Origin of the sequence: Mycobacterium sp. MYCO198283 (assembly GCF_021213805.1) — a bacterium.
Lineage (GTDB): Bacteria > Actinomycetota > Actinomycetes > Mycobacteriales > Mycobacteriaceae > Mycobacterium.
In genome coordinates this window covers 1-55,486 of the sequence record NZ_JAJQJI010000002.1, presented here as the reverse complement: position 1 = coordinate 55,486, position 55,486 = coordinate 1, and the positions used below count along the sequence as shown (strand labels likewise).

60 protein-coding genes, 1 other RNA gene and 1 pseudogene (1 of these 62 cut by a window edge) are annotated in these 55,486 nt (G+C 70.2%); 19 read left to right on the top strand and 43 right to left on the bottom strand.

The features are described from left to right. The 4 genes from aceA to LV457_RS04430 all read right to left on the bottom strand — a co-directional run. Positions 1–841, bottom strand: the beginning of a protein-coding gene (aceA, locus tag LV457_RS04445; RefSeq protein ID WP_374198746.1) for an isocitrate lyase ICL2. 1,376 nt of this gene lie to the left of the window's left edge; the window shows 841 of its 2,217 coding nt (coding positions 1–841); the start codon lies at positions 839–841; its stop codon lies beyond the left edge, outside the window. A 151-nt stretch (positions 842–992) separates the two neighbouring features. After that, a complete protein-coding gene (locus tag LV457_RS04440) occupies positions 993–1,961 on the bottom strand; it encodes an aldo/keto reductase (RefSeq protein ID WP_232169321.1) in 969 nt (322 codons plus the stop codon). Further along, on the bottom strand, positions 1,958–2,233 hold the full coding sequence (locus tag LV457_RS04435) for a hypothetical protein (protein WP_232169320.1): 276 nt from the start codon (positions 2,231–2,233) through the stop codon (positions 1,958–1,960). Before LV457_RS04435 ends, LV457_RS04440 begins: the two co-directional genes overlap by 4 nt. Next, positions 2,230–3,690, bottom strand: a complete 1,461-nt coding sequence (locus LV457_RS04430) for an MFS transporter (protein ID WP_232169319.1) — start codon at positions 3,688–3,690, stop codon at positions 2,230–2,232. The genes LV457_RS04435 and LV457_RS04430 overlap by 4 nt, the downstream gene beginning before the upstream one ends. Before the next feature lie 152 nt (positions 3,691–3,842). On the opposite strand from LV457_RS04430, the gene LV457_RS04425 reads away from it, so the two are divergent. Continuing rightward, positions 3,843–4,805, top strand: a complete 963-nt coding sequence (locus LV457_RS04425) for an alpha/beta fold hydrolase (protein ID WP_232169318.1) — start codon at positions 3,843–3,845, stop codon at positions 4,803–4,805. On the opposite strand, the gene LV457_RS04420 is transcribed toward LV457_RS04425, so the two are convergent. Both LV457_RS04420 and LV457_RS04415 read right to left on the bottom strand, forming a co-directional pair. Next, positions 4,802–5,359: a maleylpyruvate isomerase family mycothiol-dependent enzyme gene (locus LV457_RS04420; RefSeq protein WP_232169317.1), complete on the bottom strand. Its 558-nt coding sequence runs from the start codon at positions 5,357–5,359 to the stop codon at positions 4,802–4,804. The two genes, LV457_RS04425 and LV457_RS04420, sit on opposite strands and share 4 nt — an antisense overlap. After that, positions 5,346–6,707, bottom strand: a complete 1,362-nt coding sequence (locus LV457_RS04415; RefSeq protein ID WP_232169316.1) for a flavin monoamine oxidase family protein — start codon at positions 6,705–6,707, stop codon at positions 5,346–5,348. Before LV457_RS04415 ends, LV457_RS04420 begins: the two co-directional genes overlap by 14 nt. Positions 6,708–6,784: 77 nt before the next feature. Here LV457_RS04415 and LV457_RS04410 point away from each other — a divergent pair, with 77 nt between their 5' ends. Continuing rightward, positions 6,785–7,756 (top strand): TIGR03617 family F420-dependent LLM class oxidoreductase, encoded by a 972-nt coding sequence (locus tag LV457_RS04410; protein WP_232169314.1) that lies wholly within the window; start codon positions 6,785–6,787, stop codon positions 7,754–7,756. Positions 7,757–7,871: 115 nt separating this feature from the next. Here LV457_RS04410 and LV457_RS04405 read toward each other — a convergent pair whose 3' ends face one another. After that, positions 7,872–8,984 carry a hypothetical protein gene (locus LV457_RS04405; RefSeq protein ID WP_232169312.1) on the bottom strand — a complete coding sequence of 371 codons (1,113 nt, stop codon included), beginning with the start codon at positions 8,982–8,984 and terminating at the stop codon, positions 7,872–7,874. Further along, a complete protein-coding gene (locus tag LV457_RS04400) occupies positions 8,984–10,123 on the bottom strand; it encodes a phosphotransferase family protein (protein WP_232169310.1) in 1,140 nt (379 codons plus the stop codon). Before LV457_RS04400 ends, LV457_RS04405 begins: the two co-directional genes overlap by 1 nt. A gap of 42 nt (positions 10,124–10,165) precedes the next feature. Between LV457_RS04400 and LV457_RS04395 the strand changes: the two genes are divergently transcribed. From LV457_RS04395 to LV457_RS04380, 4 genes and pseudogenes are all read left to right on the top strand, one after another. After that, a complete protein-coding gene (locus tag LV457_RS04395; protein WP_232169309.1) occupies positions 10,166–10,768 on the top strand; it encodes a TetR/AcrR family transcriptional regulator in 603 nt (200 codons plus the stop codon). 1 nt (position 10,769) lies between these two features. Further along, positions 10,770–10,862, top strand: a pseudogene (locus tag LV457_RS04390) (PIG-L family deacetylase); the annotation flags it as partial. Between the two features lie 153 nt (positions 10,863–11,015). Then, a complete protein-coding gene (locus LV457_RS04385; RefSeq protein WP_232169307.1) occupies positions 11,016–12,026 on the top strand; it encodes a hypothetical protein in 1,011 nt (336 codons plus the stop codon). Positions 12,027–12,080: 54 nt separating this feature from the next. After that, positions 12,081–12,905 carry a DUF1206 domain-containing protein gene (locus tag LV457_RS04380; RefSeq protein ID WP_232169306.1) on the top strand — a complete coding sequence of 275 codons (825 nt, stop codon included), beginning with the start codon at positions 12,081–12,083 and terminating at the stop codon, positions 12,903–12,905. A gap of 3 nt (positions 12,906–12,908) precedes the next feature. On the opposite strand, the gene nuoN is transcribed toward LV457_RS04380, so the two are convergent. From nuoN to LV457_RS04305, 15 genes are all read right to left on the bottom strand, one after another. Next, positions 12,909–14,483 carry an NADH-quinone oxidoreductase subunit NuoN gene (gene nuoN / locus LV457_RS04375; protein ID WP_232169305.1) on the bottom strand — a complete coding sequence of 525 codons (1,575 nt, stop codon included), beginning with the start codon at positions 14,481–14,483 and terminating at the stop codon, positions 12,909–12,911. After that, positions 14,483–16,042 carry an NADH-quinone oxidoreductase subunit M gene (locus LV457_RS04370; RefSeq protein ID WP_374198745.1) on the bottom strand — a complete coding sequence of 520 codons (1,560 nt, stop codon included), beginning with the start codon at positions 16,040–16,042 and terminating at the stop codon, positions 14,483–14,485. The genes nuoN and LV457_RS04370 overlap by 1 nt, the downstream gene beginning before the upstream one ends. Next, positions 16,039–17,922 (bottom strand): NADH-quinone oxidoreductase subunit L, encoded by a 1,884-nt coding sequence (gene nuoL / locus LV457_RS04365; protein WP_232169303.1) that lies wholly within the window; start codon positions 17,920–17,922, stop codon positions 16,039–16,041. Before nuoL ends, LV457_RS04370 begins: the two co-directional genes overlap by 4 nt. A gap of 1 nt (position 17,923) precedes the next feature. After that, positions 17,924–18,223: an NADH-quinone oxidoreductase subunit NuoK gene (nuoK, locus tag LV457_RS04360; protein ID WP_232169302.1), complete on the bottom strand. Its 300-nt coding sequence runs from the start codon at positions 18,221–18,223 to the stop codon at positions 17,924–17,926. Then, the gene (locus tag LV457_RS04355; RefSeq protein WP_232169301.1) at positions 18,220–18,978 is read right to left on the bottom strand and encodes an NADH-quinone oxidoreductase subunit J; all 759 of its coding nucleotides are present in this window, start codon (positions 18,976–18,978) and stop codon (positions 18,220–18,222) included. The genes nuoK and LV457_RS04355 overlap by 4 nt, the downstream gene beginning before the upstream one ends. After that, on the bottom strand, positions 18,975–19,514 hold the full coding sequence (gene nuoI / locus LV457_RS04350) for an NADH-quinone oxidoreductase subunit NuoI (RefSeq protein WP_232169300.1): 540 nt from the start codon (positions 19,512–19,514) through the stop codon (positions 18,975–18,977). The genes LV457_RS04355 and nuoI overlap by 4 nt, the downstream gene beginning before the upstream one ends. Beyond that, on the bottom strand, positions 19,507–20,751 hold the full coding sequence (gene nuoH / locus LV457_RS04345; RefSeq protein WP_232169299.1) for an NADH-quinone oxidoreductase subunit NuoH: 1,245 nt from the start codon (positions 20,749–20,751) through the stop codon (positions 19,507–19,509). Before nuoH ends, nuoI begins: the two co-directional genes overlap by 8 nt. After that, entirely contained in the window at positions 20,748–23,126 is a 2,379-nt protein-coding gene (locus LV457_RS04340) for an NADH-quinone oxidoreductase subunit G (RefSeq protein ID WP_232169297.1), read from the bottom strand. The genes nuoH and LV457_RS04340 overlap by 4 nt, the downstream gene beginning before the upstream one ends. After that, positions 23,123–24,439, bottom strand: a complete 1,317-nt coding sequence (nuoF, locus tag LV457_RS04335; RefSeq protein WP_232169295.1) for an NADH-quinone oxidoreductase subunit NuoF — start codon at positions 24,437–24,439, stop codon at positions 23,123–23,125. Before nuoF ends, LV457_RS04340 begins: the two co-directional genes overlap by 4 nt. Continuing rightward, positions 24,439–25,269: an NADH-quinone oxidoreductase subunit NuoE gene (gene nuoE, locus LV457_RS04330; protein WP_232169294.1), complete on the bottom strand. Its 831-nt coding sequence runs from the start codon at positions 25,267–25,269 to the stop codon at positions 24,439–24,441. Before nuoE ends, nuoF begins: the two co-directional genes overlap by 1 nt. Further along, positions 25,266–26,561 carry an NADH dehydrogenase (quinone) subunit D gene (gene nuoD / locus LV457_RS04325; RefSeq protein WP_232169292.1) on the bottom strand — a complete coding sequence of 432 codons (1,296 nt, stop codon included), beginning with the start codon at positions 26,559–26,561 and terminating at the stop codon, positions 25,266–25,268. Before nuoD ends, nuoE begins: the two co-directional genes overlap by 4 nt. Next, the gene (locus tag LV457_RS04320; protein ID WP_374198727.1) at positions 26,561–27,238 is read right to left on the bottom strand and encodes an NADH-quinone oxidoreductase subunit C; all 678 of its coding nucleotides are present in this window, start codon (positions 27,236–27,238) and stop codon (positions 26,561–26,563) included. Before LV457_RS04320 ends, nuoD begins: the two co-directional genes overlap by 1 nt. Next, complete coding sequence (locus LV457_RS04315) at positions 27,235–27,792, bottom strand: NADH-quinone oxidoreductase subunit B family protein (RefSeq protein ID WP_232169291.1); 558 nt, start codon at positions 27,790–27,792, stop codon at positions 27,235–27,237. The genes LV457_RS04320 and LV457_RS04315 overlap by 4 nt, the downstream gene beginning before the upstream one ends. Positions 27,793–27,795: 3 nt before the next feature. Continuing rightward, positions 27,796–28,161 (bottom strand): NADH-quinone oxidoreductase subunit A, encoded by a 366-nt coding sequence (locus tag LV457_RS04310; protein WP_232169952.1) that lies wholly within the window; start codon positions 28,159–28,161, stop codon positions 27,796–27,798. A 151-nt stretch (positions 28,162–28,312) separates the two neighbouring features. Next, entirely contained in the window at positions 28,313–28,711 is a 399-nt protein-coding gene (locus LV457_RS04305) for a hypothetical protein (RefSeq protein WP_232169290.1), read from the bottom strand. Between the two features lie 95 nt (positions 28,712–28,806). Here LV457_RS04305 and LV457_RS04300 point away from each other — a divergent pair, with 95 nt between their 5' ends. Next, positions 28,807–29,436, top strand: coding sequence for a class I SAM-dependent methyltransferase (locus tag LV457_RS04300; RefSeq protein ID WP_232169289.1), 630 nt, complete (start codon positions 28,807–28,809; stop codon positions 29,434–29,436). A gap of 4 nt (positions 29,437–29,440) precedes the next feature. Here LV457_RS04300 and LV457_RS04295 read toward each other — a convergent pair whose 3' ends face one another. The 8 genes from LV457_RS04295 to LV457_RS04260 are packed head-to-tail and all read right to left on the bottom strand — an operon-like array spanning position 29,441 to position 37,092. Then, a complete protein-coding gene (locus LV457_RS04295) occupies positions 29,441–29,803 on the bottom strand; it encodes a DUF6285 domain-containing protein (RefSeq protein WP_232169288.1) in 363 nt (120 codons plus the stop codon). After that, a complete protein-coding gene (locus LV457_RS04290) occupies positions 29,800–30,765 on the bottom strand; it encodes a phosphotransferase family protein (RefSeq protein WP_232169287.1) in 966 nt (321 codons plus the stop codon). Before LV457_RS04290 ends, LV457_RS04295 begins: the two co-directional genes overlap by 4 nt. Beyond that, a complete protein-coding gene (locus LV457_RS04285) occupies positions 30,762–32,003 on the bottom strand; it encodes an acyl-CoA dehydrogenase family protein (RefSeq protein ID WP_232169285.1) in 1,242 nt (413 codons plus the stop codon). Before LV457_RS04285 ends, LV457_RS04290 begins: the two co-directional genes overlap by 4 nt. A gap of 26 nt (positions 32,004–32,029) precedes the next feature. Then, a complete protein-coding gene (locus tag LV457_RS04280; protein WP_232169282.1) occupies positions 32,030–32,653 on the bottom strand; it encodes a TetR/AcrR family transcriptional regulator in 624 nt (207 codons plus the stop codon). A gap of 2 nt (positions 32,654–32,655) precedes the next feature. Continuing rightward, positions 32,656–33,552, bottom strand: coding sequence for a hydroxymethylglutaryl-CoA lyase (locus LV457_RS04275; protein WP_232169280.1), 897 nt, complete (start codon positions 33,550–33,552; stop codon positions 32,656–32,658). After that, positions 33,549–34,784, bottom strand: coding sequence for a CaiB/BaiF CoA-transferase family protein (locus tag LV457_RS04270; RefSeq protein ID WP_232169278.1), 1,236 nt, complete (start codon positions 34,782–34,784; stop codon positions 33,549–33,551). The genes LV457_RS04275 and LV457_RS04270 overlap by 4 nt, the downstream gene beginning before the upstream one ends. Further along, positions 34,781–35,956, bottom strand: a complete 1,176-nt coding sequence (locus tag LV457_RS04265; protein WP_232169276.1) for an alpha/beta fold hydrolase — start codon at positions 35,954–35,956, stop codon at positions 34,781–34,783. The genes LV457_RS04270 and LV457_RS04265 overlap by 4 nt, the downstream gene beginning before the upstream one ends. Further along, complete coding sequence (locus LV457_RS04260; protein WP_232169275.1) at positions 35,953–37,092, bottom strand: homogentisate 1,2-dioxygenase; 1,140 nt, start codon at positions 37,090–37,092, stop codon at positions 35,953–35,955. Before LV457_RS04260 ends, LV457_RS04265 begins: the two co-directional genes overlap by 4 nt. Positions 37,093–37,411: 319 nt before the next feature. Between LV457_RS04260 and LV457_RS04255 the strand changes: the two genes are divergently transcribed. Next, complete coding sequence (locus tag LV457_RS04255) at positions 37,412–38,323, top strand: esterase family protein (RefSeq protein WP_374198726.1); 912 nt, start codon at positions 37,412–37,414, stop codon at positions 38,321–38,323. Positions 38,324–38,460: 137 nt separating this feature from the next. On the opposite strand, the gene LV457_RS04250 is transcribed toward LV457_RS04255, so the two are convergent. The 4 genes from LV457_RS04250 to hisN form a co-directional block, all read right to left on the bottom strand. After that, positions 38,461–39,459: an oxidoreductase gene (locus tag LV457_RS04250; protein WP_232169272.1), complete on the bottom strand. Its 999-nt coding sequence runs from the start codon at positions 39,457–39,459 to the stop codon at positions 38,461–38,463. A gap of 25 nt (positions 39,460–39,484) precedes the next feature. Then, on the bottom strand, positions 39,485–40,708 hold the full coding sequence (locus LV457_RS04245) for an acyl-CoA dehydrogenase family protein (protein WP_232169271.1): 1,224 nt from the start codon (positions 40,706–40,708) through the stop codon (positions 39,485–39,487). A 31-nt stretch (positions 40,709–40,739) separates the two neighbouring features. Further along, positions 40,740–42,131, bottom strand: a complete 1,392-nt coding sequence (locus LV457_RS04240) for an acyl-CoA dehydrogenase family protein (RefSeq protein WP_232169270.1) — start codon at positions 42,129–42,131, stop codon at positions 40,740–40,742. 83 nt (positions 42,132–42,214) lie between these two features. Further along, on the bottom strand, positions 42,215–42,979 hold the full coding sequence (gene hisN / locus LV457_RS04235) for a histidinol-phosphatase (RefSeq protein WP_232169951.1): 765 nt from the start codon (positions 42,977–42,979) through the stop codon (positions 42,215–42,217). Positions 42,980–43,053: 74 nt separating this feature from the next. Here hisN and LV457_RS04230 point away from each other — a divergent pair, with 74 nt between their 5' ends. Further along, a complete protein-coding gene (locus LV457_RS04230) occupies positions 43,054–43,398 on the top strand; it encodes a hypothetical protein (protein ID WP_232169269.1) in 345 nt (114 codons plus the stop codon). Here the strand turns inward: LV457_RS04230 and LV457_RS04225 are convergent. After that, positions 43,383–45,002: a diguanylate cyclase domain-containing protein gene (locus tag LV457_RS04225; protein WP_232169268.1), complete on the bottom strand. Its 1,620-nt coding sequence runs from the start codon at positions 45,000–45,002 to the stop codon at positions 43,383–43,385. The two genes, LV457_RS04230 and LV457_RS04225, sit on opposite strands and share 16 nt — an antisense overlap. Before the next feature lie 139 nt (positions 45,003–45,141). Continuing rightward, on the bottom strand, positions 45,142–46,494 hold the full coding sequence (locus tag LV457_RS04220) for an FAD-dependent oxidoreductase (protein WP_232169267.1): 1,353 nt from the start codon (positions 46,492–46,494) through the stop codon (positions 45,142–45,144). Positions 46,495–46,707: 213 nt separating this feature from the next. On the opposite strand from LV457_RS04220, the gene prfB reads away from it, so the two are divergent. From prfB to ssrA, 8 genes are all read left to right on the top strand, one after another. After that, positions 46,708–47,826, top strand: a complete 1,119-nt coding sequence (prfB, locus tag LV457_RS04215; protein WP_232169266.1) for a peptide chain release factor 2 — start codon at positions 46,708–46,710, stop codon at positions 47,824–47,826. Beyond that, positions 47,813–48,772, top strand: coding sequence for a mechanosensitive ion channel family protein (locus LV457_RS04210; RefSeq protein WP_232169264.1), 960 nt, complete (start codon positions 47,813–47,815; stop codon positions 48,770–48,772). The genes prfB and LV457_RS04210 overlap by 14 nt, the downstream gene beginning before the upstream one ends. Before the next feature lie 47 nt (positions 48,773–48,819). Then, a complete protein-coding gene (locus LV457_RS04205) occupies positions 48,820–49,251 on the top strand; it encodes a hypothetical protein (protein WP_232169935.1) in 432 nt (143 codons plus the stop codon). A gap of 44 nt (positions 49,252–49,295) precedes the next feature. After that, a complete protein-coding gene (gene ftsE, locus LV457_RS04200) occupies positions 49,296–49,985 on the top strand; it encodes a cell division ATP-binding protein FtsE (RefSeq protein ID WP_232169932.1) in 690 nt (229 codons plus the stop codon). Continuing rightward, positions 49,985–50,878, top strand: a complete 894-nt coding sequence (gene ftsX / locus LV457_RS04195) for a permease-like cell division protein FtsX (protein ID WP_232169262.1) — start codon at positions 49,985–49,987, stop codon at positions 50,876–50,878. The genes ftsE and ftsX overlap by 1 nt, the downstream gene beginning before the upstream one ends. A gap of 2 nt (positions 50,879–50,880) precedes the next feature. Beyond that, positions 50,881–51,381 (top strand): SsrA-binding protein SmpB, encoded by a 501-nt coding sequence (gene smpB, locus LV457_RS04190; RefSeq protein ID WP_232169261.1) that lies wholly within the window; start codon positions 50,881–50,883, stop codon positions 51,379–51,381. Continuing rightward, entirely contained in the window at positions 51,378–52,217 is an 840-nt protein-coding gene (locus tag LV457_RS04185; protein ID WP_232169925.1) for an EamA family transporter, read from the top strand. The genes smpB and LV457_RS04185 overlap by 4 nt, the downstream gene beginning before the upstream one ends. Positions 52,218–52,327: 110 nt before the next feature. Continuing rightward, positions 52,328–52,696: a transfer-messenger RNA gene (gene ssrA, locus LV457_RS04180) on the top strand. A gap of 13 nt (positions 52,697–52,709) precedes the next feature. Here the strand turns inward: ssrA and LV457_RS04175 are convergent. The 5 genes from LV457_RS04175 to LV457_RS04155 all read right to left on the bottom strand — a co-directional run bounded on the left by LV457_RS04175 (position 52,710) and on the right by LV457_RS04155 (position 54,646). Beyond that, positions 52,710–52,919, bottom strand: coding sequence for a hypothetical protein (locus tag LV457_RS04175; RefSeq protein ID WP_374198725.1), 210 nt, complete (start codon positions 52,917–52,919; stop codon positions 52,710–52,712). A 235-nt stretch (positions 52,920–53,154) separates the two neighbouring features. Next, positions 53,155–53,445, bottom strand: a complete 291-nt coding sequence (locus LV457_RS04170; RefSeq protein ID WP_232169259.1) for a tyrosine-type recombinase/integrase — start codon at positions 53,443–53,445, stop codon at positions 53,155–53,157. After that, complete coding sequence (locus LV457_RS04165; RefSeq protein ID WP_232169257.1) at positions 53,442–53,711, bottom strand: hypothetical protein; 270 nt, start codon at positions 53,709–53,711, stop codon at positions 53,442–53,444. The genes LV457_RS04170 and LV457_RS04165 overlap by 4 nt, the downstream gene beginning before the upstream one ends. Beyond that, positions 53,708–54,055: an Arm DNA-binding domain-containing protein gene (locus tag LV457_RS04160; RefSeq protein ID WP_232169255.1), complete on the bottom strand. Its 348-nt coding sequence runs from the start codon at positions 54,053–54,055 to the stop codon at positions 53,708–53,710. The genes LV457_RS04165 and LV457_RS04160 overlap by 4 nt, the downstream gene beginning before the upstream one ends. A gap of 330 nt (positions 54,056–54,385) precedes the next feature. Continuing rightward, a complete protein-coding gene (locus LV457_RS04155) occupies positions 54,386–54,646 on the bottom strand; it encodes a hypothetical protein (protein ID WP_232169254.1) in 261 nt (86 codons plus the stop codon). A gap of 201 nt (positions 54,647–54,847) precedes the next feature. Between LV457_RS04155 and LV457_RS04150 the strand changes: the two genes are divergently transcribed. Further along, positions 54,848–55,078, top strand: coding sequence for an AlpA family transcriptional regulator (locus LV457_RS04150; protein WP_232169253.1), 231 nt, complete (start codon positions 54,848–54,850; stop codon positions 55,076–55,078). Continuing rightward, on the top strand, positions 55,075–55,269 hold the full coding sequence (locus tag LV457_RS04145) for a hypothetical protein (protein WP_232169252.1): 195 nt from the start codon (positions 55,075–55,077) through the stop codon (positions 55,267–55,269). The genes LV457_RS04150 and LV457_RS04145 overlap by 4 nt, the downstream gene beginning before the upstream one ends. Positions 55,270–55,294: 25 nt before the next feature. Here the strand turns inward: LV457_RS04145 and LV457_RS04140 are convergent. Next, a partial coding sequence (locus LV457_RS04140) for a transposase (protein WP_232169251.1) occupies positions 55,295–55,486 on the bottom strand: 192 nt, incomplete at its 5' end.

The following is a 55,486-nucleotide window of genomic DNA, read 5'->3' as shown; positions in this document are numbered from 1 at the left end:
ACATCTGGAAGCCGTTGAGCTCGGTGACGCCGGCATCGTGGAAGCTGCGCAGCATCGTCAGGAAGCACGACTTGTACGACGGAATCGACAGATTGGTGGCGCCGAGCAGGAACGGCTGATCCCGCTCGTCGGCCCGGCTGTCGATCAGGTTGGCGGCCTCGGCGTCGGTGCGGGCGACGATGATGCCCGGCACACCCATGATGTCGAGCTGGAAGCGGGCGGTGTTGAGCCGCTTGATCTGTTCGTCCGACGGCACGAGCACCTTGCCGCCCTGATGGCCGCACTTCTTGGTGCCGGGCCGCTGGTCCTCGATGTGGTAGCCGGGCACCCCGGCCTCGACGAAGCGGCGGATGAGGTTGCGGATGTGCGGATCTCCGCCGTGACCGGTGTCGGCGTCGGCGATGATGAACGGCCGGAAGTCGTACCGCGGCGTGTTCGCCCGTTGCTCCTCGGACATGCGCATGCGGAGGTACTGCTGGTTGCGGTCGGCGGTGAGCAGCGCCCGCACCAGGCCGGCGGCCTCGTCCGGCACCTGGCTGAGCGGATAGCTGGCGAGGTCGGGCCCCGGATCCTCGTCCTTCGAGCCCTTCGCCGACGTGGCCCAGCCGCCCAGGTAGATGCCCTCGATGCCGACCCGCTTCATCGTCACGGCCTGGCCGGGGGAGTACGGGCCGAAGGTGGTGATGCTCTTGCCCTGCGCGAACAGCTCCCGCAGCCGCGGATAGAACGCCTCGGCGGCTTCCCGCGCAATGGTGTAGTCCACGGGAATCGTGCCCCGCTGCTCCACCACCTGCCGGGCGGTGTAGAGCCGCGTGACGCCGTCGAAGCGAGCGCTCGTCATGAATGCCCGGGTGGCGTCGACCTCCTGGTCGAATGCCGTCGGGGTGGTCCGTTCCGCTGCCATCACCATGGCGTCACGCTCCTCGTCGAGCCGGTTGCACCGTCAAACGAGTCTAGGACTGCGGCTTCGCACGAGGTTTCGATCAGCGAATTCAGCGGCCCAGCTTCTCGCGCAGCGTGTCGATCGCGAAGCGGCCGAGCGACGCGGGCCGGAACGCGCGGGCGGCGTCGGTGAGGGCGTCGCGCGCGGGCACCGGCAACTCGATATCGGCGGCGGCGACGTTGAACTCCAGCTGCTCGACGCTCGAGGCGCCGGGGATCGCCACGACGCCCGGCAGGCTGATGAGCCACGCCAGCGCCACCTGCGCCGGCTGGGCGCCGACCTCGGTGGCCACGTCGCGCAGCGTCTGCAGCAGCGGCTCGATGCGCCGTAGGTTCTCGGTGCCGAACAGGTGGTTGGCGGCGCGCACGCCGCCCGGGCGGTTGTGCAGGCCGTACTTGCCGCCGAGCAGCCCCTGCTCCAGCGGGCTCCACGCGATCACGACGCGGCCCTCCCGCTCGGCGAACGGCACCAGGTCGTCGAGCGCGTCCGGGTGGGCGAGGGAGAAGTGCACCTGGTTGCTGACGACGGGCCTCCCCAGCGCCGCGTCGGCCTTGCGCCAGCGGGACAGCGAATAGTTGGAGACACCGACCGCGCCGATGCGGCCGCGCTCCAGCAGATCCCGCATGCCGGGCATGATCAGCGAATCGGGCACCACCGGGTTCGGTTGGTGCACCTGGTAGAGCGGGATGCGGTCGAGGCCGAGCCGCTTAGCGCTGCCCTCGGCGCGCTGCTTGACGACGGGGCCCACCGGCGCAATGGGGAAGATCTTGCTGGCCACCGCGACCTCGGTGCGCCGGTCCCCGAGCGCCTCGCCGAGGATGCGCTCGCTTTTGCCCATTCCGTAGATCTCGGCGGTGTCGAAGAACGTGACGCCGAGCGCCAGCGCGCGTTGCACGATGTCCCGCGCGGCTCCCGAGGCGTACTCGTCGCCGTAGCCCCATTCGCGGGAGCCGAACTGCCAGGTACCCAGGCCGATCCGGCTGACCCGTCCCACGCCGTCGATTTCGAGATACTTCATGGGTTTACCGTAGGCGAGTCGTCCGACACGGCGCGCCGGTTGCGGATCAGCCGCCAGACTCGCAGCGGCAGCAACCCGAGCAGCGGCGCGCGCTCGCCGAGGTTCGAGCCGTCACCGCGGTTGAACGCCTCGGCGTAGCGGCGGGCCCGCTCCGCGGTGGGGTAGGTCTTCGCGCCGCCTTCACCGCAGCCGTGGCGACACTCCCACCGCAGGGTTGCCCCGTCGGCGCGGAACACCGGGCGGTGGCCGACGACGTGGCAGCGCCACGTCACGATGTGGAGCCAGACTCGGCGGCGGTCAGCGGCGCGGCGATGTCCTCCAGCTGCTTGCCCTCGGCGCGCACCCCGAACAGCAGCTCGACGACACCGCCGAGCGCCATGACGCCCGCCCCGATCAGGAACGCCGTGGCGATCAGCCCGCGGTCGCCCGACTCGATCATGCCGCCGAACAGCAGCGGGCCGGTGATGCCGCCGATCGCGGTGCCGACGGCGTAGAAGAACGCGATCGCCAGGGCGCGCGTCTCCATCGGGAAGATTTCGCTGACGGTCAGATAGGCCGCCGACGCGCCCGCCGAGGCCAGGAAGAAGCACACGAACAGCACACCCATGAACACCCAGATGCCCGCGCGCTCGTTCGTGACGACCAGCGCGAGCGCCACCGCCACGACAGCAGATCCGACGTAGGACAGCGTGATCATCGGCTTTCGGCCCACGGTGTCGAAGAGCTTGCCCAACAGCAGCGGGCCGGCGAAGTTGCCGGCGGCGAACACGATGTAGAACGCGGGCACCACGCCCGACGCGACCCCGTAGACGCCGTTGAGCAGCGTGCCGAGGTTGAAGGTGACCGCGTTGTAGAGGAACGCCTGCCCGATGAAGAGCGCCAGCCCGAGGATCGCCCGCTTCGGGTACTTCCGGAACGCCATCGACGCGATCTCGCGGAACGGAATCGTCGTGCGCTGGTGGACCGTCAGCGAACCCCGGGGTTGGTCGAGCGCCACGTCGCCGGCGTCGGTGATCTCGCCCTCGATAGCGTCGACGATGCGTTCGGCCTCCTCCTGGCGGCCGTGGATGAACAGCCACCGCGGGCTCTCCGGCACATGGCGCCGCACCAGCAGCACCACGACCCCGAGCACGGCGCCGATGCCGAACGCCAGCCGCCAGCCGACGTTCAGTGGCAACAGCGCGGTGTTCAGCAGGACCAGTGAGCCGGCCGCGCCCAGCACCGCTCCCAGCCAATAGGTTCCGTTGATCGCGAGGTCGACGCGGCCGCGGGCCCGCGCCGGGATCAGCTCGTCCACAGCGGAATTCACCGCCGCGTACTCCCCGCCGATGCCGGCTCCGGTGAAGAACCGCATGACGAAGAAGTACCAGGGCGAGAAGCTGAAGGCGGTGAGCGCCGTGGCGACCAGATAGAGGCCGAGCGTGATGAGGAACAGCTTCTTGCGGCCGAACTTGTCGGTGAGCTGCCCGAAGAACAGCGCGCCGAGACACGCGCCGGCGATGTAAACCGCCGCGGCGAGGCCGATCTGGCCCTCGGTGATCTGCAGGCCGCTGCCGTCCTCGGTGAGGCGGGCGGCGACGTTGCCGACCATGGTGACCTCGAGGCCGTCGAGCAGCCACGCGGCGCCCAGGCCGATCACCACGCGCCAGTGGAACCTCGACCACGGCAGTCGATCCAGGCGGGCGGGCACCCTGGTGGTCACCGTGCCCAGCTCGGCATCCGCGGTCATCGTCGACTCCCTCTGTGTCACCGAGGTCAGTGCGCGAGGTGTTCCCCTTGTCCGCCGACTTGAACCCGCCCGTCGGAGAAGACGCGGCCGCCGACGCGGATGCGCGGTTAGGATCTCGCGCACGGCAACGGGGCCACTGGAACGGAGATCCGATGAGCGCACAGCGACTGGTGCCGGCGAACACCTATCCAGGGCCGACGAGCCTGCCGCGGGGCCGCACGCTGGACGTCCGATCCGCCGACGGCACCCGCCTGCACACCCAGGTCTTCGGACCCGCCGACGGCTACCCGGTGGTGCTGTCGCACGGGATCACCTGCGCGCTGCGGGTGTGGCACGAGCAGATCCGCGACCTGTCGCGCGACTACCGCGTGATCGCCTTCGACCACCGGGGTCACGGCCGCAGCGACGTGCCGCGCCGCGGACGGTACAGCCTGAACCACCTCGCGGCGGATCTGGACGCCGTGCTGTCGACGGCGCTGCGGCCGGGCGAGCGGGCGGTGGTCGCGGGGCATTCGATGGGCGGTATCGCGATCACGGCGTGGGCCGAGCGCTACCGTCACCGCGTCGCCCAGCGGCTCGACGCCGCCGCGCTGATCAACACCACCACCGGTGAACTCCTGGAGGAGGTGCAGCTGTATCGGATGCCGGCGCGGTTGTCCGCGGCGCGGGTCGCCGCGGCAGGGCGGATGCTCAAGACCTTCGGCTCGATCCCGGTGCTGCCGCGCACCGAGGCGCCGACGCGGCGTTTCGTCTCGGCGCTGGCGGTGGGCCGCGACGCCGATCCGGCGATCGCCCAGTTCGTCTACGAGCTCTACGCCACGACGCCGCCGGCCGGTCGCGGCGGCTGCGCCCGCGCGCTCGTCGACGGGCTCGGCCCCCGCCGCCGGATCGGCGTGCGCAACCTCACCGTCCCGACGCTGGTGATCGGCAGCGAGCGCGACCGGCTGCTGCCCGTCGGGCAGTCGCGCAAAATCGCCGCGGAGCTGCCCGACCTGTTCGAGTTCGTCACCCTGCCGGGCGGCCACTGCGCCATCCTCGAGCGCCCCGACGAGGTCAACCGCCGGCTGCGGGCGCTCATCGAGAACGCGGGCGGCGCAGCGAGACTCAGCTCCTAGGTCGGCGGGCGCCACCGCGGGTCGCGGCCGATGAACGCGACGAGCCGGTCGGTGTCGTCGGCATCGGCGGGCACATCGACCGCCGGTCCGTACTGGCCCGACGCGCGCAGCACCTCCTCCATCGGCTGCATGCCGGCCAGCAGCGCCCGGCAGTAGCCCGGATCGAGCCGGTCGTCCTGACCGGTCGCCCGCGCCAGGTCCCAGGTGTGCATGAACACGTCGGCGGTGTAGAAGTTGTCGATCACCTGTGTCAGCGGCTGGGTGGGAATGTGCTCGTGCGAGAACGGCTTCGCGGCCAGCGGCCCGTCGAGGAGGTCCTGCACGGCGGCGGTGTGGTGGCGCCAGGCCGCCACCGGGTCGTCGGCCACGGGCGGACCGGCCGCCAGCGTGACACCGCCGGAGGCGAGCAGCCCGGGCAACCACGTCACCAGGTGGTCGACCACATCGCGGGCCACCCAGCCGGGGACCGGTGCGGGGGCGTGCCAGTCGGTCGTCCCCTGCACGCGCTCGGTGAAGGTCGCGGCGACGACGCGGTGGTGTTCAGCGGGCTCCATGGATCTTTCCTTCGGTTCCGGACAGCGTCGCGTCGACCTCGGCGGCGGCGCGCTGACCGGAGCGTACGGCCCCGTCGAGGAATCCGGTCCAGGTGTCCGCGGTCTCGGTGCCCGCCCAGTGGATCGGCCCGACGGGTGCGCGCAGCCACGGGCCGAAGCGGGTCCATGACCCGGGCGGCACGGCCGCCGTCGGGCCGCCGGGCGCGAATACCTCTGCGCCCCAACGGTGGTCGGCATAGTCGAGCGGCGTCAGCGCCCGATCGCCGAACAGCGCCGCGAAACCCCGCAGCGCCTGGCGGCGGCGTTCGGCGGGCGGCAGCGGGTCGAAGGTGCGGGCGTCGGCGAATCCGAGCAGCACCCCCGGCCCGGCGGGAGCGGGGCTCACGTCGAAGGTGATGAACACCGGACCCTCGTCGGACAGTCCTTGCCCGGACCGGCCGTCGTCACGCCAGAACGGCCGGTCGTAGACGGCGTAGGCCTTGCTCAGCACGCCCTGCGGCCACCGCTGCTGCAGCCCGGCGTACGGCGGGGGCAGCGCCGGCCGGAAGGCGATGGCCGCGCGGTGCGCGGGCGGGATCGCGACGATCACCCGCTGCGCGTCGAGCGCGTCGTCGCCGGTGTGAACGGTCACGCCGTCGGGCCGGTGGTCGACGGCATGCACCGGGGCGTTGCGCCGCACGCGCGGGTGCAGCTCCGCGGCCATGCGCACCGCGATGTCCTGCGTGCCGGCGACCAGCCGGTCCTGCTGCGCGCCGCCGCCGGTGTCGAGCATGCGGTCCAGGCCGCCGGCGGCCTTGACGTAGCGCAGCGCGTGCAGCATCGACACCTCGTCGGGTTCGGCGCCCCAGGTCACCCGCGCCGCGATCGCCATCAGGTCCCGCGAACTGCGCGACGCATGCACCGACCGCAGCCAGCCGCCGAGCGACATCCCGTCGAGGCGTCCGGCGTCCGGGGCGGTCCACGGCTCGGCCACCGGAACGCGCTGAGCCGACCGCGCGAAAAGCCAACGCACGCGGCCGATGTCGAGCAGGCTCGGTAGCGACAGCCTGGGGATGGTGCCGGAGTAGGTGCGCGTGCGACCGCGCCAGCGGATGACGTTGCGGCCCTGGTCGAAGGTCGCGGTGGTGGGGCAGCCGAGCTCGCGCGCGAGCGCCAGCACCGCGTCCTGCGTCGGGCCGACGAAGGTCGCGCCGAGGTCCACCGGCACCCCGCCGACGCTGCCGGTGTGCGAACGGCCGCCCACGCGGTCGCGGCCCTCCACCACCAGCACGTCGCGGCCGCGACGGGTCAGCTCGCGTGCCGCCACCAGGCCCGCGAACCCCGCACCGACGACCACGACGTCCACCACACGACCATCTTGCGACTTCGGCGTGGTTTCGATCGCCGGCCCACGGAAATCACGCCGAAATCGCTAGGGTGCCAGGGATGAAGGTGCTCACCGCGCTGTATCAGCCGACCGACGCGATCGACCGGGCGCAGGCGCTGCGGGAGGCGGGAGCGGCCGGCGTCTTCACCTTCGAAGGCCCCAACGACGTGTTCGCGCCGCTCACCCTGGCGTCGACGGTGGGCGGCCTGGATCTCATGACGAATGTGGCGATCGCGTTCCCGCGCAACCCGATTCACCTCGCGCACCAGGCGCACGACCACCAGGTGCTCAGCGGCGGGCGGTTCACGCTGGGGCTCGGGACGCAGATCCGCACCCAGATCGAGAAGCGCTTCGGCGCCGATTTCGAGCGGCCCGTCGGGCGGATGGTGGAGCTGATCGCCGCGCTGCGCGCCATCTTCGACGCCTGGTCGACCGGCGAGCGGCTCGACTTCCGCGGCGAGTTCTACCGGCACACGCTGATGACGCCGAACTTCACGCCCGCACCGAGCCCGTACCCGCCGCCGCCGATCTACGTCGGCGCGTTGGGCCCGCAGCTCACCCGCGCCACGGCCCGGCACGCCGACGGCCTGCTGGTGATGCCGTTCGGCTCCAAGCGTTTCCTGCAGCAGGTGACCATGCCCGCGGTGCGGGAAGGGCTCGCCGCCGCGGGCCGGACGGAGTTCGCGGTCGTGCCGGAGATCATCGTGTCGGCGGGCGACGATCACACCTCGGCCCGTCGGCTGCTGGCGTTCTACGGGTCCACGCCCGCCTACCGCCCGGTGCTGGAGGCGCACGGATGGGGTGACCTGCAGCCGGAGCTTCACGCGCTGTCGAAGCAGGGCCGCTGGCAGGAGATGGGCGATCTGATCGACGACGAGGTGCTGACGACCATCGCCGCCTGCGGCACGCCGAAGGAGATCGCCGCGCACATCGCCGACCGGGTCGACGGGGTGGCGGACACGGTGTGCATCTACCAGCCGGCCCCGATCGGCTACCACACGCTCGCCGAGATCATCGACGCCCTGCCCTGACCCGCTTCCCGCTTCCCGCTTCCCGCTTCCCGCTTCCCGCGAACGTTCATTACCGGCCCGGATTTCCGCAATATGGCGACGGGTAATGAACGTTCGGCGGGGTGGGGGAGGCGGGTCAGGGGGCGACGGTCAGCCAGTCGGTGAAGCCCGACGGGTCGTGGCGGCCGAGCGCGCCGTGCTCGAAGAGCCCGTGACCCTCCGACGTCTTCCCGGCCTCGGTGCACACCGCGCGCCCGACGTGGTCGATGACGCCGAATGCGGCCCGGCCGACGACGGCCGGGTCGGTCATGTCGTAGGTCAGCCGCTCGGTGAACTGCTGGCCCTTCCACACGCCGTGGGTCCAGTCCGGGTCGCCGCCGTAGCCGCCGCCCACGTGGATCGGCACCGCGAGCTTCGACTCGACGTCGAACCGGATCGGCGAGCCGTCGCGGGTGGTGGCATCGATGGTGGCGCCGGTGGGAATCCTGGTGCCGCTGCGGTAGTGGATCTGCACGCGCGGCCAGCCGAGCTGCTCGACGCGGCCGTCGCGGAACACGCGCGTGCAGTCGTTGAGCGAGCGGAACCCGTCGGGCTCCTCCTGGATGATCAGCACCAGCGCGAAGTCGTCGAACGCCATCGGCACGTAGAGCCACCACATGCCCTCGAACGGGGGATCGGCGGGGCGGCCCGCGGGTTCGGCCTCGCCGATCGGGCGGATGCCCCAGCTGCGGTCGCGGGTGCCAATCCAGGTGGCCGGGTCGACGTCGATGCGCTCGCCGTCGACCGTGATGGAGCCGGCCCACGTGCCGACCTGGGCGAACCGCTGCGCGTCGAGCGTCACGCGATTACCGGCACGCAGGACGTGCGGCTGCTCCTGCACCGGATCGAACAGGCCCTGCCAGGTGAGGTCGACGGCGATGCCCTCGGTGTCCGCCAGGCTGATCCGCAGCGAGCGCAGCGGGTCCAGCACCTCGACGCGGTAGTCGCCGACGTGCTGATTGAGCCGGTCGGCGTCGAGCGCGTCGGACAGGTGCACCGCGGTCTGGGTATCGCCGCGCCTCACCAGGACGAAGGCGTCCTTCACGCCGAGGTTCGGGTAGTAGCCGATGCCGGTGATGAGGAAGATGTCGCCGGTGCGGTCGTGGGCGTTGAAGTAGGAGCGGTCGTAGAAGTTGCGGTCCGACGTGCCCGGCCGGGCGATGGGCAGTGGGAGCTGGTGGACGGGGTATTCATCGAGCGGACCGAGCATCAGGCGTCGTCCGCCATCAGCCGTCGCAGCAGGGCGGCGTGGTAGAACAGCGACTCCACGTCTTGGGGTCGCTCCATCTCGCCGAACCGCACGCGCCGGGCGCCGGTGCGCATGAACACGCAGCACCAGATGACGCCCGAGTAGACGTAGAACCACCGCAGGTCGCCGAGCTCGACGCCGGTGAGCGCGCGGTAGGTCTCGCGGACGTCGTCCTCGCGCAGCACGTCGGGCAGTCCGGGCAGACCGGCGAGCCCGGCGAGCTCCTGGAACACCAGGTGGGCGAAGATCAGCCACGACACGTCGAGCTCGCGCGGGCCGATGGTGGCCATCTCCCAGTCGAGCACGGCGACCGGCCGGAAGTCGCGGTACATGACGTTGCCGATGCGGGCATCGCCCCACGCCAGCACCGTGTCGGAGGCGGCCGTGCCGGCGGGGAAGCGGTCGTCCAGCCAGGTCAGCGCCTGCTCGACCAGCGGCGAGCGCCCGATGTCGGGCACCGCGAACTCGTACCACTCCCGCAGCCAGCCGAAGTGCCGGCGCAGCGGGGTGTCGCCGGGCGGGTCGACGTCGCCGAGGAACGCGAAGGTGGTTGCGGCGTCGGGAATCCCGTGCAGGGTGGCGAGCACCTGCACCGTGCTGTCCTGCAGCAGGCGGCGCTGCTCGGGCGGCGCGTCGAAGAACCAGTTCCCGCCGAAGGTGTACGGCATCACGTCCGGCGGCACCACGCCCTCGACGTGGTCCATGAGGAAGAACGGGGTGCCCAGCACCTCGCCGGTGGTGTCGAGCCAGCGCACCCGCGGCACGGGCACGTCGGTGAGCTCGCCGACGAGCCGGATGACCTCGAACTGGTGGTCCATCCGGTAGGCCGGGAACACCGGCACGTCCTGCGGCGTCGGGGCGACGCGGGCCACCCAGCGCCGCGTGACCTCCGAGCCGTCCTCCTGCCAGCGTCCGGTGAGGACGATGGTCTCCGAACTCATTCCGTTGGAATCGATCCCGCTCTCGACGGTGACCTCGGGGCGCACGCCGCCCGGCAACACGGTTGCGAGCCAATCGGCCAGCACACCCGGCAGCATGGTGACGTCGCGGCTGGAATGCTGCAGTCGGCTGACGTCTTCGACGGCCGGTCGAGTGGACATGGGCCTCATCCCCTGACGGATTACGATACGGTGGGTAGCGTTATGAAAGCAGACGTGATTTCGGTTGACAAGGCCTCGACCGCCGGGCGGCCCCGGGACCCGCGCATCGACGCTGCCATACTCCGCGCGACGGCGGATCTGCTTGTCGAGATCGGCTACGCGAACCTGACGATGGCGGCGATCGCCGAGCGTGCCGGCACCACGAAGACGGCGCTCTACCGCCGGTGGTCGGGCAAGGCGGAGCTGGTGCACGAGGCGGCGTTCCCCGCCGCGCCGACCGCGCTCGCCATGCCCGCCGGGGACATCGCCGCGGACATCCGCGCGATGATCGCCGCCGCCCGCGACGTGTTCACCAGCCCCGTGGTCCGCGCGGCGTTACCCGGGCTGGTCGCCGACATGGCCGCCGACGCCCACCTGAACGCCCGGGTGATGGCGCGCTTCACCGAACTGTTCGCGGCGGTGGACGTCCGCATCCGCGATGCGATCGCGCGCGGCGAGGTGCACGCCGACGTCGACCCCGATCGGCTCGTCGAGATCGTCGGCGGCGCCACGATGTTGCGGCTGCTGCTGCGGCCGGACGTGGCGCTCGACGACGCCTGGGTGGACCAGACCTCCGCGATCGTCGTGCACGGCGTGGCGACATGACCGCACCGTGCGGTGCGCGCCGGCCAGTCGCGGCGAGGCGGGCATCGCGGGCATGGCGCCCGAGCGGGCCGGACCGCTGCGGGAATGTGAGCGGCCGCCGCGTCGTCGGCTTGATCCGACGGCGCTGACCGGCCGGTCGGGCTTGCTGACCGGCTGTCCGCGCGAGCGGTTTCCTCGCCGTCAATCCGGGTAGCCGCTTCGTATCCATTGGCCGGCTCCGGCCGGGTGTACTCAAAGGAGAGTCATCATGCGAGACGCCCTACGAGACATGTGGTCGTCGGTCGCGACGTTCGCGCCCAAGCTCGTCGCCTTCCTCGTCATCCTCATCATCGGCTGGATCGTCGCCAAGGTGCTGGCGAAGGCGATCGACAAGGTGCTCGAGCGCGTGGGATTCGACCGCGCGGTGGAGCGCGGCGGCGTGCGGCGGGCGCTGGCCAAGAGCCAGTACGACGCGTCGGACATCGCCAGCAAGATCGTCTACTACGCGCTGCTGCTCTTCGTGCTGCAGCTGGCGTTCGGTGTCTTCGGGCCGAACGCCATCAGCGACCTGATCACCGGCGTGATCGCCTTCCTGCCCAAGTTGTTCGTCGCGCTCATCATCGTGGTGGTGGCGGCGGCCATCGCCGCCGCGGTGCGCGACCTGGTGTCGAACGTGCTGAGTGGGCTCTCCTACGGCAAGTTGCTCGCGAACATCGCCAGCGTCTTCATCCTCGGGCTCGGCATCATCGCGGCGCTGAACCAGATCGGGGTGGCGGTGACGGTGACGCTGCCGGTGCTGATCGCGGTGCTCGGGACCGTCGGTGGCATCTTGATCGTCGGTGTCGGCGGCGGGCTCATCAAGCCGATGCAGGACCGGTGGGAGCGCTACCTCGACCAGGCAGAAGACGAGAGCCGCAAGATCCGCGAGCAGGTGAAATCGCAGCGCGGCGAGACCCCGCCCACCGGCATGCCGGCCGGGCAGGCGTCGACGGCGTCGTACGCGCTGCCGTCGCAGCAGGCGCAGCCGCCGCAGCAGCAGTCGCCGGGCACGGCACCCGGCTACGGCGGTTCGCCCGATCCCTACGGCCAGCCGGGCGGCGGTCAGTACGGCCAGCCTCCGCAGTACGACCAGGGCGGTCAGTACGGCCAGCCTCCCCAATATGGCCAAGGCGGCGGTCAGTACGGGCAGCCTCCGCAGTACGGCCAGCAGGGCCAGTACGGCCAGCAGGGCCAGTACGGGCAGCCGCCGGAGGGCCCGTCGCCGGGCCGCGGGTTCTAGCGTCTGCCCGACGTCGCCGGTCGACAAGACGGCCGTGGTGTCCGAGGACTGCGCGTGGCTGTGACCGTCGGAGACGTCGACGGCGCGATGGATCGCGCCGCGGGCAACCGCGCGTTCCGGGTGGCCGCCCGCGCCGGCTACCTCGCCACCGGGGTGCTGCACCTGTTGCTCGCCTACATCGTGGTCCGGCTGACCATCTCGGCCGACCGGAGCCTGCCGAGCGCAGACCAGTCGGGTGCGCTGGCCACGATGGCCGCCGGGCGCGGCGGCGCGGCCATGCTGTGGGCCACCTGTGCGGCGTTCGCCGCGATCGGGCTGTTCCGGGCCGCCGAGATCGTGACGGGCACCCATCCGAACGACCAGCGGGCCGACGATCGACGCGCATTCGAACGGCTGAAGGCGGCCGGGCTGGCGGCGGTGTACTTCGCGCTGGCCTGGTCGGCGGCCCAATTCGCGATGGGCGGCGGCACGTCGGCCGGAGCGCAGAACGCCGGGCTCAGCGCGCGGCTGATGCAATCCGGCGCCGGCCGGATCGCGTTGATCGGGCTCGGCGCGCTGATCGTCGTGATCGGCGGCTACCACGTGTACAAGGGCGTGGCACGGACGTTCGTCCACGACCTCACGGTGCAGGGCGGGCCGGTCGTCGTCCCGCTCGGCGTGACGGGCTACGTGGCGCGCGGCATCGCGATCGGCGGGGTGGGGGTGCTCGTCATCCTCGCCACACTGCGATCCGATCCCGCGCAGGCCGCCGGGCTCGACGTCGCGGTGAAACTGCTGGGCCAAACGTCGTGGGGCAAGGCGTTCCTGGTGCTCGCCGCGCTCGGCTTCGTCGCGTACGGCGCGTTCAGCTTCGCATCGGCCCGCCTGGCGCGGATGTAAGGATCAGCCGACGAAGGGCGTCGCGGCGTCGACGAGGTCGAGCAGCGGCTGCGGCAGGGCGCCCAGCACAAAGGTGACGACGGCCGTCGCACCGATCGCGGTGATCGTCAGCGGGCTCGGGGTGATCACCGCGGGCCCGTCGGCGGGCGGGTCGGTGAAGAACATCAGCACGATCACCCGCACATAGAAGTAGGCGGCCACGGCGCTGGCGATCACGCCGACCACCACCAGGGGCAGCGCGCCGCCCTCACCGGCCGCCTTGAACACCGCGAACTTGCTGACGAAGCCGCTGGTGAGCGGGATACCGGCGAACGCCAGCAAAAACAACGAGAAGACCACGCCCGTCACCGGATAGGACCGGCCGAGACCGGCCCAGCGGGCCAACGCGGTGTCCTCGCGTCCCGCGTCGTCGCGGACCAGCCCCACCAGGGCGAACGAGCCGAGCGTCGAGAGCCCGTAGGCGAGGAGATAGAACAGGGTCGCCGCGAGCCCCGCATCGTTCGCGGCGATCACACCGGTCAGGATGAAGCCCGCGTGCGCGACGGCCGAGTAGGCGAGCATGCGCTTGACGTCGGTCTGGGTGACAGCGGTGACCGTCCCGACGAGCATCGTGGCAATCGCGACGGCCCACAGCAGCGGCCGCCAGTCGGCGGCCACCCCCGGCAGCGCGACGAAGCAGATCCGCAGCAGCGCACCGAACGCCGCAACCTTCGTGGCGGCGGCCATGAACGCCGTGACCGGGGTGGGCGCCCCCTGGTACACGTCCGGGATCCACGAATGGAACGGCACCGCACCGACTTTGAACAGCGGCCCGACGAGCAGCAGCGCCACCCCGATCAGCGCGAGTGGGGGCGGGTCGGCGGTCAGCGCGTCCCGCAGTCCGCGCAGGGTCAGCGTGCCGGCGTAGGCGTAGAGCAGCGCGATGCCGAAGAGGAAGAACGCCGACGCGAACGCGCCGAGCAGGAAGTACTTGAGCGACGCCTCCTGCGAGATGAGCCGCCGCCGCCGCGCCAGCCCGCACAGCAGATAGAGCGGCAACGACAGGACCTCCAGCGCGATGAACATCGTCAGCAAGTCGTCGGTGGCGCCGAACAGCATCATGCCGCCGACGGCGAACAGCAGCAGCGGGAACACCTCGGTCTGCATGACGCCGCTGCGGGTGGCCTCCTTCTCGACGACGCTGCCCGCGACGGTCGCCGCCTGCGGGGCGAAGGCATCGAGGCCGCCGGAATACGCGGCGGCGCCCGCGGTTTCGGGCACGGGCAGCCGCTCGGCCACCAGCAGCACCCCGAGGACACCGAGCAATGCCACGGTGCCCTGCAGGTAGAGCGCCGGCGCGTCGATGGCCACCGCGCCCATCGCCGCCAGCGTGCCGGCTGAGCCGTCGAGCCGGGTGCCGAGGACGACGACCGCGGCGAGCGCCGCCGCGAGCGCCCCCACGCTCAGCACCAGCTGGGCGGCGTAGCGGCGGCGGCGCGGCGCGAACGCCTCGACGAGCACCCCGGCGACCGCGGCGCCGAAGACGATGAGCATCGGTGACAGCCAGCCGTATTCGACACTGGGCGCCGGTATCGGCATCAGCGACCCTCCTGGGCGATCCGGGGCGGCGGGTCGGTCATGTCGACGGTGGTCATGGTGTGGCCGACCGCGGGGTCGATGACGTCGAGCGCGACCTTCGGATAGAGCCCGAGCACCAGCAGCAGCGCGAGCAGCGGTGCGACGACGGCCATCTCGCGGGGCCGCAGGTCATGTAGCCGCTCGTTGCCGTCGGCGACGGGTCCGGTCATCATCCGCTGGTACAGCCACAGGATGTACACGGCGGACAGCACCAGTGCGCCGGCGGCGACCACGGCGACCGCGGGATAGCGCGTGAACGTGCCGATGAGCACCAGGAATTCGCTGATGAACGGCGCGAGGCCGGGCAGCGACAGCGTGGCCAGGCCCGCGACGAGAAAGGTGCCGGCCAGCACCGGCGCCACCTGTTGGACACCGCCGAAGGCGCTGATCGCCCGCGATCCCCGTTGCGATACCAGGAATCCGGCGATCAGGAACAGCGCCGCGGTGGAGATGCCGTGGTTGACCATGTACAGCGTCGAGCCGGCCTGGCCCTGGCTGGTCATGACGAAGATGCCGAGGATGATGAACCCGAAGTGCGAGATCGACGTGTAGGCGATCAGCCGCATCACATCGGTCTGGCCGATCGCGACGACCGCGCCGTAGAGGATGCCGATCACGGCGAGCGTGATCACCAGCGGCCGGAAGGTCGTCGCGGCGTCGGGAAAGAGCTGCAGGCAGTAGCGCAGCATGCCGAAGGTGCCGACCTTGTCGACGACGGCCATCATCAGCACCGCGGTCGCCGGGGTGGCTTCCACGGCGGCGTCGGGCAGCCAGCGGTGGAACGGCCACAGCGGCGCCTTGATCGCGAACGCGAACAGGAACCCGCAGAACAGCAGGTTCGCCACGGCCGGGTCGATCGCGAGCTGCCCGCTCCGCACCGCCGCGACGATGGCGCGGACGTCGAACGTGCCGGCGGTGAAGGCGTCGCTGCCGGCGGTCACGACGTAGAGCCCGATGACCGCGGCGAGCATGACGAGACCGCCGAACAGGTTGTACAGCAGGAACGTCACCGCCGCCTTGGAACGGTCGCGCGACGCCGACCACCCGTAGCCGCCGATCAGGAAGTACATCGGGATGAGCATCGCCTCGAAGAACACGTAGAACAGCAGCACGTCGAGCGCCGTCAGCGAGATGAGCACCATGCCCTCGACCGCGAGGATCAGCGCGACGTAGCCGTGAACCGAGCGGGCGCGCTCGCCGCCGTCGCGCCAGCCGGCGATCAGCAGCAGCGGCACCAGCACGGCGGTCAGCACGACCAGCGCCAACGCGATGCCGTCGATGCCGAGGCGGTAGCCGGTGCCGAACGACGGGATCCACGGCAGGTCCTCGACGAACTGGTACTGCGGGCCGGCCGGGTCGAAGCGCACCGCGAGCAGCACCGCAATCGCCAGCACCACGACCGAGACCGCCAGCCCGGCGTAGCGCGCCAGGCGCCGCGCGGCGGCGGGCAGCCCGATGACGACGACCGCGCCCGCGAGCGGCACCGCCCACAGCGCGCTGAGCCAGCCGATGCCGCTCACCACGTGCCCACCGCCACCAGCGCGCCGACCACCAGCACCGTGCCCGCGAGCATCGCCAGCGCGTAGGACCGCGCGAACCCGGTTTGCAGCTGCCGCAGGCAGTCCGACCCGCGTCCGACGAGGGCCGCCAACCCGGTGGCGACGCCGTCTATCCCGCGGTCGTCGAAGGTCACCAGACCGGCGGTGAGGCGTTGGCCCGGTCGCATGAACACCTGCTCGTTGACCGTGTCGCCGTAGAGGTCTCGCCGCGCCGCCACCGTCACCGCCGACACGTCGGTCGGCGCGGTCTTTGGCACCGGGCGGGCGGCGTAGGCGCGGTAGGCGACGATCACGCCGACCGCCACGACGCTCAGCGTCACCACCGTCATCGCCCATACCGGGATCGTCGGGTGGCTCTCGGCGCTGCCCACCACGGGTTCCAGCCAGTGCGACAGCGTGCCGCCGACCGCCAGCGCCCCGCCGGCGGCCACCGAGCCGACGGCCAGCAGGATCATCGGCCAGGTCATGATGGCCGGCGCCTCGTGGGGATGGTGGTGCGTGTCCCAACGGCGGTCGCCGAAGAAGGTCAGCAGCATCACCCGCGTCATGTAAAAGGCGGTGAGCCCGGCGCCGACCAACGCCGCCCCGCCCAGCAGCCAGCCCTTGACTCCGCCCGCGGCGAAGGCGGTTTCGATGATGGCGTCCTTGGAGAAGAAGCCCGCGAACGGCGGTACGCCGATGATCGCCAGATAGCCGAGCCCGAACGTCGCGAAGGTCACCGGCAGCACCCGGCGCAGGTCGCCGTAGCGGCGCATGTCGGTGTCGTCGGCCATCGCGTGCATCACCGAGCCGGCGCCCAGGAACAGCCCGGCCTTGAAGAAGCCGTGGGTCAGCAGGTGCATGATCGCCACGGCGTAGCCGGCCGGGCCGAGACCGGCGGCCAGCACCATGTAGCCGATCTGCGACATCGTGGACGCCGCAAGCGCCTTCTTGATGTCGTCTTTCGCGCAGCCGACGATTGCGCCGAACAGCAACGTCACCGCCCCGACGGTCACCACGGCGAGCTGCGCCACCGGCGCCAGATCGAAGACGGGGCCGGAGCGCACGATCAGGTACACGCCCGCGGTGACCATGGTTGCGGCGTGGATCAGCGCGGAGACCGGTGTGGGGCCCTCCATCGCGTCGCCCAGCCATGATTGCAGCGGCACCTGCGCCGACTTGCCGCACGCCGCCAGCAGCAACAGCAGCCCGAGCAGGTTCAGCGTGCCCTCGTCCATCGCCGGCGCCGCGCCGAACACACCGCTGAAGCTGACACTTCCGACCGCGGCGAACATCACCATCAACGCGACCGCCAGGCCGATGTCGCCGACGCGGTTGACCACGAACGCCTTCTTCGCGGCGGTGGCCGCCGACGGTTTATGCGACCAGAAGCCGATCAGCAGGTACGACGCCAGGCCGACGCCCTCCCACCCGAGGTACAGGCCGAGGAAGTTGTCGGCGAGCACCAGCAGCAGCATCGCCGCGAGGAACAGGTTGAGGTAGGCGAAGAACCGTCGGCGACCGGCGTCTTCTCTCATATAGCCGACCGAGTAGAGGTGGATCAGCGATCCGACACCGGTGATCAGCAACACGAAGCACACCGACAGCGCGTCGAGACGCAACCCGAAGTCGACCTGCAGTTGCGCGACCGGCACCCAGCGCAAGAGCCGCTGGTCGATCACCCGGCCCTCGGCGGGGCGGCCCAGCAGCTCGGCGAACAGCACGGCGCCGACGACGAACGCGCCGAGTGCGGCCGCGCAGCCCAGCCGGTGCCCCCAGCGGTCGGTGCGCCGGCCGCCCAGCAGCAGGACCGCCGCGCCCGCGGCGGGCAGCGCGAGCAGCGGCCAGAGCAGTCCGGTCATGTCAGTGCTTCAGCAGGTTGGCGTCGTCCACCGAAGCGGAGCGGCGGGTGCGAAAGATGCTCATGATGATCGCGAGCCCGACGACCACTTCGCAGGCGGCGACCACCATCGTGAAGAACGCGACGACCTGGCCGTCGAGCTCGCCGTGCAGCCGGGCGCCCGTGACGAACGCGAGGTTGGCGGCGTTGAGCATCAGCTCGACGCACATGAACATGACGATGGCGTTGCGCCGCAACAGCACTCCGGCGGCGCCGATGCAAAACAGCAGCGCCGACAGGTAGAGATAGTTCTGGGGATTCACGGCCGGTGACCGTCCGCCTCGGCGGCGGGGCGGGGCCGCAGCGTCGCGCTCACCGACAGCGGGGCGTCGCTGCCGTCGGGCAGCCGGGCAGGGGTGTCGACCGCGTTGCGGCGGGCGTACACGCCCGGTGCGGGCAGCGGTGTCGGATGGCCGCCCGCGGCGAACCGCTCGACCGCGAGCTCGCGCTGCGTCTTGGGCCGGTCGAAGCGCTCGCGGTGGGCGAGCACCATGGCGCCGAGCGCGGCGGTGATGAGCAGCGCGCTGGTCACCTCGAACGCCCACAGGTAGCGGGTGAAGATCAGCGCCGCGAGCCCTTCGACGTTGTCTCCACCGTTGGCGTCGCCGGGCCCGGCGGTGAAGCCGGCGGTCGACATCGTGCCGATGCCGGCGACGAGCAGCAGCCCGAAGCCGACGCCGGCGACGACGGCGGCCACCCGCTGACCGCGGATGGTCTCGACGAGCGAGTCCGAGCTGTCGACGCCCACCAGCATGAGCACGAACAGGAACAGCATCATCACCGCGCCGGTGTAGACGACCACCTGCACCACGCCGAGGAACAGCGCATCCTGCGCGATGTAGAGCACCGCGAGCGCGATCATGCCGGACGCCAGGCAAAGCGCCGAGTAGACGGCCTTCGGGGCGGCGACGACGCCGATGGCGGCGGTGACCGCGATCGCGGCGAGCACCCAGAACGCCACCGCCTCCGCGGTCGACGTGCGCGTCGCCGCGTCGGCGGCGAGCATCGTCGCGGTCATCGCGCCGCCTCCGGGCGCACGGTCAGCCCGTCGGCGCTGATGGCGCCGCGGTAGTAGTCCTCGTCGACGCTGCCCTCGGCCATGGGGTGCGGCGGCGCGGTCATGCCCGGCTGCAGCGGGGCGAGCAGCTCGTCCTTGCCGTAGATCAGATCGGCGCGGTTGTCGTCGGCGAGCTCGTAGTCGTTGGTCATGGTGAGCGCGCGGGTGGGACATGCCTCGATGCACAATCCGCAGCCGATGCAGCGCAGGTAGTTGATCTGGTAGACGCGGCCGTAGCGCTCACCGGGGGAGTAGCGCTCGGCGTCGGTGTTGTCGGCGCCTTCGACGTAGATGGCGTCGGCCGGGCACGCCCAGGCGCACAATTCGCAGCCGATGCACTTCTCGAGCCCGTCGGCGTAGCGGTTCAGCTGGTGGCGGCCGTGGTAGCGGGGCGCGGTGGGCGGCTTGACGTCCGGATACTGCTCGGTGATCGGGCGTTTGAACATCGTCGTGAACGTGACGCCGAACCCCGCCAGCGCGTCGCGCAACCTAGACATCGGCGGGCTCCTTGGTGGTGGTGGTGGTGGTCGTGGTCGTGGGCGGGGTAGGCAGCGGCGGCGTGGGGAAGTCTGCGCGCACGGGCGGGGGCTTAATGGTGCTGCGCCGCAACGCTTTCGCCAGATACGCCGCGAGTGCTGCCGCCAGCGCCACCCCGGCGAGCAGGAAGACCACCGACCAGCGGTCGTAGCCCTGGGCGCGCAGCGTCTTCACGACCGCGACGGTCATGATCCACACCAGCGACGCCGGGATGAGCACCTTCCAGCCCAGCGCCATGAACTGGTCGTAGCGCAGCCGCGGCAGCGTGGCGCGCAGCCAGAAGAACAGGAACAGGAAACCCCACACCTTGACCAGGAACCACAGCACCGGCCACCAGCCGGAGTTGGCGCCGTCCCACAGGCTCAGCGGCCACGGCGCCTGCCAGCCGCCGAGGAACAGCGTGGTCGCCAGCGCCGAGACCGTGGTCATGTTGACGTATTCGGCGAGCATGAACATCGCGAACTTCAGCGACGAGTATTCGGTGTGGAAGCCGCCGACCAGTTCGCCCTCGGCTTCGGGTAGGTCGAACGGCGCGCGGTTGGTCTCACCGACCATCGACGTGAGGTAGATGAGGAACGACGGCAGCAGCAGCACGACGTACCAGAGGTGTCGCTGCGCGGCCACGATGCCCGACGTCGACATGTTGCCCGCGTAGAGGAACACCGCCGCGAAGCACAACCCCATCGCGATCTCGTAGGAGATCACCTGCGCACTGGACCGCAGTCCGCCCAGCAGCGGATAGGTGGAGCCCGACGCCCAGCCGGCGAGCACGATGCCGTACACGCCGATCGAGGTGACCGCCAGGATGTAGAGCACCGCGACCGGCAGATCGGTCAGCTGCAGCGGCGTCGAGTGCCCGAACACGCTGACCATCGGCCCGAACGGGATCACCGCGAACGCCATGATCGCCGGGATCACCGAGATGACCGGCGCCAGCAGGTAGATGGGCTTGTCGACCCCCGCGGGAATGAGGCCCTCCTTGAGCGCCAGCTTCACCCCGTCGGCGAGGCTCTGCAGCAGGCCGTGGGGGCCCACCCGGTTCGGCCCGTACCGCATCTGCATGCGCCCGAGCACTTTTCGCTCGATGAGGATCGCCACCAGGACCGTCAGCAGGCAGAACGCGAATACGGCGACGGCCTTGGCCAACAGCAGCCACCACGGGTCGCGGCCGAACGCCGAAAGGTCGGGATAGGTCACGACGGGCTCCCGGAGCTGACGCGCACGACCGCGCCTGCCGTCGCCCGCAGCACCGGATACACCGACGAGCCCGGCGAATTGCCCGGCACCCACACCACGCGGTCGGGCATCGCGGTGATCTGCAGCGGCAGCGTCAACGAGCCGTGCGCCGTGCTGACGGTGACGGTCTCGACGGCGCCGATCTCGGCGGCCGTGGCTGCCGACAGCCGGGCCACCGCGGGGCGCGCCGTCCCCGCCAGGTGCGGTTCGCCGTCCTGCAGCCGGCCGCGGTCGAGCAGCAGCCGCCACGTCGCCAGCAGCGCCTCGCCGGGACCGGCCGCGGGCGGCTCGGCCGCCGGCATCTCGGGCGCCGGCGCGCGCGTTCCGGCCCAGGTGCCCAGCGCCGCGAGCTCCGCGCGGGCGCCGGCGGCGTCCCGCAGGCCCAGGTCGACGCCGGCCTCGTCGGCCAGCGCCGCCAGCACCCGGGCGTCGGCGGTGGCGTTCGGCGGCAGCGCCGCCTCGAACCGACGCGGTCGCCCCTCCCAGTCAAGGAAAGTGCCGGCCTTCTCGGTCACGGGGGCGACCGGGAAGACGACGTCGGCGCGGTCGGTGACGGCGCTGCGTCGCAGCTCGAGGCTGACGACGAACGGCGCGGCGTCCAGCGCGGCCGCGGCCGCGGCGGGGTCGGGCAGGTCGTCGAGTTCCACGCCGCCGACGAGCAGCGCGCCCAGCGTTCCGTCCGCCGCGGCGGTAAGGATGCCTGCGGTGTCGCGTCCCATGCCGGCCGGCAGCTCGTCGACGTGCCAGGCGGCGGCCACGTGCGCCCGCGCGGCCGCATCGGTCACCGGCCGTCCGCCGGGCAGCAGGTTCGGCAGCGCGCCGGCCTCCAGCGCGCCCCGCTCGCCGGCCCGCCGCGGCACCCAGGCCACCCGCGCGCCCGTCGCCGAGGCCAGCCGCAGCACCGCCGACAGCGCGCCGGGGCTGGTGGCCAACCGCTCACCGGCGAGGATCACCGCCCCGGCTGCCGACAATGCCGGCTCGCCGGACAGCGCGTCGATGGCGGCGGCCTCCCCGCCCGGCAGCGCGGCGATCAGGGTGCCCGCCAGCTTCGTCAGCCCGAGGCTCGCGAACGGCGCCACCGACAGCACGCGAAGCCCGTTGCGCCGCACCGCTTTCCGCAGCCGCAGGAATACGATCGGCGACTCGTCCTCCGGCTCCAACCCAGCGAGCAGCACCGCGGGCGCACGCTCCACGTCGGCGTACGTCACCGCCATGGGACGGCCCGCCACCGCGGCGGCCAGGAACTGCGCCTCCTCGTCGCCGGCGGCGCGGCTGCGCATGTCGATGTCGTTGCTGCGCAGCACGACTCGGGCGAACTTGGCGTAGGCGTAGGCGTCCTCGAGCGTGGCGCGGCCGCCGACCAGCACCCCGGCGCGACCCACCGCCGCGGCCAGCCCCCGCACCGCGACCGCCACCGCCTCCGACCACGACGCCGGCCGCTGGCCGCCGTCGCGGTCCCGGATGAGCGGCGTGGTGATCCGGTCGCCCAGGCCGGCGTAGGCGAACGCCCAGCGGCCCTTGTCGCAGTTCCACTCCTCGTTGACCTCGGGGTCGTCACCTGCGAGCCGGCGCAGCACCTTTCCGCGGCGGTGGTCGGTGCGCTGCGGGCAGCCCGAGGCGCAGTGCTCGCAGACGCTCGGCGTCGACACCAGATCGAACGGCCTGGCCCGGAACCGGTAGGCGGTCCCGGTCAGCGCCCCGACGGGGCAGATCTGCACGGTGTTGCCCGAGAAGTAGGAGTCGAACGGCTCGGTGCCCGCGATGCCGACCTGTTGTAGGGCACCGCGTTCCAGCAGCTCGATGAACGGGTCGCCGGCGATCTGGTTCGCAAACCGGGTGCACCGCGCGCACAGCACGCAGCGCTCGCGGTCGAGCAGCACCTGCGACGACAGGTTGATCGGCTTGGGGAAGGTGCGCTTGACGTCGGTGAAGCGGGAGTCGCTGCGGCCGTGGGACATCGCCTGGTTCTGCAGCGGGCACTCGCCGCCCTTGTCGCACACCGGACAGTCGAGCGGATGGTTGATCAGCAGCAACTCCATCACTCCGCGCTGCGCCCGGTCGGCGATCTCCGAGGTGAGTTGGGTGCGCACCACCATGTCCGGGGTGACCGTCGTGGTGCACGACGCCAGCGGTTTGCGCTGACCCTCGACCTCCACCAGGCACTGCCGGCAGGCGCCGACGGGCTCGAGCAGGGGATGGTCGCAGAACCGCGGGATGGAGACGCCCATCAGCTCGGCGGCCCGGATCACCAACGTGCCCTTCGGGACGCTGATCCGGTGGCCGTCGATGGACAGCGACACCAGCTCGACGCCGGTGTCCTCCTCGGCGAGCGTCATGCGTGCGCCACCTCCTCGCCGAGCATCGAGGCGTACGGGTCGAATGGGCACCCGCCGTCGAGGTGGGCGAGGTACTCGTCGCGGAAGTATGTGACGGACGAGACGATAGGGCTCGCGGCGCCGTCGCCGAGCGCGCAGAACGACTTGCCGAGGATGGCGTTTGACACGTCGAGCAGCGTGTCGAGATCCGCCGCCGACGCCTCACCCGATTCGAGCCGGGCGTAGATCTGGGTGAGCCAGTACGTGCCCTCGCGGCACGGCGTGCACTTGCCGCACGACTCGTGGGCGTAGAACTGCGTCCACCGCCGCACCGCCCGCACCACACAGGTGGTCTCGTCGAAGATCTGCAGCGCCTTGGTGCCGAGCATCGACCCCGCGGCGGCCACGCCCTCGTAGTCGAGCGGCACGTCGAGGTGTTCGGCGGTCAGCAGCGGCGTCGACGACCCGCCCGGCGTCCAGAACTTGAGCTGGTGGCCGGCCCGCACGCCGCCGGCGTGGTCGAGCAGCTCGCGCAGCGTGATGCCCAGCGGCGCCTCGTACTGGCCGGGCCGGGTGACGTGCCCCGACAGCGAGTACAGCGTGAACCCCGGCGACTTCTCGCTGCCCATCGACCGGAACCAGTCGACGCCGTGGCGCACGATCGGCGGCACGCTGGCGATGGACTCGACGTTGTTGACCACGGTCGGGCAGGCGTACAGCCCGGCGACCGCGGGGAACGGCGGTCGCAGCCGGGGTTGGCCGCGGCGGCCCTCCAGCGAATCGAGCAGGGCGGTCTCCTCGCCGCAGATGTAGGCGCCGGCACCGGCGTGCACCACCAGCTCGAGGTCGAAGCCCGAGCCGCCGATGTCGCGGCCCAGATAGCCCGCGGCGTACGCCTCGGCCACCGCGATCTGCAGCCGCCGCAGCACCGACACCACCTCGCCCCGCAGATAGATGAACGCGTGGTGCGCCCGGATCGCGTACGCGGCGATGATCGCGCCCTCGACCAGCGCGTGCGGCGTGGCCATCATGAGCGGGATGTCCTTGCACGTCCCGGGTTCGGATTCGTCGGCATTCACCACCAGGTAGTGCGGCTTGGCCGCCGCGCCGGAATCTCCTTGCGGGATGAAGGACCACTTCTGTCCCGTCGGGAAGCCCGCACCGCCCCGGCCGCGCAGACCCGCCTCCTTCACCAGCGCGATGACGTCGTCGGGCGCCATGGCCAGCGCTGTGTCGAGCGCGCGGTAACCACCGTGGCGGCGATAGGTGTCGAGCGCCGCCGAGTCCGGGTCGTCCCAGTAGCGGCTGAGCACCGGCGTCAGCGAAGTCGCCATCAGCGCTGCCCGTTCCCGTTCGGCGGCACCTGCTCCGACGGTGCCGGAGCGCGCTGGTCGCGTACCGCATCGGCGGCCGACGCGACCGGCTCGTCGCGCGGCTGCGGCGGCTGGTCGGTCCGCGGCGCCGACATCCCCTGCGCGCGGGCGACATCGAGCCCGGCGACGGTCGGGCCGCCGGGTTGCCACGCGGTGTCCGCGGGCGCGACGATCCCCGCGAGCACCCGGGCGGTCTGCCGGAACGTGCACAGCGCCGAGCCTCGGGTGGGCGCCACCGGGTTGCCGGCGCGCAGGTCGTCGACCAGTTGCCGCGCCGTGGCGGGATTCTGGTTGTCGAAGAACTCCCAGTTCACCATCACCACCGGCGCGTAGTCGCAGGCGGCATTGCACTCGACGTGCTCGAGCGTCACCATCCCGTCGTCGGTGGTGCCGCCCACGGCGATGCCCAGGTGGTTCTCCAGCGCTTCGAGGACGGCGTCGCCGCCCATCACCGCGCACAGCGTGGTGGTACAGACGCCGACGAGGTATTCGCCCGTCGGGGTGCGGCGGTACATGGAGTAGAACGTCGCGACGGCCGTCACCTCGGCGGGTGACAGGTCCAATTCCGTTGCGCAGAAAGCGATCCCGGCCGGGGTGAGATAGCCGTCCTCGCCTTGCACCAGGTGCAGCAGCGGGAGCAGAGCCGACCGCGCGCGGGGATAGCGGGCGATGATCGCGCCCGCCTCCTCGCGCAGCCGCGCCGTCACGTCCTCGGGGTAGCGCCGCGGTCCGGCCGTGATCGGCGGCGTCGGTTCGTCGGGCCGCGGCCCGAGCGTCAGCGGGACACTCACCTGTCCACCCCACCCATCACCGGGTCGATCGACGCGACCGCCGCGATGGCGTCGGCGACCATGCCGCCCTCGCACATCGCCGCCACCGCTTGCAGATTCGTGAACGACGGATCGCGGAAGTGCACCCGGTACGGCCGCGTGCCGCCGTCGCTGACCAGGTGGACCCCGAGCTCGCCGCGCGGCGATTCGACCGCGACGTATACCTGCCCCGCCGGCACCCGGATGCCCTCGGTGACGATCTTGAAGTGGTGGATCAGCGCCTCCATCGACCCGCCCATGATCTTGGCGACGTGTTCTGGCGAATTGCCCAGGCCGTCGGGGCCCAATGTCAGGTCGGCCGGCCACGCGAGCTTGCCGTCGGCGATCATCACCGGCCCCGGCGCAAGCCGGTCGAGACACTGCTCGACGATCTTCAGCGACTCGCGCATCTCCAGCACGCGGATCAGGTAGCGGCCGTAGGAGTCGCAGCCGTCGTCGGTGATCACGTCGAACTCGTAGTGCTCGTAGCCGCAGTACGGTTGAGCGCGCCGCAGGTCGTGCGGCAGCCCGGTGGAGCGCAGCACCGGCCCGGTGACGCCCAGCGCCATGCAGCCCGCGAGATCGAGGTAGCCGACGTCTCGGGTGCGCGCCTTCCAGATGTAGTTCTCCCGCAACAGGTCTTCGAGGTCGCGCAGCCGGCCGGGCATGGTGCGCAGCAGTTCGCGAAGCTGCGGTATCGCCTCGTCCGGCAGATCCGCCGCCAGGCCGCCGGGGCGGATGTAGGCGTGGTTCATCCGCAGGCCGGTGATGGTCTCGAACACACTCAGCACCGCCTCGCGCTCGCGGAACCCGAAGAACATCGCCGACATCGCGCCGAGTTCCATGCCGCCGGTCGCCAGCGCGACGAGGTGGCTGGAGATCCGGTTCAGCTCCATCAGCAACACCCGGATCACCGTGGCGCGCTCCGGGATCTCGTCGGTGACGCCGAGGAGTTTCTCCACACCGAGGCAGTAGGCCGTCTCGTTGAAAAACGGCGACAGATAGTCCATGCGCGTGACGAAGGTGACGCCCTGCGTCCAGTTCCGGTATTCGAGGTTCTTCTCGATTCCGGTGTGCAGGTAGCCGATTCCGCAGCGCGCCTGCGTGATGGTCTCGCCGTCGATTTCCAGGATGAGCCGCAGCACGCCATGGGTGGACGGGTGCTGCGGGCCCATGTTCACGACGATGCGTTCGCCGGCACCGGACTCGGCCGCCGCGGCGACCACGGTGTCCCAGTCCTGGCCGCCGACCATGACGACGGTGTCGGCGCCCATCAGCGGTAAGCCCGTCGCTCGTCCGGCGGCGGCACCGACGCGCCGTGGTACTCGACCGGGATGCCGCCAAGCGGATAGTCCTTGCGCTGCGGATGTCCCACCCAGTCGTCGGGCATCTCGATGCGCGCCAGCGCCGGATGCCCGTCGAAGACGATGCCGAAGAAGTCGTAGGTCTCCCGCTCGTGCCAGTCGGTGGTCGGGTACACCGAAAACAGCGACGGCACATGCGGATCGGCGTCCGGCACCGCCACCTCGAGCCGGAGACGCCGGTTGTGCGTGATCGACATCAGCGGATACACGGCGTGCAATTCGCGGTCGGATTCGTCGGGGTAGTGCACGCCGGACACCCCGAGGCACAGCTCGAATCGCAGCGCATCGCGCAGCGTGCGGGCGGCCTCGACCAGGTGCCCGCGCCGGACGTGCAGCGTCAGCTCGCCGCGGAAGACGACCACACGTTCCACGGCGGCAGCGAACACCTCGGCGCCCAGCGCCTCGCCGAGTGCGTCCACGACGTCGTCGAAGTAGCCGCCGTAGGGCCGCGGTGAGCTGCCCGGCAGCGCGACCTCCCGCACCAGCCGGCCGTAGCCGGACGTGTCACCGCTGCCGGTGGCGCCGAACATGCCCCGGCGCACGCCGATCACCTCGGCGTCGGTCGCGGTGTCGGGCGCCTCGGTCACGGTCGGAGCAGCCCCGTCAGCGGGATGGTCGCCGGGGCCGCCAACGCGGCTGCCTCCGCGGCGGCGATTGCCTCCGAGCGGTTGACGCCCAGCGGCATCTCCTGGATCTTGGCGTGCAGCTTGAGGATTGCGTTCAGCAGCATCTCCGGCCGCGGCGGACAACCCGGGAGGTAGATGTCCACCGGCACCACGTGGTCGACGCCCTGCACCACCGCGTAGTTGTTGAACATCCCGCCCGACGACGCGCAGACCCCCATGGCCAGCACCCATTTCGGCTCGGCCATCTGGTCGTAGACCTGGCGCAGCACCGGCGCCATCTTCTGGCTGACCCGGCCCGCGACGATCATGAGGTCGGCCTGTCGGGGTGTGGCGGAGAACCGCTCCATGCCGAACCGGGCGATGTCGAACCGCGGCCCGGCGGTGGCCATCATCTCGATCGCGCAGCACGCCAGCCCGAACGTCGCCGGCCACAGCGACCCGGCGCGCACGTAGCCCGCCACCTTCTCCAGCGTCGAGAGCAGGATGCCGCCGGGCAGCTGTTCCTCCAGGCCCATCGATCAGGTCCAGTCCAGCCCGCCGCGCCGCCAGACGTAGGCGTAGGCGACGAACACGGTGAGCAGGAACAGCGCCATCTCGATGAGGCCGAACAGGCCGAGCGAGTCGAAGGACACCGCCCACGGATAGAGGAAGACGATCTCGATGTCGAAGATGATGAACAGCATTGCGGTGAGGTAGTACTTGACCGGAAACCGCTGCTGACTCGCGCCGCCGTGGCGGGGCAGCGGCTCGATGCCGCATTCGTAGGCCGCGAGCTTGGCCCGGTTGTACCGGCGGGGCCCGATTGCGGTGGCGATCACCACGGACACCACCGCGAAGGCGGCCGCGATCGCCCCCAGCACCAGGATCGGGACATAGGCGTTCAAGTTTGTGACCACTCTCTCATTGGACTGACAATGTGAGGTGAAGCACAGCGTAGTCCGTCGATCGGCTCGGTCGCTCCGAAATCGCGGCCGTCGTGTGCGCGTCGCCAAAAAGGCGAACTGCGGCAGGCAGTTTCGCCTCGTCAGCGGGCGATCAGCCGGCGGCCGGCCGCAGCAGCGAGGCGACGACCTCGGCCAGGGCGATGGGGTCGATCGGATGGGGGAGGGCCGCCTCGGCGCCCGACCACGTCGCCAGCCAGGCGTCGTCGCGGCGGCCGGTGAGCACCAGGATCGGCGGACAGTCGGCGATCTCGTCCTTGAGCTGCTTGGCAAGACCCAGTCCGCCGACCGGCGTGGCTTCGCCGTCGAGGATCGCCAGGTCGATACCGCCGGCGTCCATGCGCGAGATCACCATCGGACCGGTCGCCGTCTCGAGGTAGCTGAGCTCCGGAAGGTCGGGGTGGATGCGGGTGCCCAGCGCCAGCATCACCTGTTCGCGCGTCCGCGGATCGTCGCTGTAGACCAGGATCCGCAGCGGTTCGGGATCTGGCACGGCCGCAATGTTAGAGACGCGGCGACAGCAGCGGAGCCATATCCGCCGGGTCGCACCCTTGACCTCAACATTCGTTGAGGTATGAGACTGCTGACATGACTGACACAGCCGTACAACGATTCGACGCTTTCTACGCCCACGGCACGGCGCCCTGGGTGATCGGGGAACCGCAACCGGCGATCGTCGCGCTGGAGCGTGACGGACACATCCGCGGAAAGGTTCTCGACATCGGTTGCGGGACCGGTGAACACAGCATCCTGCTGGCGCGTGCCGGATACGACGTGCTGGGCGTCGACTTCGCCCCGCACGCGGTGGAGCGCGCCCGCGCGAACGCGGCGGCGCGCGGGGTGGATGTCCGCTTCGCCGTGGCCGACGCGCTGGACCTCCCGGGCGACATGCTGTTCGACACGGTCGTCGACAGCGCGCTGTTCCATGTGTTCGGTGACGCCGACCGCCGCCGCTACGTCCGCAGCCTGCACAGCGTCACCGGTCCGGGCGGTGCGGTGCACGTACTCGCGCTCTCGGACGCCGGGCGCGGCTTCGGCCCGCAGGTCAGCGAGGCGCAGATCCGCGAGGCCTTCGGCGGCCGCGACTGGGACATCGAGGAACTGACGACGACCAGCTACCGCGGTGTGGTCACCGACCTCCACGCCGTAGCCCTCGGGTTGCCGGTCGGCACAGAAGTCGACGAGCCCGCATGGCTGGTGCGGCTGCGCCGACGATGACCGCTCAGCCGTGCTCGTAGCCGGGATGCGCGGCCGCGAGCCGGTGGCCGACCAGGATGCGGAGCACGTCGGTGACCTCCTTGTCGCGGCCGTCGAGCTCGCCGCGCCGGATCGCGGCCGCCAGCGCGGGCTCGTCGGGATAGCCGAGCCAGCCGAGCGCGGTGGCCACGTCGTCGGCGGCGGCGGCGTCGGCGGCGACGAGTTCGCGTTCCACGATGCGCAGCGCGTTCGCGGCGACCCGGGCGTGGAACGCCACCGCGCCGGTGCAGTGCTCGCGGACCTCGGTGTCGAGGAACTCCGCGACGGCGGCGACCAGTTCTGCCGCGGTGGGCCGGCCGTGGATCGGAGGTCGTTCGGGGGTGGTCATGACGCCTCCGTCAGCAGGTCCAGCAGGTCCCACTCCGTTTCGCAGACCCGCCGCCCGATGGTCGCCAATTCGACCGACCGGTGCGCCCCGGAGAGGTGCCGGTGCGCCTGATAGCGGCAGATGACTCCCCAGCGCAGCGTGGCGAGCACCAGCCACCACCGGAACGCCGCGCGGTCCACCTCGGCGCCCGCCGCCGCCTCGTAGGCCGAGAGGAACTCCGACACCCCACCCAGGCCGGCCGCGCCGAGGGCGGCGGGGGCGCCGAACCGCCACGCGCGGATGCAGAACCACGCCAGGTCCTCGGCGGCCTCGCCGGCGTGAACGAGTTCCCAGTCGAGCACCGCGGCGAGCCGGCCCCCGTCGACGATCAGGTTCCCCATCCGGAAGTCGCCGTGCACGAGCACGCTCGGCGTCGGCGCCGGGCGGTTCGCGACGAGCCAGCGCAGCGCCCACTCGAAGGTGGCGGTGGTGTCGCCCATGTCGTCGAGGCTGGTCCGCCACAGCGCGAGCTGGTCCTGCGGCGGGATGTCCCCGGCGGTGACGTCGGCCCGGTGGATCGCGGCGAGCGCCTGCGCGCACTGCCGCAGCAGGGCCGGGCGGTCCTCGTCGCGCAGCGCCCGGGCGATCCGGCGCGGGATGGTCTCGCCGGCGATGAAGTCGCAGAGCAGATAGGGCACGCCGAGCGGCCCACCGGAATCGTCGGCGGCCAGCACGGTCGGCACCGGCGCGCCCTGCTCGGCGGCCAGCCGTTGCGCGTGCGCCTCCAACTCCATGCCCGCGTGCAGGCCGTCGGGCTCGCCGGTCCGCAGGATCAGCGGCCGGACGCCGTCGGCCGTCACAGCGTCGAACGCCCAGGTTTCGCGGCTCGCGCCGCCGGTGAGCAACCGCAGCCCGGCCACCTGCACCGGCCCCGGGACGACGCCGGCCAGGACGTCGGGCAGCTTGCTCGCGACGTCGGTCATGTGCGCTTGCCGAACCGGAACAGCCGCTGCGCGACCCGGCGGATCTGGATCTCCTCGGCGCCTTCGGTGATCCGGTAGCGGCGATGATGGCGGTAGATGTGCTCGAACGGCTCGTGGCGGCTGTACCCGAGCCCGCCGAACACCTGCATCGCCCGGTCCGCGGCGTCGCACACCAGCCGGTTGGCGCGGTAGTTCGCCATCGACACCTTGTCCGACACCTCCATGTGGTGGTTCTGGTCGAGGTGTGAGGCGGCGTAATAGACCAGCAGCCGCACCATCTGCGCCTCGGTCTGCAGCTCCACCAGCGGCCACTGGATCGCCTGGTTGACCGCCAGCGGCTTGCCGAACACCAGCCTGGCGCCGGCGTATTCGACCGCCCGGTCGATGCAGTACTGCCCGGCGCCCAGGCTGCTGGCCGCCTGCCGGATCCGGTTCTCGTGCAGGAACGTCTGCCCGACCTCGAGACCGCGGTCCACCTCGCCGAGCACCGCGTCGGCCGGCACCCGCACGTCGCGCAGCTGCACCTCGCCGTGGTCGCTGGGCATGTTGAACGTCCACCAGTAGAACGGCACGGAGAAGCCGGGCGCGTCGGTGGGCACCAGGAACGCGGTGATGCCCGTCGCCTGTCCGGGTTCACCGGAGGTGCGGGCGAAGATCAGGTCGTGCGTCGCGCGGTGCACGCCGGTGTTCCACCGCTTGCGGCCGTTGATGACCCAGTCCGTCCCGTCGCGCTCGGCGCGGGTCTCCAGCCAGGTGGCGTCCGAGCCGTGGTCCGGTTCGGTCAGGCCGAACGCCATCGAGCGCTCGCCGGTGAGCATCGCCTCGATCCAGTCGCGCTTCTGCTCGGCGGTGCCGAATCGGTCCATCATGATGACCTGCGGGAAGTTGCCGACGATCGACGACTCGTCCTGCAGATCGTTGTGCAGCCCCAGCCCGCGATGCGCCAGGTGCTCGCGGATCACCGCCATGTCGAGGTTGCTGCCCCCGCGGCCGCCGAACTCGGCGGGAAGCCCGTAGCGCAGCCACCCGGCGGCGTCGGCGCGCCGGCGCATCTCGTCGAGCAGGTCCTCCCACTCGCGGGCGGGGATGCCGCCGCGCTCGACGTCGGTGCGGGCGAACTCGCGGCGCCGGTCGAAGTACTGCTGGTGCTCGCGTTCGAGCGGCAGGATCTCCGCCTCGATGAACGCGTCCATGTCCGCCAGCAGGGGCGGAAGATGGTCGGGCAGTGCGAAATCCACGCTGGTCTCCTTCCCGGCCGGTTCGGTTACCGGCCGTAGAGCGTCTTCTTCCAGATGGTGGCGAGGGTGGCGATCGCGTCGCGGTCGTCGATGGTCACGCCCAACCCCGACGCGTCGGGGCGCAACAGCACGGCGGTGAACTGTTCGAAGAGCAGGGCGATGGCGAGCGCGACCGAATCCGGCGCGAGGTCGGCGGCGTAGCCCTGCTGCTGGGCGCGGCGCACCGAGGCGGCGACGACGTCCATGCCGAAGCGGCGGAACTCGTTCTGCACCGCCGCGAACCGCTGCTGGGTGACGCCGAGCTGCGCGACCGCGATCATGATGCCGATGTGCTGGGAGAACATGTTCCAGTAGCCGGTGACGGCGGTGAGGAAGAACTCGTCGTCGTCCGGTGACTCCGGCAGCCGCAGCGAGCCGCCGGACGGTTCGACGACGTCGTGCAGGAACGACTGCGCGAGCGCCGACAGCAGGTCCTCCTTGTCGGCGAAGTAGCGGTAGAACACTGCCGGCGACTTGCCGGCCGCTGACGTGATGTCGGCGAGCGTGGTGCCGTGGAAGCCGCGTTCGGCGAAGAGCTTGCGCGCGGCGTGCTCGATCGCAGACCGGGTCTGGCGGCCCTTCGCGCCGAGCGTGGGCGCAGGGGAGGTCACCGTCAACCCGGCAGCCGGTCGCCGGCGCGCGCCAGGGCGCCGGGCAAATCGTGGCCGACGACCGCGGCGGCCACGTGGGCGGCCTCGATCGCGGCCTGCAGGTCGACGTCGGTGGTGATCCCGCAGTCGCGCAGCAGGTAGACGAGATCCTCGGTGGCGATGTTGCCGCTCGCACCGGGCGCGAACGGGCAGCCGCCCAGCCCGCCGACGGCGGCGTCGAGCCGATCGATCCCGGCCTGCACCGCGGCGTAGGCGCTCGCGAGCCCGGCGCCGCGGGTGTTGTGGAAGTGCGCGCCCAGCGGCAGGTCGCCGATGAGCGGCCGTACCGCGGTCACCAGGTCGGTGACCCGCCGGGGGGTGGTCGTGCCGATGGTGTCGGCGAGCGCCAGCCGGTCGGCGCCCTGCGCCACGGCTGCCGCGACCACATCGAGCACGCGGCGCTGCGGCGTCGGCCCGTCGAACGGGCAGTCCCACGCGGTCGCGACGATCACCTCGACCGTCACGCCGCTGTCGTGGGCGAGCGCCACGATGTCGGCGATCAGCGCGGTGGACTCGGCGGTGTCGCGGCCGACGTTGGCGCGGCTGTGGCCGTCGGCCGCCGACACCACGTACTCCAGCGACCGCATGCCCGCCGCGATCGCCCGCTTGACGCCGCCGAGCCCGGCGACCAGCGCCGAGAAATCGATGCCCGGGAAGTCGCCGAGGGCCGCGGCCAGCTCGGCGGCGTCGGCGAGCGCCGGCACCTTCGACGGCGACACGAACGCCGTCGCCTCCACCTCCCGCACCCCGGTGGCTGCGACCGCCGCCAGCAGGTCGAGTTTGGCGCGCAGCGGGACGGGCGTCTCGATCTGCAGGCCGTCGCGCAGGCACACCTCGCGGATGGTGACGTGTTCGGTCACAGCACTCCTTCGCCCGCCAGACGGGCGAGCTCGTCGCGGGTCTTCCCCAACAGGCCGGTGTAGATGTCGTCGTTGTGCTGGCCGGGCCGGGCCGGGCCGGCGCTGCGGATCGTGCCGGGTGACTCCGAGAGCACGGGCACCACACCGGGCCCCTTGACGTTGCGCTGCAACCGCTCGTCGAAGTGGTCGGCAATCATGCCGCGGGCGCGCAGCTGCGGGTCCTCGACCACCTCGGCGACGGTGTTGATCGGCCCGCTGATGACCCCGGCGGCGCTGAGGACGTCGATGATGTCGGTGGGCATCCGCTCGGCGGCCCAGGCCCCGATGATCGCGTCGAGTTCGTCCTGGTGGCGTCCGCGCGCCAGGTGGTCGGCGAACCGGGCGTCGGTCGCCAGATCCGGGCGGTCCATCGCAGTGCACAGCCGGCGGAACACGGTGTCCTGATTGGCGGCGATCACCACCCAGCTGCCGTCGGCGGTGCGGTAGATGTTCGACGGCGCGATGCCCTCCAACCGGGTGCCCGACGGGCCGCGCACCACCCCGCCGACGTCGTAGTCGGGGATGGTCGACTCCTGCACGGCCAGGCAGCTCTCGGTGAGCGCGGCGTCGACCACCTGCCCGATGCCCGTCACGGTCCGGCGGTAGAGGGCGGCCAGCGCCCCCTGCGCGGCGAACATGCCGGCCAGGGTGTCGCCGAGCGACAGCGCCAGCCGCGGCGGCGGGCCGCCGGGGAAGCCGTTGAGGTGGCGCAGCCCGCTGACCGCCTCGGCGACCGACGCGTAGCCCGCCTTGCCGGCGTCCGGCCCGGTCTGGCCGTAGCCCGACACCCGGACCAGGATGACTCCCGAATTGCGTTGGCGCAGCACGTCGTAGCCGAGGTCCCACTTCTCCAGCGTGCCCGGCCGGAAGTTCTCGACGACGACGTCGCAGCGCTCGACCAACTCCAGGAACAGCTCGCGGCCGGCCGGCGTGCGCAGGTCGAGCGTGACGGCCTTCTTGTTGCGCGCGTGCACCGTCCAGAACACGTGGTGGCCGTCGACCTCGGCCTGCCCCCAGGTGCGCAGCGGATCGGGCGCACCCGGCGGCTCGATCTTGATGACCTCCGCGCCCATGTCGCCGAGCAGCCGCGCCGCGAACGGCCCGGCGATCAACGTTCCCAGCTCGAGGACGCGGATGCCGTCCAGCGCGCCGGAAGGCTCTGCCCGTCGCTCCGCTCGCCCGGAAGGGCTCACGCGGTCCCCACGAAGCCGTGCCGCGCCAACCAGTCGGTGCAGATGTCGACCGCGGCGCGCAGCGTCTCGCGCTGACCCGGCCCCGAGTAGTAGTGGTTGGCGCCGGGGATCTCGTACATCTCCTTGTCCGGGTGGCCGATGCTCTCGTAGAGCCGGCGAGTGTGGCTGGGCGTGCAGGCGTCGTCGGCGAGGTTGCCGATCACCAACGCCGGCACCGCGATGTCGGCGCCCGCCCGCACCCCGTCGGCGTGGGCGTCGTCGTAGCTCCACTGCGACAGCCAGCTGCGCAGCGTGCAGAACCGCGCCAGGCCGACGGGGCCGTTGTTCACCACTGCAGGATCACCCAGATAGCAGGTGCCGGGGGCGCGTTCGTTCGGATCGACGGTCGGGTCGAGCCAGCGGGGATCGGCCATGGTGCCGTGCACGACGAACCCGAACTCGTCCGCCGGCCGTCCGTTCGCCTTGAGGTCAGCCAGCTTCTGCTTCACCCAGGCAGTGATGCGGCGGTTCCGGTCGAGCTGCGCCTGGCGGTACCGCGCCAGGAACTCGCTGGTGTAGGGCGGCTGGTTCGGGTTGGCGGGGTCGTACAGGTCCAGCTCGGGATCGCGCTGCGTCGGGTCGGCCTCGTCGAGGATCGACCCGTCGAGCCATTCGGTCAGGGTGCCGTGCCGGCTGACGTGGGCGGCGAGCAACATGATGCCGTCGGCCCGGATGAGCCCGAGCCGCGTCAGGTCCGGGCCGTCGCCCGACGGGCTCGCCGTGACGGTCGGGTGCTGCGCCTGCTGCTGATAGAACAGCGACAGCGAGCCCCCGCCGCTCCAGCCCGCCAGCACCACCTTCGCGTAGCCGAGCCGCTCCTTGGCGTCGCGGACGCACTCGCCGAGGTCTTCGACGACCTTCTCCATCAACAGCGCGGAGTCGGTGCCCCGAAACCGGCTGTTGCAGTAGATGACGTGATGGCCGGCCTTGGCGAGCGCGTTGATCATCGGCAGGTAGGCGCCGCCACCGATCGGGTGCATGAACACCAGCACGGTCTGCGAGGGTGTGTCCCGCGGCCGCAGCAGGTGGCTCTCCAGGACGGTGATCTCGGCGACGCCGCCGTAGACGTCGCGCACGCCCGAGGTGTTCTCGAACGCGACGAGGTAGGGGATCCGGTCGTAGGCGTGCGTCACGAATGCTGCCCCAGGTCGCCCGCCAGCACCTCCGCCGACGGCACCAGCCGGCGCCGGGTGTCGATGGCGATGACCTGCCAGTCCACCCGTGTGTGCTCGTCGAACATCCGGCGGGCGCGCTCGCGGGCCTTCTCCGGCGCACCGTGGTGCACGCCCTGCGGCGCATGGCTGATCAACCCCGGCGGCATGGGGATGCCGTAGAGCGAGCCGCCGTGGAAGAAGGCGATTTCGTCGAAGTCGACGTTGCGGTGGTACCAGGGCGTGCGCTCGGTGCCGGGCACACCCTCGGCGGGCTTGGGCAAGAAATTCATCACGTAGACGCCGGTCGCCTGCATGAAGAGGTGGGCGGTCGCGGGCAGGTGCACGCTGTCTGACGTCACCACGTTGTAGTCGGCGATGTTGAAGGTGAACGGGAAGTTGTCGCCGCGCCAGCCCTCGACGTCGAGCGGATGGTGCCGGTAGTACAGCGTGGTCGGGCCGCCGGCATGGACGAGCCGCACCTCGTACTCCTCGCCCGAGGGCGGCGGGTCGTCGAGGGGCTGCGGTTCGGGGATCACGGCCTGCGACGGGTCGAACGGGAAGTGCCGGCCGAGCGGTCCCGGCGGCGGCACACGGAATTCGTCGGTCGCCTGGATCATCAGCAGCGTGGTCTCGGCTGTGTCGTCCCCCCGGTCGCTCCGCTCCTGCCCCCGAGGATCAGGGACCTGCCGCCATGTGCAGGCTTTCGGCAGGTAGATCCAGTCGCCGTCGCGGTAGGCCAGCGGGCCGAACTCGGTGTGCAGTGCGCCGTGGCCGCGATGCACGAACAGCAGCAGATCGCCGTCGACGTGGCGGACGAAGAACGGCATCGGCTCTCGCCGCCGCGACAGCAGCACCTCGCAGTCGGTGTTCGAGAACATCAGCAGCGGACCGCCGCGGGCGTCGGTGGCATCGCTCGGCTTCAGCTCTGCGGCCAGCACGTCGAGGGGCCGGAGCGGGCCGACAGCCCGGTAGGCGGTGGGGTCGTGGCGCCGGTACATGTTCGCCGTCCGGCCGGTGAATCCGCCGCGGCCCAGCTCGTCGTCCTTGAGGCCGTCGAGGTCGGCGTGCAGCCGGCGCGGGGTGCGGCCTTTGCGCAGGTGGACGAAGGACTCCATGACGCCTCCCGGAACGGAATAAGTAAAACTGACGTTGGTTTCGATTCGACAATGACACAACATTACGATTCGCTCACGGGTTTCTCAGGAAAGCTTGTGCATGGTCTACTAAGGCTGCGACAACCGAAGATGTGATTCGCCTCTCTCGTGCCCGGTCGAGCCCGACGCCGGCGGATCCCTGGATTGACAGCTGCCGTGCGCGCGCAGTACTTGCGATGTCCGGCATGACAACTGGATGGAATCAACACATATGCGGTTTTTCGACGGTTTGCGTGGCACGCGAAGCACGAGCATTCGGCGCCTGGCCACCATCGCCCTCATGGCAATGGCGCTCCCGGGTTTCATCGGCCTGGTGGGCGGATCGGCAACGGCGGGGGCGTTCTCCCGGCCCGGGTTGCCTGTCGAGTACCTGATGGTCCCGTCGCCGTCGATGGGCCGCGACATCAAGGTGCAGTTCCAGAGCGGTGGGCAGGGCTCGCCCGCGGTCTACCTGCTCGACGGCCTGCGGGCGCGCGACGACTTCAACGGCTGGGACATCGAGACCCAGGCCTTCGAGTGGTACCTCGACTCCGGCCTGTCGATCGTCATGCCGGTCGGCGGCCAGTCCAGCTTCTACAGCGACTGGTACCGGCCCGCCTGCGGCGCGGCCGGCTGCTCCACCTACAAGTGGGAGACGTTCCTGACCTCCGAGCTGCCGCAGTACCTGTCGTCGCAGAAGGGCGTGAAGCCCACGGGCAGCGCGGCCGTCGGCCTGTCGATGGCGGGCTCGGCCGCGATGACGCTGGCGATCTACCACCCGCAGCAGTTCATCTACGCCGGCTCGCTGTCCGGCTTCCCGAACCTCTCGGAGGGCTGGTGGCCCTTCCTGGTCGGCCTGGCCATGAACGATGCCGGCGGCTACAAGGCCGATGACATGTGGGGTCCGTCCAGTGACCCGGCGTGGAAGCGCAACGACCCGATGGTCAACATCGACAAGCTCGTCGCCAACAACACCCGCCTATGGGTGTACTGCGGGAGCGGCAAGCCGGGCGAGCTCGGTGGCGGCGGCCTGCCGCAGGAGTTCCTGGAAAGCCTGACGGTGCGCACCAACCGCACCTTCGAGGAGCAGTACCGGGCGGCCGGCGGCAACAACGGCGTGTTCAACTTCCCGCCCGAGGGCACCCACACCTGGCAGTACTGGGGTCAGCAGCTGCAGGCCATGAAGCCCGATCTGCAGCGCGTCCTGCTCTGATCGCATGACACCGGCGACCCCGGGTGCGCATCTCGCGCACCCGGCGTTCGTCGTCTCTGCGCCGAGTGTGCGCGTACGGCGACTTCTCGGCGGAATTCTCGCCGTAGCCGCACGTTCGGCGACCGCGGCGGCTTGTTTCAGAAACCGCCCGCGACGCGGACGACGGTTCGCCCGGTGACCGTGCCGGCCTTGATGGCGTCGAGCGCAGCGGTCACGTCGCGCACGTCGATCTCGGTGGTGAGGTCGGCGAGGTGCGGCGGCCGCAGGTCGTCGGCGAGGCGGCGCCACAGCGCGCGGCGCTGCTCGATCGGCATCTGCACCGAGTCCATGCCCAGCAGCGAAACGCCGCGCAGGATGAACGGCATGACGGTGGTGTGCAGGGCCGGCCCGCCGGTGAGCCCGCTCGCCGCGACGGCGCCGCCGTAGTCGATCGCCGACAGCACGTCGGCCAGCGTCGCGCCGCCCACGCAGTCGACCGCACCGGCCCACCGCGCGGTGTTCAGCGGCCGCGGTTTGGCGTCGGGATCTTCGGGCAACCGGCCGATGACCTCGGCGGCGCCGAGCGCGGTCAGCCGGTCGGTGGCCTGCGGCTTGCCGGTCGACGCGACGACCCGGTAGCCGGCCGCCGCGAGCAGGTCGACGCTGACCGACCCCACGCCGCCGGTGGCGCCGGTGACGACGATCGGGCCGTCGTCGGGTGTGATGCCGTGGTCGATGAGGGCTTGCACGCTCATGGCGGCGGTGAACCCGCCGGTGCCGATGGCCGCCCCGTCACGGGGGCTCAGCGATCCGAGCGCCACCACGTAATCGGCGGGGACGCGCACGAATTCGGCATAGCCGCCGTGCCGGCCGGTGCCGATGTCGTAGCCGTGGGCCAGCACCTGGTCGCCGCGGGAGAATTCGGGTGAGTCCGATTCGACGACCTCGCCCGCGACATCGATGCCCGGCACGATCGGATAGGCCCGCACCACACCGCCGCGCGGCGTCACGGCGAGTGCGTCCTTGTAGTTGACGCTCGAATACAGCACGCGGATGGTGACCTCGCCGGGCGGCAGTGCCGAGGTGTCCAGCGTTTCGACGCCCGTGACGACGCGGTCGTCGTCCTGTCGGGCCACTACGGCGGAGAAAGTCGTCATCGTGCCGACGCTACCGCCGGTGCCGCTACTTCAGTTCAGCCGAGGTCAGGCCCAGCAGGCGGCGGGCGACGACGAGCTGCTGGATCTGCTGCGTGCCCTCGAAGATGTCGAGGATCTTCGAGTCGCGCGCCCACTTCTCCAGCAGGGTCTGCTCCGAGTAGCCGAGGGTGCCGGCGAGCTCGACCGCGCGCAGCGTGATGTCGCTGGCGACGCGGGCGGCCTTCGCCTTGGCCATCGAGGCTTCTTTCGAGTTGGGGATGTCGTTGTCGGCCTGCCACGCCGACCGCACCGTGAGCAGGTAGCCGGCTTCCCAGTCCGCCTCCATGCGCAGGAACTCCGCCGCGGGCGCGCTCTGGGCGTGCGCCGGCTTGTCGTAGGAGATGTCGACGCCGGCCGACTCCAGCAGCTTGCGGAGGTCCTCCAGCGCGGCGCGAGCCACCCCGACCGCCATCCCGGCGACGACGGGCCGGGTGTTGTCGAAGGTCTCCATGACGCCGGAGAAGCTCTTCTCGACGTGGATCTCCGGATCGCCGAGCAGGTTGTCCTTCGGGATGCGGACGTTGTCGAACCGGATGGCCGCGGTGTCGGACGCCTTGATCCCGAGCTTGTCCTCGAGCCGCTCGACGGTCACGCCCGGGTGGTCGCGCGGCACGATGAACGATTTGATGGCGGCGCGGCCCAGCGACTTGTCCAGCGTCGCCCACACCACGATGTGGGTGGCGCGTGAACCGGCGGTGACGTAGATCTTCTCGCCGTTGATCACGTACTCGTCGCCGTCGAGTGTCGCGGTGGTGCTGACGGCGGCCGAGTCGGAGCCGAAGCCCGGCTCGGTGATCGCCATGGCCGCCCACACGTCCTTGCCGAGCCGCTCGAGCTGCTCGTCGGTGGCGACGCTGGAGATCGCGGCGTTCCCGAGGCCCTGGCGGGGGACCGACAGCATCAGCCCGACGTCGCCCCAGCTGATCTCGATGACGTTGACGACCGCGGACATGTTGCCGCCATTGATATTCGCCTTCTTGTCGCCTTCGGCCCCGGTCGCGTCGCGGAACGCCTCGGCGCCCGCAAACGAGATTGTCTTGGCCTCCGAGATGCCCTCGAACAGGGTGGCCAGCGTGTCGAGCTCGACCGGGTACTCGTGCTCCCGCAGGTCGTATTTGCGCGAGATCGGCCGCAGCATCTCGGCCGCGCCCTGATGCGCCTTCTCGACCACGGCCTGCAGCTTCTTCGGCAGTTCCAGGTTGATCGCCATGAGTGTTCTCTTCTCTCGAATCGCAGCCGACTTAGAGGACGACGACGCCTTCGGCGACACCGATGGCCCGCAGGTCGCGGTACCACCGCTCGACCGGATGTTCCTTGGTGTAGCCGTGCCCGCCGAGCAGTTGCACGCCGTCCAGCCCGATCTGCATGCCCTTGTCCGCGCCGAGGCGCTTGGCCAACGCCGCCTCGCGCCGGAACGACAGGCCCCGCTCGGCGCGCGCGGCGCCGCGCCAGGTGATGAGCCGCAGCCCGTCGAGCTCGATCGCGATGTTGGCGCACATGAACGCCACCGACTGGCGGTGGGCGATGGGCTCGCCGAACGCCTCGCGCTCCTTGACGTAGGGGACGACGTAGTCGAGCACGGCGTGGCAGGTGCCGACCGCCAGCGCGGCCCAGCCCAGCCGCGACAGTGCGACCGCGTCGAGGTAATCGTCGTCGGTCGCGCCGTCTTCACCGAGGCGCGCGTGCAGCGGCACCCGCACGCCGTCGAGCTCGACCTGGCCGAGCGCCGCGGCGCGGACGCCCATGCTGGGGTCCGCCTTGACCGTCAGGCCCGGTGTCGACGACTCGACGATGAACAGCGCGGGCTTGCCGTTCAGCTGGGCGCCGACGATGAACAGTTCGGCGTTCGCGGCGGCGGGAACCAGCGACTTGACACCGTCGAGTCGGTACCCGCTGGGGGTGCGCACGGCGGTGGTTCTCAGGGCCGTCGGGTCGAACAGCGCGTGCGGTTCGGCGATCGCGACGCACGACTGTGGCACGTTCTCGCCGGCATACTCCTTGAGATACGTCGCCTGCTGGTCGGCGCTGCCCCAGTACGTCAGCGCCGACGCGACGCCGCCGGGCGCCAGGATCGGCAACGCGAGCCCCATGTCGCCGTAGGCCAGCGCCTCGGCGACGAGTGCGCTGGTCACGGTGGAACGTTGCTCGGCGATGCCGTCGAAGTTCTCCGGGATGTTGATGGCGGTGACGCCGAGCTCGGCGGCCTTGGCGATCAGGTCTTCGGGGTAGGTGGCCGCCGCGTCGGCGTCCCGCGCGGCGGGGCGCAGCACCTCTTCGGCGAACTCGTTCACCGTCTCGACGATCAGCTTCTGGTCGTCGTCGGGGGTGAGGTCGAAGTAGTCCGAGCCCGTTGCGGCGCCGTTCGCCGCCAGCCGGGTGGGCTTACCGCCGCGCTGCACCCGCCGGAACTGCCGGGTGGTGGCGCCGGCGGCGGAGAACACCGTCTTGACGCCGTAGCGCAGGCCGCGGTTCAGCGGGTCGCGCAACCCATATCGGTCGAGGAACTCCTGGCCGACCAGCGGGGTGACCAGCGCGAGCCCGACGTCGGTCAGCGTGCGCTTGTGTTTCTGCAACCCGACGGCGCTCTCTCGGCCGGTGCGGTTGGTCGACTTCGCGGGAAGGGTGTTCGTCATGACGCAGCCTCGTCCGTAGCAGTGGGGCTTATGCCGGCCAGCCTATCTTACTCGAAAGTAAGATACGAGGATCGTTAGCCAGTTCACACGTGCAGCCGGTCGAGCACCGCGTCGTGGAGCAGCCCGTTGGTGGCCACCGCGCTGCCGCCGTGCGGGCCGGGGTGGCCGCCCAGATCGGTGAACACGCCACCGGCCTCGCGGACGAGGATGTCCAGCGGCGCCAGGTCCCACAGCTTCACCTCGGGCTCGGCGGCGATGTCGACGGCCCCCTCGGCCACCAGGCAGTAGGACCAGAAGTCGCCGTAGCCGCGCACCCGCCACACCGCATCGGTCAGTCCCAGGAATGCCTCGCGCAGCCCGCGGTCGCCCCACCCGGAGATGCTGGAAAAGGCCAGGCTCGCGGCGCCGAGGTCCGCGACCCCGGAGACGCGCAGCCGTCGCGGCGGGCCGCCGCTCGCCGTCGCGAACGCCCCGAGTGCGCGCCCGGCCCACCACCGGCGGCCCAGCGCCGGGGCGCTGACCACTCCCACGGTCGGCACACCGTCGTGCAGCAGCGCGATCAGGCTGGCCCACACCGGCACGCCCCGCACGAAGTTCTTCGTGCCGTCGATCGGGTCGATCACCCACTGCCGGCCGCCGAGCGCGGTCGTACCGCCGAACTCCTCGCCGAGGACGCCGTCGCCGGGGCGCTCGCGGTGCAGGACCTGCCGCAGCGCGGCCTCCACCGAGCGGTCGGCGTCGGTCACCGGCGTGAGGTCCGGCTTGGTGTCGACGCGCAGATCGAGGGCTCCGAAGCGGTTCATGGTCAGCGCATCGGCGTGATCGGCGAGCGCGAGCGCCAGGGTCATGTCGACGTGCTCGGCGCCGGATCCGGTCTCGTCGCGCTCGGCGTCGCTCACAGCAGCAGTCCTACCATGGCCGAATGTGGGAATTCGTGATGGTGCTGGTGCTGGTCGGCGTGCTCGCGTCCTTCGTCGTGCCGCGGCTGATGCGCAATCGCGGCCCCTCCGACGCGGTCGCCGGCACGCTGCTGGTCACCGGTGTCAGCCCCCGCCCCGCCGCGGCCGGTGAGCAGTTCGTCACCATCGCCGGCGTGATCAACGGCCCGACGGTCGACGAACACGTGGTGTACCAGCAGCTGGCGGTCGACGTGAACGAGTGGCCGACGATCGGCCAGCTCCTTCCGGTCGTCTACTCGCCGAAGAACCCCGACAACTGGCGGTTCGCCCCGCCCGAGCCGCCGGCGGTCGATCAGTCGACGGCGTAGTGGCTGGTGCGGCGGCCCTTCGCCTTCGCCGCGTACATGGCCCGGTCCGCTTCGCGCAGCACCGTCAACGGTTCGGCGGACAGCCGGTCGGCCATCGGCACCACGCCGATGCTGGCGCCGATGTACACCGTCGTGCCCGCGATGGCGATCGGTTCGGACAGCATGTCGTGCAGCCGTGTCACCAGCTGGTGCAGCCGCAGCCGGTCGATGTGCCCGAGCACCAGCGCCACGAACTCGTCGCCGCCGAGCCGGCCGACGACGTCGTCGGCGCGCAACGCTTGCCGTAACCGCTCGGCTGCGATCTGGATGACGGTGTCGCCGGCGTCGTGGCCGAGCGAATCGTTGATGGTCTTGAAGTCGTCGAGGTCGATGAACAGCACCGCGGCGAGCGTGTCGCCGGTCTCGGCGAGCCGGGACAGCCGGTTGACGACGCTGGCGCGGTTCGGCAGGCCGGTGAGACTGTCGTGGGTCGCCTCGTAGGCCAACCGCTCGGTGGCCGACCGCTGCGCGGTGATGTCGCTGAAGCTGAGCAGCACGGCGGACCGGTTGTGCTCGGCGGGGTTGAGCGGCCGCGAATTGAGGGACAGCCAGACGCGGTTGCCGTCATGGCGCTCGACGCAGAGCACGTGGCGGGTCACCGTGACCGCGTTGCGCAGCGTGCGCATGATCGGCTGGTCGCGCAGCCTGATCCGGTTGCCGTCGACGTCGTAGACCGGCATGTCGCGCTCGCCGCGCAGGTACTCGTCCATCAGCTCGTCGGTGTCAATGCCGAGGATGCGCCGCGCGGCCGGGTTGATCGACTGCAGCCGCCGCCGGCCGTCGATCACCACCACACCCTCCTCCAGCGACGTGACCACCGTCTCGAAGTGCTGTTCGGCCCGTCGCAGGGCGGTCTGGTCGGTGCACAGCAGCACGAAGCCGTCGTCCATCGCCGCGGCCGACACCCGTATCGCCAGGCAACCGCCGTCGGAGGCCCAGTGGGTGGCGGTCTCGCGGCCACCGGCGGCGACGAGTCGCGCCGGGTCGAGCGCACAGCCGACGACGGCGCTCACCGGACGTCCGAGCGCCCGGTCGGCGGCGATGCGGTAGATCTGCTCCGCGGCCCGATTCCACGCGGTCACCAGCCCGTCGGCGGTGGTCGCGATGATGGCGTCGCTGACGTGGTCGACCAGCGCCGCCTGGAAACGCAGCGCGGCCTGCGCGTGCCGCTCCGCGCTGGGGTCGCGGAACACCACCTGGAACGCGGGCCGGCCGTCCCACACGCTGAGCACGCTGATCGCCTCGACCTCCAGCGTGGTGCCGTCGAGCCGGAGCATCACCGCGTCGGTGGGTTGCGACGCATCCCCCGACTCGCGCAGGCTCGCGATGCTGGCCAGCAGCTGCGGCACCGAGTCGGGATGCACGAAGTCGGTGATCGGCCGGCCGACGAGCTGGTCGGCCGACGTCGCCGCCATCCAGCGCACCCCCGCCGCATTGAGGTAGACGAGGCGGCCCGCCTGGTGCACGCAGATGGCGTCGGGGCTGTTCTCGATGAGGTGCCGGTACCGCTGTTCGGCGGGGCCGGCGGACGTGACGGCGTCGGCGCCCGCGGCGCCGCCGGTCACCGGCGCCGCGTCGCCGAATCGGTCGCCCCCACGAATCAAACGTCTTCCTGACTCGCGCCGAGTCCGATCCCCCGGATCGGCCAATTCAAGCAGCACCACTACCCGCTGACAACCGGTTCGACCTGATCAGCGCGGTCAGTCAGCCGTGTCCGACGCGCAGCAGCTCGGCCAGGCTCGCGATCTTGACGCGGGGCCGGCCGTGCGGTTCCCCGCTGGTGCGCTCGTGGCGGTCGATGGCCAGCCAGTGTTCGGTGGTGACGAGATCCGGTTGGCGCGACAGCAGCCAGTCGGCCAGCTCGTCGGCGTGGCCGTCGGCGAACCGGCCGGGTCGGCCGCCGAGGTCGGCGAGCAGGGTGTCGACGGTGAGCTGCGAGTCCTTCTTGTTGCTGCCGATCACCCCGGACGGGCCGCGCTTGATCCAGCCGACGACGTACTCGTTGTCGCTGCCCTCGACGCGGCCATCGGTGTGCGGGATGGTGCCGGACCGCTCGTCGAACGGCAGGCCGGGGGTGGCGACGCCGCGATAGCCGACGGCCCGCACCACGAGCCGCGCGGGCAGTTCCTCGCGCGCACCGGTGTCCTTGGCGACGATGCGGCCGCCCGCGTCGCTCACCAGCTCGTTGCGGCCGAGCACGATCGACTCGACGCGCCCGTCGCCCTTGATCTCGATGGGGGAGGTGCGGAACCGGAAGACGATGCGGCGGGCGGCGTCCCGCGCGGGGCGCTCGGCGTAGTCGCGCAGCACCTTGATGTTGTTCTTGACCGTCTTGCCGGCCGCCTCGAGCTCCTCGTCGGAGATGTCTGCGAGATCGGCCGGGTCGACGATCACGTCGACGTCGTCGAGTCCCTCGAGCGCACCGAGCTCCCGCAGCTCCAGCGTGGTGAATGTCGCCTGCAGGGGGCCGCGGCGGCCCACGATCACGACCTCCTGGACCCCGCAGGGCTGCAGGGACTGCAGCGCGTGGTCGGCGATGTCGGTGCGCGCCAGCGCGGCGGGGTCGGTGATGAGGATGCGTGCGACGTCGAGCGCGACGTTGCCGTTGCCGATGACGACGGCGCGCTCGCCGGACAGGTCGGGCGCCATGTGCTCGAAGTGCGGGTGGGCGTTGTACCACCCGACGAAGTCGACCGCGGCGACGCTTCCGGGCAGCTGCTCGCCCGGGATGTTCAGCGCGCGATCGGATTGGGCGCCGACGGCATAGACCACCGCGTCGTAGCGCTCGGCGAGCTCGGCGGCGCTGACGTGGCGACCGACCTCGACGTTGCCGAAGAACCGGAACCGGGGATCCTGCGCCGTCTTCTCGAACTGCGCGCTGATCGACTTGATCTTCGGATGGTCGGGCGCGACGCCGGAGCGCACCAGCCCCCACGGGGTCGGCAGCATCTCCAGCATGTCGACGCGCACGTCGATGTCGGCGGCCTTCAGCAGGGACGCGGCAGCGAAATATCCGGAGGGTCCTGAGCCGACGATCGCCACGTGGTAGGGAGACATTTGCAGACCTCTTCGGTGCGGCTGACCGCGCGCGGCGGGCTGGCGGTGCGCGGGGCAGCGGAGAAGCGCACGGCATCGCGGCCGGTCATGGGGCTGAACCGGCCGTCGAGGCGGGGCTGTGCGCGGAACATGTCGATGACGACCCGATGCTAGTGAGTTGGGCCTTTCGGCGGGCCACAATGCGGCTCGCGCCCGCCGGTAGGCTCAACCGTTGTGGATCCGGACCTACAGACCGATATCGAGGCGCTCGACACCACGCTGACGTCCGTCGAGCGCGTCATCGACCTGGAGGAACTGCGCCGCCGCATCGAGAAGCTGGAACAGCAGGCCGCCGATCCCGGGTTGTGGAACGACCAGGCGAACGCCCAGCGCGTCACCAGCGAGCTGTCGCACGCCCAGAGCGAGTTGCGCCGCGTCGAGGAGCTGCGCAGCCGGCTCGACGACCTGCCGGTGCTCTACGAGCTGGCCGCCGAGGAGGACGGCCCGGCCGCGGACGCCGCCCGCGCCGAAGCCGACGCCGAGCGGGCCGCGCTGCGCGCCGACATCGAGGCGATGGAGGTGCGCACGCTGCTGTCGGGCGAATACGACGAGCGCGACGCGCTGGTCACCATCCGGTCGGGCGCCGGTGGCGTGGATGCCGCCGACTGGGCGGAGATGCTCATGCGGATGTACGTCCGGTGGGCGGAGAAGCACTCCTACGGCGTCGAGGTCTTCGACACCTCCTACGCCGAGGAAGCCGGCATCAAGAGCGCGACGTTCGCGGTGCACGCGCCGTACGCCTACGGCACGTTGTCGGTGGAGCAGGGCACGCACCGGCTGGTGCGGATCAGCCCGTTCGACAACCAGGGCCGCCGGCAGACGTCCTTCGCCGAGGTCGAGGTGCTGCCCGTCACCGAGACCACCGACCACATCGACATCCCGGAGGCGGACGTGCGCGTCGACGTCTACCGGTCGAGCGGACCGGGCGGACAGTCGGTGAACACCACGGACTCCGCGGTTCGACTGACGCACATCCCGACCGGTATCGTGGTCACCTGCCAGAACGAGAAGTCGCAGCTGCAGAACAAAGTGTCGGCGATGCGCGTACTTCAGGCAAAGTTGTTGGAACGCAAGCGGTTAGAAGAACGCGCTGAGATGGATGCGCTCAAGGGCGACGGCGGCAGTTCGTGGGGCAACCAGATGCGCTCCTACGTGCTGCACCCGTACCAGATGGTCAAGGACCTGCGCACCGAATACGAGGTCGGCAACCCGGCCGCGGTACTGGACGGAGATATCGACGGGTTCCTCGAAGCGGGGATCCGTTGGCGTAACAGACGAGATGACGAAGACTGACGTAATAGCGAATCCGCTGACGGACAGCTGGAGCAGCTTCTGGCGCGACGACATCGGCGAGTGGGTGCTGACCAAGGGCCTCAACATCCTGCTGCTGATCATCGCGGCGATCCTGGCGGCCCGGTTCATCAACTGGTCGGCGCAGAAGATCACCCGGCGCATCGACGCCGACTTCCAGGAGAGCGACGCGCTGGTGCGCTCCGAGAGCGCCAAGCACCGCCAGGCCGTGGCCTCGGTGATCTCCTGGGTGAGCATCGCCGTGTTGTGCGTGGTGGTCGGCGTGGAGATCACCGACGTGCTGGCGATCCCCATCGGATCACTGGTGGCGCCGGCGGCCGTGCTGGGCGCCGCGCTAGGCTTCGGCGCACAACGCATCGTGCAGGACCTGTTGGCCGGATTCTTCATCATCACCGAAAAGCAGTACGGCTTCGGCGATCTGGTGGCGTTGACGGTGGCCGGTATCGCCGCGCCCGCGGAGGGCACGGTGGAGGACGTCACGCTGCGCGTCACGAAGCTGCGCAGCTCCGAAGGTGAGATGTTCACGATCCCGAACGGCCAGATCGTCAAGACGGTGAACCTGTCGAAGGACTGGGCGCGCGCCGTCATCGATATCCCGGTACCGGTGACCGCCGACCTCAATCAGGTCAACGAGGTGCTGCACGGTGTCTCCGAGACCGCCATGGAGAACGCGCGGCTTCGCGAGCTGCTGCTCGATCCCCCGCAGCTGATGGGCGTGGAGAGCATCGGCATCGACAACGTCAACCTGCGGATGGTGGCCCGCACCCTGCCCGGCAAGCAGTTCGAGGTGGGCCGCCAGTTGCGGGTGCTGGTCATCGCGGCGCTGAGCCGCGCGGGTGTCGTCAGCCCGGCCGACACGGCGCCGGTGCTGAGCGCCATGCCTCATCCGGCCGCCACCGGTGAACGACAGCAGGGGGCCGACGCGTGAGCCGCGTCGCGAGACGTCGCTGGCCGAGCCATCTGTTCGGCGGCCGCATGCGCACCTCGACGGCCGTGCTGATCGTGGCGTTCGTGCTGGTGAACTGGCTGTACCAATCGGTGCAGCCCGACACGCCGCAGGCGTCCGAGGCGCCCGCGACGGCCGTCGTCCCGCCGGGATTTGTGCCCGACCCGAACTACACCTGGGTGCCGCGCACCCAGGTGGCGGAACCGACGACCCGCCGGCCCCGGCCGACGACGACCGCACCGACCACGACGACGTCGCCGACGGTCACCGAGACCACCACGACGACGCCGGCGCCGCCGACGACGACGGTGGTCGATCCCGACGGCCCCGGTCCGCTGCCGGCCCAGACCAGAACGGTCGAGCCGCCCCCGACGACCACCACCGCGGTGCCCGGTCAGCCGCCGACCCCCACGTCGACCGTCGGCCCGGTGCCCAACCAGCCGCTGCAGCCGCCGCGTTAGCCAACCGGGGCGGCGGTGGCTCACCGCTACACTGGCGTGCCGTGATGATCACCCTCGACAAGGTCACCAAGCAGTACAAGTCGTCGGCCAGACCGGCCCTCGACAACATCAGCCTCAAGATCGACAAGGGTGAGTTCGTCTTCCTCATCGGCCCATCGGGATCGGGCAAGTCGACGTTCATGCGGCTGCTGCTCGCCGAGGAGCAGCCCACCTCCGGCGACATCCGGCTGTCGAAGTTCCATGTCAACAAACTGGCGGGCCGGCACGTGCCGAGCCTGCGTCAGGTGATCGGGTGCGTCTTCCAGGACTTCCGACTGCTCAAGCAGAAGACGGTCTTCGACAACGTCGCGTTCGCACTGGAAGTGATCGGCAAGAAGCGCGAGGTGATCAACCGGGTGGTCCCCGAGGTGCTGGAGATGGTCAATTTGTCGGGCAAGGCCAACCGGCTGCCCGACGAGCTGTCCGGCGGCGAGCAGCAGCGCGTCGCGATCGCCCGGGCGTTCGTGAACCGACCGTTGGTGCTGCTGGCCGACGAACCCACCGGCAACCTCGACCCGGAGACCAGCAAGGACATCATGGATCTGCTCGAACGCATCAACCGCACCGGCACGACGGTGCTGATGGCCACCCACGACCACCACATCGTGGACTCCATGCGGCAGCGGGTCATCGAACTGGAGCTGGGCCGGCTGGTGCGCGACGAGCAGCGCGGCGTCTACGGGATGGACCGCTAGTGCGCTTCGACTTCCTCGTCAGCGAGGTCCTCACCGGCCTGCGCCGCAACCTGACGATGACGATCGCGATGATCCTGACCACCGCGATCTCCATCGGGTTGTTCGGCGGCGGGCTGCTCGTGGTGCGGCTGGCCGACCATTCCAAGCAGATCTACCTCGAACGCGTCGAATCGCAGGTGTTCCTCAACCCCGACATCTCGGCCAACGACGCCACCTGCGACGGCCCCGTCTGCAAGCAGCTGCTCGCCACCATCGAGGACCGCGACGACGTCGAGTCCGTGCGATTCATGAGCCAGGACGAGACCTACAACGACCTGATCAAGCGGCTGCCGCAGTTCGCCGAGGTGGCGAGCCGCGATGCCGTTGCGGCGACGATGATGGTCAAGCTCAAGGAGCCTGACGCCAACACCGCCTTCGACGCAGAGGTCCGCCAATACCCCGGCGTCGTCAACGTCAAGAACCAGAAGGACCTCGTCGACCGGCTCTTCTCGGTGCTCGACGGGCTGCGCAATGTGGCATTCGCGGTGGCGCTGGTGCAGGCGGTCGGCGCCATCCTGCTGATCGCGAACATGATCCAGGTGTCGGCGTTCACCCGTCGCACCGAGGTCAGCATCATGCGGCTGGTGGGCGCGAGCCGCTGGTACACCCAGCTGCCGTTCCTGCTCGAGGCGGTGATCGCAGCGCTCGCCGGCGTCGTCATCGCGATCGTCGGGTTGCTCGTGGTGCGGGCCTGGTTCTTGGAGGACGCGCTGGACCAGTTCTACGAGGCGAACCTGATCGCCCCGCTCGACTACGCCGACATCCTTTACATCTCACCGTTCTTGCTGCTCACCGGGATCGCCATCGCCGCCGTGACCGCCTACGTGACACTGCGCCTCTACGTGCGGCGCTAGCGGTGGCGAAGAAGGGCGGCGGGAAGGCCGACAAGGGACCCGCCCGGCAGGTCGTGGCGACCAATCGCAAGGCGCGCCACGACTACTCGATCCTCGACGTGTTCGAGGCCGGCATCGTGCTGCTGGGCACCGAGGTGAAGAGCCTGCGCGAGGGCCGGGCGTCGCTCGTCGACGCGTTCGCCACCGTCGACGACGGCGAGGTGTGGCTCCGCAACCTGCACATCGCGGAGTATCACCACGGCACCTGGACGAACCACGCGCCGCGCCGCAACCGCAAGCTGCTGCTGCACCGCCGGGAGATCGACACGCTGATCGGCCGCACCCGCGAGGGCAACCTGACGCTGGTGCCGCTGTCGCTGTACTTCCTCGACGGCAAGGTGAAGGTCGAGCTGGCGTTGGCCCGGGGCAAGCAGGCCTACGACAAGCGGCAGGACCTCGCCAAGCGCGATGCGCAGCGCGAAGTGACCCGCGCGCTGGGCCGGCACGCCAAGGGCATGACCTGATCGGAGTTGCGCTCGCGCTGGCCACGGCGCTGAGTTACGGGCTCAGCGATTTCGTCGGCGGGGTGGCTTCGCGCCGCGTGGCCGCCATCCGGGTGGTGCTGGTGTCCTACCCGGTGGCCCTGGTGCTGCTCTCGGGCGCCGCCGCCGTCGTCGGGGGGCGGATCTCGTCGTCGGCGGTGCTGTGGGGTGTGCTCTGCGGAATCTCGCAGGGCTTCGGCGTCTGGTGGTTCTACGCCGCGCTCGCCGGCGGGCCGATCGCGGTGGTGTCGCCGCTGACGGCGGTGCTCGTCGCCGCCCTGCCCGTGGGTGTCGGCGTCGCGCTGGGGGAGCGGCCCGGCCCTGTCGCCGCCGCGGGCATCGTGGTGGCAATGGTCGCCGTGGTGCTCGTCAGCCGGCAGCGCGAGGACGGTGCCGCCCGGCGGCTGACCCCGGCGGTCGCCTGGCTGACGGTCGGGGCCGGCCTGGCGTTCGGTTTGAACTATGTGCTGATCGGGCAGGCCCCGGCGGACGCCGGGCTGTGGCCACTGGTCTTCGCGCGCAGCGCCGCGACTCTATTGGTGGTCGGGATCGCCGTGGCCGGCTCGCAGCTGCGTGCGCCGACGGGCGACCCGCTGCGGCTGGCGCTGGTCGCCGGGCTGCTCGATACCGCAGCGAACGTCTGCATGCTGCTGGCCCTGCAGGCGTCGCTGCTGTCGCTTGCCGGAGTCCTGATGTCGCTGTATCCGGCCGCGACGGTGGTGCTCGCGCTTGCGGTGCTGCGCGAACGGGTCAGCCGCTGGCAGGGGATCGGCATGGTGCTGGCGTTGGCGGCCGTTGCGCTGATCGCTGCCGGCTGACGGCGCTGCGCCGGTGGGTGTCAGCGGGACGCGCCGCGGGAAGAAACGACTGGAGTCGGCCGTTGAGGAAGGCGTAGGATCAACAGTCCTGCCGACAGTCGGCGGGAGAAGGGGCTGAACGGTTTCGACTTCGAGTATCGAATCAAGGGAAGCGTGCCGGTGCAGGCAAGAGACCACCGTAAGCGTCATTGCAACCAATTAAGCGCCGATTCCAATCAGCGCGACTACGCTCTCGCTGCCTAAGCGATAGCTAGTCTGTCAGACCGGGAGTGCCCTCGGCCCGGATCCTGGCATCAGCTAGAGGGATCCACCGATACGTCCGGTCGCGGGATGTATCGGGACACACCACAGCGACTGGGATCGTCATCCTGACTTGTTCGCGAGATCAGGAGATCCGAGTAGAGGCATAGCGAACTGCGCACGGAGAAGCCTTGAGGACATGCCGGAGGACCCGGGTTCGATTCCCGGCAGCTCCACAACTGAACAAGCAGGTCAGGCCTTACTTTTGGCCTGGCCTGTTTCCGTTGTGAGCGCATTTTGAGCACACTTTTCCGCTGACCCGGCCACTAGGTCGTCCATTCTGTCGGCCACGTCATCTAGGTCATCGGGGAACAGGTGGCCGTACTGATCGAGCGTCATCGTGGCCGTCTTGTGCCCGAGCTGGCTTTGCACCGTCTTGACGTTGGCGCCGCTGGCGATCATCAACGACGCCGCAGTGTGACGTAGTTCGTGGACGGTGATGCGAGGGAACGCAGGCGTGGCCGGATCACGCTCGGGTGCGCTTCGCGCTCAGCGGCACGGGCGTTGTAGGCAGCGGCCTGGCAGCGTTTGACCGCCGCGCCGAACCAACGCGTTGTGGTCGGTGGCCGCAACGGCTGCCCATCGCCCCGACTCCACAGAAGCTCATCGGGAGACTTGCCGACCATCGCCGGGGCCATCAGTTTGAGCACCGATGGCGCGACACCGCCACCGAACGCGCGGCGTGTGTCTTGGTGGTGCCAATGATCGTCTTGGCGTTCACTTTGGACGCCGAGCGTTCGACACGGATACGATCGCGACCGAGGTCGATGTCACGCACGCGAAGCGCGGCCATCTCACCCCACCGCAGGCCGGTCGTTGCAAGCAGCAAGACGATGTCCGGATGTTTCGATTCGTCGGCCAACGCTTGCACTTGCGCAGCGGTCAGGTAGTTCCGCGCTTTCGTTGTCGTCTTGCGCGGCAGCTTCACACGCGCGCCGGGTTCGTCGCTAAGCGCCGGTCGGCCACCGCATCATCGAGAATGCCCGCCAAGACAGTGTGCGCGTGGGCCACCGACGACGCCGAGAGCGTCAACTGCGCTACCCAAGACTGCACTTCGCTGGGTCGAATATCAGCGATGCGCCGATGGCCCCATTTCGGTTCGACGTGAACCCGCCACACTGATTCCAGCCGCGCCGACCAACTGGCCTTGTGGTGAACCTGGCGGGAAAGCCATTCGGTGCTCAATTCGCTCACGGTGATCTGACCGAGCGCGGGCGCAACGTAATCGCCGCTGAGTTTCTTGATTCAACCCGGTTGGCGAACTCTTGGGCATCACGCTTGGTCTTGAAGCCGCGTTTCATCGTCTGTTTGCGGTCTGGCTTGCGGTAGCGAACCATATACCGCGTCATCTCGGTGGTGTCGCCGAAGTCGGGAAGCTCTGCGAGCAGTCCCTCTCTCCACAAGACTTCGGCTCCCTCTAACGGCCGACCTGTTGCCTGCACCAATTCGTCACCGGTAACGACCGGCTCACCGTCTAACGTCGCGCTCGGCATCAGCAGAGCTATCGGGGACACTCCCAACCCCTCGGCCAACATCATCAGGTCGTCTACGTCGCAACGCCTCGCGCCTTGGCTGATAGACCCTTGTACGGATCGTCCTCATCATCGTTGCCCGAGCCGTTTTGGCCTGATGAAGACGAATTCTGTTGTTGGCCTTGCAAATTGGACGAATCGCCGTTTTGGTTGCCGCCCTCATTACCGCCAGATTTTCCGTCACCATCGCCATCCTCAAAACCATAGGGAGGGAACGGCTACAGAGCGAAGATTGGATCGGATTGCATTGTTATTTAACCTTTGTCGTTGCAGCAAAGGGCCGCCGCTTGGGCACCATATTAGACCGGCCTCCCCGCGTGGCGCAAGAGGACTCGGCTATGCGTATCCGCGTGCCCGCAAAGTCGCCTCGGCGCTGGCCGCTTGCTCTCTCGCTAGCGTGCCGTCCATTTGTTGCTCAAAAAGCTTGCGCGCTTTATCGATTGCAGCCTTAGTCGTATTCGGGTATTGGAAGGCCAGGTCAAAAAGTGCGCCCTCAACCTTGTAGTGAAATCCTGCAATAGAGGATGGCGAATCCCCAAGTGTCACAGCACGATCCAAGGCCACTTCAAAGTTTGCACGAATCTCTGCCTTGGTCAACGATGTCAGTCTCACTTCTTTGCCCTCTTTCTAACCTGTCGTTGCAGAACATCATTCAGTGCTTCCTGCAATGGCCGGTGAGACCTATCTCCACTCGCCTTGTCGCCATGATGCAGATTCTAGACGAATCTTGCAAAATAACAAAGTTCATAGTAATAACGGTATAAATTCAGCAAAACCCGAACACAGTGTAGTAGACCGATGGGCAAGCAACTGACCGACTACCCGCCTGGTGTCTTGATCCCCGCCCGTGACATGCCGTCGCTAGAAGACTTCAAGGACACCATGGCGCAGACGTGGAATGTGTTGCGGCACAAAGGAACTGGCCCACGCTATGTGAAGCTCGGCGGCAGGGTCTACTACCGCCGTGCCGACATCGAGGCGTGGATCGAAGCCAACGTCTACACCCGTCCCGATCACCCGGTCGCGTGACCGCCATCCGTATCACGACACAAGCGCAGCTTGACGAATTCCGCGCCGGGGTCCGTGAACGTGAGGAACACAACGCACGTCGGCGAAAGTTGGCCGAACCCGAGCGGACTAAGCGGCGCATCGACGACGCCAATATCTCCGAGGCTCTAAAAGACAACCTGCGCCTCATGACCCAATTCGACCAGATTTAGACGCAGCAAACCGGCTCTTCGTAATTCAGAGTGCATTGATCAGTGCGTGTAGTGCGCCGCTGTGCAGTAGTGAGCGGAGTCGGTAGTGGGTGAGGTTGCGGAAGCCGAGGGCGTTGCGGCGTAGGGCTTCGAGGCGGCCGTTGATGGCTTCGGTCGGTCCGTTGGAGGTGTGGTGGTCGAAGAATGCCAGGATGTCGGCGCGGCGGCGGTGCAGGGT

Coding starts and splice junctions, on each gene's coding strand:
- LV457_RS04240 (WP_232169270.1), bottom strand. CDS start 42,131: ATGACGAACACCCTTCCCGCGAAGTCGACCAACCGCACCGGCCGAGAG.
- LV457_RS04220 (WP_232169267.1), bottom strand. CDS start 46,494: ATGTCTCCCTACCACGTGGCGATCGTCGGCTCAGGACCCTCCGGATAT.
- LV457_RS04150 (WP_232169253.1), top strand. CDS start 54,848: ATGGGCAAGCAACTGACCGACTACCCGCCTGGTGTCTTGATCCCCGCC.
- LV457_RS04290 (WP_232169287.1), bottom strand. CDS start 30,765: ATGACCGACGTCGCGAGCAAGCTGCCCGACGTCCTGGCCGGCGTCGTC.
- LV457_RS04295 (WP_232169288.1), bottom strand. CDS start 29,803: ATGACCACCCCCGAACGACCTCCGATCCACGGCCGGCCCACCGCGGCA.
- LV457_RS04300 (WP_232169289.1), top strand. CDS start 28,807: ATGACTGACACAGCCGTACAACGATTCGACGCTTTCTACGCCCACGGC.
- LV457_RS04430 (WP_232169319.1), bottom strand. CDS start 3,690: ATGACCGCGGATGCCGAGCTGGGCACGGTGACCACCAGGGTGCCCGCC.
- nuoF (WP_232169295.1), bottom strand. CDS start 24,439: ATGGCGACTTCGCTGACGCCGGTGCTCAGCCGCTACTGGGACGACCCG.
- LV457_RS04420 (WP_232169317.1), bottom strand. CDS start 5,359: ATGGAGCCCGCTGAACACCACCGCGTCGTCGCCGCGACCTTCACCGAG.
- nuoI (WP_232169300.1), bottom strand. CDS start 19,514: ATGTCTAGGTTGCGCGACGCGCTGGCGGGGTTCGGCGTCACGTTCACG.
- LV457_RS04255 (WP_374198726.1), top strand. CDS start 37,412: ATGGCAATGGCGCTCCCGGGTTTCATCGGCCTGGTGGGCGGATCGGCA.
- LV457_RS04440 (WP_232169321.1), bottom strand. CDS start 1,961: ATGAAGTATCTCGAAATCGACGGCGTGGGACGGGTCAGCCGGATCGGC.
- nuoD (WP_232169292.1), bottom strand. CDS start 26,561: ATGGGCGCCGACACCGTCGTCATGGTCGGCGGCCAGGACTGGGACACC.
- LV457_RS04260 (WP_232169275.1), bottom strand. CDS start 37,092: ATGGAGTCCTTCGTCCACCTGCGCAAAGGCCGCACCCCGCGCCGGCTG.
- LV457_RS04160 (WP_232169255.1), bottom strand. CDS start 54,055: ATGATGTTGGCCGAGGGGTTGGGAGTGTCCCCGATAGCTCTGCTGATG.
- LV457_RS04405 (WP_232169312.1), bottom strand. CDS start 8,984: ATGCTCGGTCCGCTCGATGAATACCCCGTCCACCAGCTCCCACTGCCC.
- nuoL (WP_232169303.1), bottom strand. CDS start 17,922: ATGACCGGACTGCTCTGGCCGCTGCTCGCGCTGCCCGCCGCGGGCGCG.
- LV457_RS04355 (WP_232169301.1), bottom strand. CDS start 18,978: ATGACCGCGACGATGCTCGCCGCCGACGCGGCGACGCGCACGTCGACC.
- LV457_RS04315 (WP_232169291.1), bottom strand. CDS start 27,792: ATGGGCCTGGAGGAACAGCTGCCCGGCGGCATCCTGCTCTCGACGCTG.
- hisN (WP_232169951.1), bottom strand. CDS start 42,979: ATGACCCTGGCGCTCGCGCTCGCCGATCACGCCGATGCGCTGACCATG.
- LV457_RS04175 (WP_374198725.1), bottom strand. CDS start 52,919: ATGATCGCCAGCGGCGCCAACGTCAAGACGGTGCAAAGCCAGCTCGGG.
- LV457_RS04425 (WP_232169318.1), top strand. CDS start 3,843: ATGAGCGCACAGCGACTGGTGCCGGCGAACACCTATCCAGGGCCGACG.
- LV457_RS04410 (WP_232169314.1), top strand. CDS start 6,785: ATGAAGGTGCTCACCGCGCTGTATCAGCCGACCGACGCGATCGACCGG.
- LV457_RS04245 (WP_232169271.1), bottom strand. CDS start 40,708: ATGGCGATCAACCTGGAACTGCCGAAGAAGCTGCAGGCCGTGGTCGAG.
- LV457_RS04400 (WP_232169310.1), bottom strand. CDS start 10,123: ATGTCCACTCGACCGGCCGTCGAAGACGTCAGCCGACTGCAGCATTCC.
- LV457_RS04340 (WP_232169297.1), bottom strand. CDS start 23,126: ATGACGCTCGCCGAGGAGGACACCGGCGTCGAGCTGGTGTCGCTGTCC.
- ftsE (WP_232169932.1), top strand. CDS start 49,296: ATGATCACCCTCGACAAGGTCACCAAGCAGTACAAGTCGTCGGCCAGA.
- nuoN (WP_232169305.1), bottom strand. CDS start 14,483: ATGCCGATACCGGCGCCCAGTGTCGAATACGGCTGGCTGTCACCGATG.
- LV457_RS04205 (WP_232169935.1), top strand. CDS start 48,820: ATGCGCACCTCGACGGCCGTGCTGATCGTGGCGTTCGTGCTGGTGAAC.
- LV457_RS04210 (WP_232169264.1), top strand. CDS start 47,813: ATGACGAAGACTGACGTAATAGCGAATCCGCTGACGGACAGCTGGAGC.
- LV457_RS04250 (WP_232169272.1), bottom strand. CDS start 39,459: ATGACGACTTTCTCCGCCGTAGTGGCCCGACAGGACGACGACCGCGTC.
- LV457_RS04385 (WP_232169307.1), top strand. CDS start 11,016: ATGCGAGACGCCCTACGAGACATGTGGTCGTCGGTCGCGACGTTCGCG.
- LV457_RS04230 (WP_232169269.1), top strand. CDS start 43,054: ATGTGGGAATTCGTGATGGTGCTGGTGCTGGTCGGCGTGCTCGCGTCC.
- LV457_RS04395 (WP_232169309.1), top strand. CDS start 10,166: ATGAAAGCAGACGTGATTTCGGTTGACAAGGCCTCGACCGCCGGGCGG.